This is a genomic window from Actinocorallia aurantiaca (assembly GCF_039533685.1).
GTDB classification, from domain to species: Bacteria; Actinomycetota; Actinomycetes; order Streptosporangiales; family Streptosporangiaceae; genus Actinocorallia; species Actinocorallia aurantiaca.
In genome coordinates, this window is record NZ_BAAATZ010000015.1 from 108,522 (window position 1) to 164,464 (window position 55,943).

The window sequence follows — 55,943 nt, forward strand, 5'->3', positions numbered from 1 at the left end:
CGCCGTTGCGCTCGCCGAGCTCACCGGTCTCCAGGTCCACGTGGTACTTGGGCACCAGGAACAGGGACAGGCCCTTGGTGCCGGGTCCGGCGCCCTCGGGGCGGGCCAGCACCAGGTGGTAGATGTTCTCGGACATGTCGTGCTCGGCCGAGGTGATGAAGCGCTTCACGCCCTCGATGTGCCAGGAGCCGTCGGGCTGCTGGATCGCCTTGGTGCGGCCGGCGCCGACGTCGGAGCCCGCGTCGGGCTCGGTCAGCACCATGGTGGCGCCCCACTGCCGGTCGACGGCGTACTGGGCGAACTTCTTCTGGTCCTCGGTGCCCTCGTTGAAGAGGATCTGGGCGAAGCCCGGGCCGGAGGAGAACATGTAGACGGCCGGGTTGGCGCCCAGTACCTGCTCGGCCACCGCCCACACCAGGGAGCGCGGAGCCTGGGAGCCGCCGAGCTCGGGACCGAGGTCCAGGCGGAACCACTCGGCGTCCATCCACGCCTTGAAGGACTTCTTGAACGACTCCGGCATCTTCACCTCGCCGGTGGCCGGGTCGAACTTCGGCGGGTTGCGGTCGGCGTCCTCGAAGGACTCCGCCACCGGGCCGGTGGTCAGCCGCGCGACCTCGTCGAGGATGCTCCGCACGGTGTCCTCGTCCATGTCCTCGTAAAGGCCCTTGCCGAGGATCTCCTGGCGGTTGAACACCTCGAAGAGGTTGAACTCGATGTCCCGAAGATTGGACTTGTAGTGCCCCATGGATGACACCCCGTCTTACTCGGCGGGTTGCCGCGCACCCCGCGTCTACCGGTTAGTAACTATCGATGATGCTACCCGCCGGTAACTGTGACAAGTCTCCAGGGTGCCCTACCAGACTGTGACTCACACCACATAGTTGGGGGAGATCATAACGGAACGTCCGTCTTCTCCCGCACGACTAAGAGAAGTATCGGCTGGTCACTCCAGACCCACCCGAGATCCATCCGGACACAAAAGAAAGACGAAAAAGTGGTCTTCAAGAAGCTTCTCAGCGCTTTCGGCGTCGGCGGCCCCTCGATCGAGACGATCCTGAGGGACTCCAACGTCCGCCCCGGTGGAATCATCGTCGGCGACATCCACTTGACCGGGGGCGACAGCGCCGCCGAGATCCTGGGGATCAACGTGGCCCTCGTGACCCGGGTCGAGGTGGAGAGCGGCGACAACGAGTACACCCAGAACGAGAAGTACGCCAAGGCCCACCTCTCCGGGGCCTTCCAGCTCCAGCCGGGCGTGCGCCACAGCTTCCCGTTCCAGCTCGAGGCGCCGTGGGAGACCCCGCTCACCCACATGTACGGCCAGCCGCTGCGCGGCACCACCGTCGGCGTCGCCACCGAGCTGGAGGTCGCCCGCGCCGTCGACGCCACCGACCTCGACCCCGTCGCGGTGCACCCCCTGCCCGCCCAGGAGCGCATCCTGGCCGCGTTCTCCAACCTCGGCTTCCACTTCCGCAACGCCGACTGCGAGAAGGGCCGCATCTACGGGGTCACCCAGCTCCTGCCCTTCTACCAGGAGATCGAGTTCCACCCGGGCGGCCGCTACGCCCAGTCCTTCAAGCAGCTGGAGGTGACCTTCGTCAGCAACCCCCAGACCACCGAGGTCATCCTCGAGCTGGACAAGCGGGCGGTGTTCGGGAACAGTCACGACACGTTCAGCCGCTTCACCGTGCCGAACGTCGGCTTCGAGAACACCAACTGGGAGCAGGAGATCGACGCCTTCCTCCAGCAGGCCGGCCGCAAGCGGGGTTTCTTCTAAGCCACACGCGACCTGGAACCGAGCCGCACGCGATCCGGAGCCCGAACTGAACAGCGCAGAGCAGCGGTTGTGGGACGCCTACGCCAGAGGCGCCCTGGTCGACCTGACCGATGAGCCCGACGACCTCGTGTCCGCCTCCGTGATCGCCCGGCTGCTGCTCGGCGGCAACGAGGTCGAGAAGGGGTTCGTCCCGGCGGTCCGGTTGCGGGGGGCGCGCATCGCCGGCCGCCTGGACGTCGCCGGAGGCGACGTCGAATGCGAGCTGCTGCTGGAGCGCTGCGCCTTGGAGGAGGCGCCGCGCTTCGGCAACGCCCGCACCCGGCAGCTGAGGTTCGCGGACTGCGTCATGCCGGGCTTCGACGGGGGCGGGCTGCGCGCGGACGGGTACGTCAGCCTCTCCGGCTCGGTGATCGACGGGCAGGTCAAGCTGGTGCGCGCCCAGCTGCTCGGCGGGTTCCGGATGAACGGCACGAAGATCACGGCGCAGGACGACAGGTACGCGTTCTTCGCCGGCGCGCTGCTCGTGGAGGCGGGCATGTTCGCCCGGCACGCCGAGATCACCGGCGGGATGCGCATGACCGGCTCCCGGCTGACCGGCGGGCTCTTCATGGAGGGCGCCCGGCTGGTCAACCCCGGGCGCATCGCGATGGACGGGCAGAACATCGCGGTGGCCGACGCGATGGAGTGCGGCCAGGGGTTCCACGCCGAGGGCACCGTCAAGCTCCGCGGGGCGCGGATCGACGGGACGCTCTCGTTCGACCGGGCGGGGTCGATGCGGGCGCCGGGCCGGGTGGCGCTGCAGCTCAGCCACGCCACGGTCAGCGAACTGATCCTCACCCCGTCCGAGCCGATCGAGGGCGTCGTCTCGATGTCCTACGCCAGGTTCGGGGTGATCCTCGACAACCCGGACTTCTGGCCGGAGCAGTTGCGGCTGACCGGGGCGACCTACGAGTCACTGCGCGGCGGCGGCGTCACCCGGCGCGCCGACTGGGTGAGCCGCGACCCCGAGGGGTTCCGGCCCCAGCCGTACGAGCAGCTGGCCGCCTGGTACCTCAAGGACGGCAACGAGCACCTGGCGCGGCGCACCCAGCTGCTGAAGATGCGCAGGCGCCGCCGCACCCTGCCCTGGCCGTCCCGGACGTGGGGCGCTCTGCTCGACTACACCGTGGGCTACGGGTACCGGCCCTGGCTGGCCTTCGCCTGGCTGGCCGCGATCGTCGTCCTGGGCACCGTCGTCTTCGGCGAGGTGCAGCCGCGGCCGCTCAAGGAGCCGGCGGAGCGGCCGGACTTCAACGCGCTGGCCTACGTGGTCGACCTGCTGATCCCGATCGGCGCGTTCGGGCAGCGGGAGGCCTGGGACGCGGTGGGCTGGACCCAGTGGCTGGCGTACGGAATCATCGCAAGCGGGTGGATTCTCGCCACCGCGCTGATCGCCGGGGTGGCACGCGTACTGCGGCCCAACTGAGCAGGATCCGACCGACAGGGGGCTTGAGAGGATGGGAACGTATCTGATCACCGGGGCCACCGGGGGCATCGGGCTGGCCACCGCCGAACTGCTGCGCGAACACGGGCACGACCTGGTCCTCTCGGGCCGGTCGCCCGAACGGCTGGCCGCCATCGCCTCCCGGTTCTCCGCGTCCCCCTACGGCCAGACCCAGGGCTGGACGCTGCCGCGGGCGGGCGGGGCGCCGGCGAACGAGCACGTCCGGACGGTCCCCCTGGACCTGTCCGAACCGCGCCGGATCGAGGCCGCGCTGGCCGTCGCCGATCTGCCCCCGGCACTGGACGGGATCATCCACAGCGCCGGAACGAGCGAACTGGGCCGGGTGGCCGAGCAGGAGGCCGAGGAGTGGATCGACCAGCTCATGGTCAACCTGGTGGCCGCCGCGGAGCTGACCAGGCTGCTGCTGCCGTCCCTGCGGGCGGGCTCGGGCCACGTGGTGTTCGTCAACTCCGGGTCGGGCCTGCGCGCCAACCCCGGCTGGGCCTCCTACGCGGCCAGCAAGCACGGGCTGAAGGCCCTCGCGGACGCGCTGCGGCAGGAGGAGCCGGGCATCCGGGTGACGAGCGTCTACCCGGGACGCACGGCCACCGAGATGCAGCGCAAGGTCCGCGCGCAGGAAGGCGAGCCGTACGACCCGTCCGACTACATCGCGCCTTCGACCGTCGCCAGGGCCATCTTCGGCGCGCTGGAGACTCCCGTCGACGCCGTCATCACGGACGTCTCCGTGCGTCCCCGGTCCTGATCACACCTGGTACGGCACCGGGGCGGTCGACGCGACCCTGCGGCGGCGCAGGGCGAAGGACGCCATCAGCCCTCCGATGAGCCCGAACAGGTGCCCCTGCCAGGAGATCATGGTGTTGGTCGGCAGCACGCCGTAAAGGATGCTCCCGTAGAAGATGAAGGCCGCCACCGCGATCAGGGTGTCGCCCAGGTGGCGTTCGAAGAATCCCCGGCCGAGGATGTAGCCGAAGTAGCCGAAGACCAGGAGGCTGGCGCCCAGCGTCTCGGAGTCGGGCGGCCCGGTCAGCCAGACGCCCAGGCCGCCGACCACGATGACGATCAGGTTCATCAGCACGAACTTGCCCGGGCCCCGGAACGCGGCGACGAAGCCCAGCACCGCGAAGGGCACCGTGTTCGCGACGAGGTGTTCGAAGCCGCCGTGCAGGAAGGGCGCGCTGAAGATCTGTGGGAGGTCGGGCAGGTAGAGGGCTCGGATGCCGAAGACGTCGAGCCAGCCGCCGAGGACGTAGTCGATGGCCTCCAGCAACCACATCAGCGCCAGCGTCCCGCCCACCAGGGCCGCGCCCGACAGGGCGCGGGTGGCCTGGACGGTCAGTTCTCCTGCGGCCCTGCGGCCGAACGCCCGACCTTGGTCGCTCATCGGGGAACCTGCCCTATCTGTCGTTTTTTAGATTAACGACCGATATACCCGATAAGTTCTTAGGTTATCTCCGAGCTCACCTACGGAGATAGCGCCTTTCCTCCGGAGTCGTGCCGCCCCAGATCCCGGCGGGCTCACCGGCGCGCAGCGCCCAGTCCAGGCAGGCGGAGGCCACGGGGCAGCGGTGGCAGATCCGCTTCGCCTCCTCCAGCATGACCTGAGAGGGGCCTGCGGGGGAAATGGGATAGAAGATCTCCGGGTCCGCTCCGCGGCACTCGGCCAGATCGGTCCAGTGCTCGTCCGTGTCCCTGCGTACTGCGAGTGGGTTCGCCACATCGCGATACATGGTGGCCTTCACCGCACGCCTCCTTGCGCGTCCTTGTTCACCACCCAATGTAGTACTACAACTCGTAGTACTACAAGTGGACGTTACAGCCGAGCCCGCGAACGGGACCCTTCGGACGCCAGATACCCTGCGGGCCATGACCAGCCGCAAGCAGCCCGTTTTCCGCGAGGCCACCCGCGCCGACCTCGAGAAGATCGTGCGGTTGCTCGCCGACGACGTGCTGGGCAGCACCCGTGAGGCCCCCGAGGTCAACGAGCACTACGAGAAGGCCTTCGCCGCCATCGAGGCCGACCCCAACAACCGGCTGATCGTCGCCGACTCCGACGGCGACGTCATCGGCACCCTCCAGCTCACCTACATCCCCGGGCTCACCTACATGGGCAGCTCCCGCGCCCAGATCGAGGGCGTCCGGGTCGCCGGCGACCTGCGGGGACGCGGCGTCGGCCACGCCATGCTGGCCTGGGCCATCGAGGAGGCCCGGGACATGGGCTGCCGGGTCGTGCAGCTCACCAGCGACCGACAGCGCCCCGAGGCCATCCGCTTCTACCAGAAGGTCGGCTTCCGCCCCTCGCACATGGGACTGCGCTACCACCTGCAGGACCTGGACTAACCCCGCCACTGTGCCCTATATCACCCTGTTCTAGTCTGCCGGAATGCTTGCATTCACAGTGGAGAAACTGGGTTCGCTGAGGCCGGTGGAGGTGCCCGCGCCGGAGCCGGGCCCGGGCCAGGTCCTGATCGAGGTGGCCGCGGCCGGAGCCAACTACGTGGACGGCCTTTTCCTCCACGGGCGCTACCAGATCAAGCCCCCGCTGCCCTTCGTGCCCGGCGGCGAGATCGCGGGCACGGTGAAGGCCCTCGGCCCCGGCGTGGAAGGCCCTGCGGTCGGCAGCCGCGTGGTCGCGCTGTGCGGCTTCGGAGGCTTCGCCGAGCAGGTCGCGGTGCCCGCCGCCGCGGCGGTGCCGATCCCCGACGTACTCGACTTCCCCCGCGCGGCGACCTTCACCCAGTCCTACTGCACCGGGCTGTACGCGCTGCGGAACAGAGCCGGGCTTCAGGAGGGGGAGACCGTCCTCGTGCTGGGCGCCGGCGGCGGCGTGGGGCTCGCGGCCGTGCAGATCGCCAAGGCCCTGGGCGCGAAGGTGCTGGCCGGAGCCTCCACCGCGGAGAAGCGCGACGCGGCCCTCGCCGCCGGGGCCGACGCCGTCGTGGACACCTCCTCCGAGGACGTGAAGACCGCGGCGCGGGCCTTCTCCGAAGGCGGGGTGGACGTCGTCTACGACCCCGTCGGAGGAAAGCTGGCGGACTCCGCCCTGCGCGCCCTGCGGGACTACGGCCGGTACGCGGTCATCGGCTTCACCGGAGGAATCCCCTCGGTGCCCCTCAACCAGGTGCTGCTGCGCAACCGTTCCATCGTCGGAGTGGACTGGGCGATCTGGTCCATGACCCGGCCGGAACAGCAGGCCGCCCTTCACCGGGAGGCGCTCGACCTGGTCGCCGACGGCAGGCTCACCCCCGCCGCCCCGGCCGTCCGACCGCTGACGGAGGCCGGGCAGGTCCTGGACGCGCTGCTGAACCGCCAGGTCACCGGCAAGGTCGCGCTGGTGCCCTAACCCGCCCGGTACTCGGCCCGCCATTCCACGCAGCCCGGTACGTATCGGGCCAGGATCTCGCGGGTGAACCACTCCAGGTCCCAGTCCTCGTCCAGGACCTCCCCCTTCCAGCGGTAGGCCAGGGCGAGGCCTCCACCGTCGAGGCGGAGTTCGACGACGTCGTAGTCGACGTCCTCGTAGGCGTGGAGGAGCTCCGACTCCTCCACGCTGAGCCCTCGGATCAGCAGACCGTCCGCGACGCCGTCGGCGGCGGCGACCAGGCCGGGGTAGACCCGCCCGTGCAGCGCCGCCACCCGCCAGCCCTCGGCCCGGGCTGGAGCCAGCTCCGGCACCCTGCCGAGCAGGGCGTCCAGCACCTCGGGGAAACGGAGCGTGCCATAGACGAACAGATCAGGCATGGCGCTTAAGGTACCGAGACGACGTCCACAGGAGGAACGGTGACGATTCGCGAGTTCAGGCCCGGTGACGAGGCCGCCGTCTACGACATCTGCCTGCGCACCGGCGCGTCCGGCGAGGACGCCACCCACCTGTACTCCGACCCGGAACTGCTCGGCCACGTCTTCGCCGGGCCGTACCTGAGGCTGTGCCCCGGATTCGCCTCGGTGGTCGAGGAGGACGGCGAAGTCCTCGGCTACATCCTCGGCGCCCCCGACACCCGCGGGTTCGAGGCGCGCTGCGAGGAGGAGTGGTGGCCTCCGCTGCGCGAGCGGTACCCCGACCCCGTATCCCCGAAGACGCCGGACGAGCAGAGGATGCACGCGATCCACCACTTCCACCCGGCTCCGGACTCCCTGGTCGAGGAGTACCCCTCCCACCTGCACATCGACCTGCTCCCCCGGACCCAGGGCAGGGGCTACGGGCGCAGGCTGATGGACCGGCTCAGGGACCAGCTCCGCCGGGCCGGCTCACCCGGCCTGCACCTGGGGGTCAGCCCCGCCAACCGCCGGGCCGTCGGCTTCTACGAGGCGCTGGGCCTCACCACGGTGAGCGAGGACGAGCACGTCATCTGGATGGGCGAAAGACTCGGCTGACGCGCGCCGAAAGATCCACATGAGCTGACGCCCGCCTACGGCGTGCCGCCCGTGGCTGAACGCATGCTGAACGATCCACAGGCTGTTCACAGAGGGTGATGACCAGTGCGACCCTCGGGGTATGGCGACTGTACTGATCGACATCGACGGGGTGCTGACCGTCTCGTGGAAGGCCCTGCCGGGGGCGGTGGAGGCCCTGAAGCGGCTCGGACGGGAGGGGCACCGGTTCCTCCTGCTGACCAACACGACCTCGCGGACCAGGGCTTCCATCACCGCGGCGCTGGTCTCGGCCGGGTTCCCGGTCACCGAGGAGGACGTCCTCACCGCGACGTCCGCCACCGCCGAACACCTGCGGCGGGAGCATCCGGACGCGCGGTGCTTCCTGCTGAGCGGCGGTGACGTCACCGAGGACCTGCCGGGCGTCCGGTTCGTGGACGACGACCCGGACATCGTGGTGATCGGCGGGGCGGGACCCGAGTTCGACTACCCGACCGTGAACCGCGTGTTCGGCTTCCTGCAGGGCGGGGCGAAGCTCGTCGCGATGGCCCGCAACCTCGCCTGGCGCACCGACGAGGGGCTCCAGCTGGACGCCGGGGCCTACCTGCTGGGGCTGGAGGCCGCCGCCGGGGTCCGCGCCGAGGTGGTGGGCAAGCCCTCGGCCTCGTTCTTCCGTTCGGCGCTGGCCTCGCTGGGCGCGGAGACCGGCTTCATGATCGGCGACGACCTGGAGGCGGACGTGCTCGCCGCCCAGCGGGCCGGGCTCACCGGGATCCAGGTGCGCACCGGCAAGTTCCGCCCCTCCGACCTGGACCGGGGCACGCCCGACCATCTGGTGGACTCCATAGTGGAGCTTCCGGACCTGCTCGCGTCCCTGGGGTGACGGGGGTCACAGCCTCCGCGAGAAATACCCCCTTGGGGTATATGGTTCGGAAGGAGGAGACCTGAGGAGAGAGCATGAACACCACGGTGAAGCTCGGCGCCTTCGCTCTGGGGATGGCCGCCGTGTTCGGTGCGTCACTCGGGGCGGGACGGGCCTTCGGACCCGATCCGGCCGAAAGACCCGACCAGCGCGTCCAGAGCAGCCCGGCCGCCCACGGCGACCACGGAGGCCACGAGGCCCCCGAGACGGCCGTCCCCCCGGAAGCCGGGCCCGCGAAGGTCGAGATCGACCGAGCCCAGGCCCCGGACGGGCGCTTCGCCTTCCTCATCACCGGCGAGGACGGGAAGCCCGTCACCGAATACGACGTTCAACATGACAAGAAGATGCATCTGATCGTCGTTCGCAAGGATCTCTCAGGGTTCCGCCACGTCCATCCGGAACTCCGCCAAGACGGCGCCTGGGAAGTCGACTCCCCCATGGAAGAGCCGGGCGACTACCGCGCGTTCGCCGATTTCAAGCCGACGAACGGCGACGCCCAGGTGCTGAAGCTCGACGTGAACGTGCCGGGAACCGCGACCGCGCGTCCCCTGCCCGCTCCGTCCGGCACCGCCGAGGTGGACGGCTACACCGTCACCCTCGACGGGACGGTCACCGCGGGAGGGACGAGCGAACTGACCATGGACATCAGCAAGGACGGCCGCCCCGTCACCGACCTCCAGCCCTACCTCGGGGCCTACGGGCACCTGGTGGCGCTGCGCAAGGACGACCTCGGCTACCTTCACGTCCATCCCGAGGGCGCCCCCGGGGACGGCGAGACCACCCCCGGACCGAAGATCACGTTCTTCGTCGAGGCCCCGTCCGGCGGAGACCACCGGCTCTACCTGGACTTCCAGCACGAGGGCCGGGTCCACACCGCGGAGTTCACCGTCCATGTCCACTGACTCTTTCTCCATACCGCCCGCCCGCGAGGAGGCTCGGATGAACCCCGTCCAGGACCGGATCGAACTGTCGATCGGCGGGATGACCTGCGCCTCCTGCGCGAACCGCGTCGAAAAGCGGCTCAACAAGCTCGAAGGCGTCACCGCGACCGTCAACTACGCCACCGAGAAGGCGAGCGTCGCCTACGGGCCCGACGTCACTCCGGAAGACCTGATCACCCAGGTGGAGAAGGCCGGTTACACCGCCGAACTCCCCGCCCCTCCCCGGGAGGAGCACGAGGAGGCCGTCCCCGAGGACGCCGCCCTCCGGACGCTGCGGCAGCGGCTCCTCATCAGCCTGGTCCTGACCGTCCCCGTGATCGCGATGGCGATGGTCCCGGCGCTGCAGTTCCGCAACTGGCAGTGGGCGTCGCTCGTCCTCGCCGCGCCCGTCGCGGTGTGGGGGGCGTGGCCTTTCCACCTAGCCGCCTGGAAGAACCTCCGGCTGGGCGCCGCGACGATGGACACCCTCGTCTCCCTCGGCACGGCCTCGGCGTTCCTGTGGTCCCTCTACGCCCTGTTCTTCGGGAGCGCCGGCGAACCCGGCATGAAGCACCCGTTCAGGCTCACCGTGGAGCGCATGGACGGCAGCGGCAACATCTACCTGGAGGTCGCCGCCGGAGTCACCGTCTTCCTGCTGGCCGGCCGGTACTTCGAGGCCCGCTCCAAGCGCCGCGCCGGCGCCGCGCTGCGCGCCCTGCTGGAGATGGGCGCCAAGGACGTGACGGTGCTGCGCGACGGCGTCCAGAGCACGATCCCGATCGACCGGCTGGCCGTCGGCGACCTGTTCGTCGTCCGGCCCGGCGAGAAGATCGCCACGGACGGCGTGGTCGTCGAGGGCGCGTCCGCCGTCGACACCAGCATGATCACCGGCGAGCCCGTCCCGGTGGAGGTCTCCGTCGACGACGCCGTCACCGGCGCCACCGTCAACGCGGGCGGCCGCCTGGTCGTCCGGGCCGTCCGCGTCGGCTCCGACACCCGCCTGGCCCAGATGGCGCGGCTGGTGGAGGAGGCGCAGAGCGGCAAGGCCCAGGCTCAGCGGCTGGCCGACCGGGTCTCCGGCGTCTTCGTGCCCGTGGTGATCACCCTGGCCGTCGCCACCCTCGGCTTCTGGCTCGGTTCCGGCGCCGAGGCCGCCGCGGCCTTCACCGCCGCCGTCGCGGTACTGATCATCGCCTGCCCCTGCGCCCTCGGCCTGGCCACCCCCACCGCCCTGCTGGTGGGCACCGGCCGCGGCGCCCAGCTGGGCATCCTCATCAAGGGCCCCGAGGTCCTGGAGTCCACCCGGAAGATCGACACCATCGTCCTGGACAAGACCGGCACCGTCACCCACGGCAGGATGAGCCTCGCCGAGGTCATCACCGCTCCCGGCGAGGACGAGGACGAGGTGCTGCGGCTGGCCGGCGCGCTGGAGGACGCGTCGGAACACCCGATCGCCAAGGCCGTCGCCAAGGCGGCCACCGAGCGCACCGGCCCCCTGCCGCCCGTGTCGGACTTCCAGAACGTGCCGGGCCTGGGCGTCCAAGGCATGGTGGACGACCACGCGGTGCTCGTCGGGCGCCCCCGCCTCCTCGCCGACTGGTCCCAGCCCCTGCCCGACTCCCTGGCCTCGGCCAAGGCCGCGGCCGAGGCCTCCGGCAAGACCGTCGTGGCGGTGAGCTGGGACGGGAAGGCCCGCGCCCTCCTCGTCGTCGCCGACACCATCAAGGAGACCAGCGCCGAGGCGATCGAGCAGTTCCGCGCGCTGGGCCTCACCCCCATCCTGCTGACCGGCGACAACGAGGCCGCCGCCCGCTCCGTCGCCGCGTCCGTCGGCATCACCGAGGTCCACGCCGAGGTCCTCCCCGAGGACAAGGCCTCCACGATCAAGCGCCTGCAGTCCGAGGGCCGCACCGTCGCCATGGTCGGCGACGGCGTCAACGACGCCGCCGCCCTGGCCCAGGCCGACCTGGGCCTCGCCATGGGGACCGGCACCGACGTCGCCATCGAGGCCGCCGACCTGACCCTGGTCCGCGGCGACCTCCGCGCGGCGGCCGACGCCATCCGCCTGGCACGGCGCACGCTGGGGACCATCAAGGGGAACCTGTTCTGGGCGTTCGCCTACAACGTGGCGGCCCTGCCACTGGCCGCGGCGGGCCTGCTCAACCCGATGCTGGCGGGTGCCGCGATGGCGTTCTCCAGCGTCTTCGTGGTGAGCAACAGCCTCCGGCTGCGCCGTTTCTCGCCTTCCTGACACGTCCTCCGAAACCCATCGGACCCGGCCGCGATAGAACCGTCCAGAACGGTCTATCGTGGCCGGTGATGCAACTGACCGGTTCCCGGCTGATCGTGCGTCCGGTCGCGCCGGACGACGAACGGGAGTTCCTCTCCGCCGCCCGCGCCAGCGAAGAGTTCCACCGCCCTTACGCGTTCCTCCCTCTCGACGAGAAGGAATTCGCCGACTACCTGCGCCGCTTCGACCAGGTCCAGGCCCACGGCTTCGTCCTCCGCCTGCTCGGAAGCGACGAACTCGTGGGCTACATCAACATCAGCCACATCATCCGCGGCTCCTACCAGCGGGGAACCCTCGGCTACGGCGTCTTCCTCCCGCACCACCGCCGGGGTTACATGACCGAGGGCCTGCGCCTGGTGATCCGCCACGCCTTCGAGACCCTGTCCCTCCACCGCCTGGAAGCGGAGATCCAGCCTGGGAACAAACCCTCGCTGAGGCTGGTGCGGCTTCTCGGTTTCGAGCGGGAGGGCCTCGCCCGCGGCCTCATCCGCATCGAGGGCGAGTGGCGCGACCATGAGCGCTGGGCTCTCGGACACGATGTTTAAGGATCTTGGAATCCCCACATATCTGGCATAGGGGGATAGCGCAGCGCTGCGCCTTTGACTCAATCCTGGGGGTCGATAGGCGTGAGCGTGGGCAGCGGACCCGGCGAGTGGCCGCAGAACCTCGACATCCGAGCGCTCCTGGAGACAGGCTGGCGCCCCACCCCTTTCCAGGAGTTCGTGGTCAAGATCCACAGTCGCTGCAACCTCGCCTGCGACTACTGCTACATGTACGAGATGGCGGACCAGAGCTGGCGCAGCCAACCTCTCCGCATGTCCAGATCCACCATCGACCAGGTGGCGCTGCGCATCGCCGAGCACGCCCGCACGAACCTGCTGCGAGAGGTCGAGATCGTCCTCCACGGCGGCGAACCCCTCCTGGTGGGCCACGACCACCTCAGGTACGCCCTGCGGACCTTTCGTGCGGCCCTGGTGCCGGACGTCAAGGTGAGCTTCGCCCTCCAGACGAACGGCGTGCTGCTCGACCCGGGCTTCCTCGAACTGTGCGCCGAATACGGCGTCTCCATCGGGGTCAGCGTCGACGGGGACGAGGAAGGCCACGACCTCCACCGCAAGCGCAAAGACGGACGGGGCAGCTACGAGTCGGTCATCAAGGGCGTGAAGCTCCTCACCTCCGAGCCCTACCGGCACCTCTTCGGCGGCTTCCTCACCACCATCGACCTGCGCAACGAGCCCACCCTCACCTACGAATCGCTGCTCTCCTTCACCCCGCCCCTCATGGACTTCCTCCTGCCGCACGGCAACTGGGAGACCCCGCCGCCGGGCCGCCCCGACGACGAGACGACCCCCTACGCGGACTGGCTCATCTCCATCTTCGACCGCTGGTACAAGGCCCCGGTGCAGGAGACCCGCATCCGGCTCTTCACCGAGATCATGCGGCTGCTCATCGGCCGCCAGTCCGGAAGCGAGTCGGTCGGCCTCTCGCCCGTGTCGATGGTCGTCGTGGAGACCAACGGGCAGATCGAGCAGGTGGACACCCTGAAATCGGCCTTCGAGGGCGCGACGGGCACCGCGCTGCACGTCTCACGCGACCCGTTCGACACCGCGCTCATGCTGCCGTCCATCGCCGCCCGGCAGATCGGGCTCCAGGCCCTGTCCGAGCCCTGCCTCGCCTGCCGGATGCGGCGGGTCTGCGGCGGGGGGCTCTACACCCACCGCTACCGGCCGGGCAGCGGCTTCCGCAACCGGTCCGTCTACTGCGCCGACCTGATGCGGTTGATCGCCCATATCCGCACGGCGGTCTCACTGGACGTGGCCGAGCGCCGGCGGCGTTCCGCCGACGCTCCCGGTCCGAGCTGAACCCCGGACGTCAGATGGGCGGCGGGTCGAAGTCCGCGTCCAGATGCCTTCCGGCCAGGAACACCGTGGCGTCCGGGTGCTCCAGGCCGAGGGTCCGGGCGTAGAGGTCCTTCGTCTCCTGGAAGAGCTTCTCCGCGTCCCCGTCCCGGCCGAAGGCTCTGAGATCGGCGGTGAGGTTGGCCGCGCAGGCCAGTACCAGGGGGTGCCGTTCACCGAGCACGTTCCGCAACCTGCCCAGGGTGTCCTCACCGAGTCGCACGGCCTCCTCGGCCTCCCCGAGCTCGGCCAGGTCGCTGGCGAGGTTGGACGCGACGGTCAACGTGTAGTGGTGGTCCCTGCCGAGCTTCTTCTCGAGACCCGCCAACGCCCCTTCGTTGAGCCTGCGCGCCTCCTCCGGCTGCCCCATGACCCGGCGCATGATCGCCAGGTTTCCCACGCAGCCGTAGTTGTACGGATGCGTCTCCCCGTAGGTTTTCGGATATCTGCGCACGGTGTCGGAGGCCAGCTCCAGTGCGAGTTCCGTCTCTCCCACCGTCCGCCGGATGTTGGCCAGGCACATCGCGGCCGCCAGGGTGTCGGGATGCTCGATGCCGAAGGAGCGCGAGAATTTCGAGTGCGCCAGGTCCGCCAGTTCATAGGCGCGTTCGAAGTCTCCGACCCTCCTCCACGCGATCGACAGGTCCTTGGCCGTCCGGAGCGTCCAGGAGTGGTCCGCGCCGAGGTTCTCCAAGGCGTACGCGTAGGCGTCCTCTCCGAGGTCGGTCGCCTCCGAATAGTCCCCGCACAGCCGCACCGCCCGGGCGAGCCCGTTCCAGGCGTTGACCGTGGTGTCCACCGCGTCGTGCACCAGCCCTTGGAAAGCCCGCATGTGCAGGTCCTTGGCGCCCTGGTAGTCGCTGCTCAGGCCGTAGTCCACCCCGAGGTTGTTGACCGCGCGCAGCGTGAAAGGGTCATCCGGCCCGAACGTGGACTCGGCCCGGCGCATGACCTCTTCACCTTTCCAGCGCGCCTCCTGGAAGTCTCCGACTCCGCGCAGGTCGGCCGGAATTCCGCGGAGGAAGCGCAGCGTGATCTCGTGACTGGCTCCGAAGGCCTCCTCCGCCTGCTGGAATTTCTCGGTGTTGTACTCCGCGACCTGCGCGTACTCGCCCAGCTCACGCCGGACATTGGCGTATTCGAGAGCCATTTTGAAGACGTCAGGGTGCAGTTCTCCGGACCGTTCAGCCCACTCATCCAGAAACCGCTGCGCGAAGATCCGCGCGTATCCGTAGTCACCGGAGGCGAAGAGGAACCGCACGACGCGCAACGCCATCTCACGCACCGTCGGCTGCTCGCATTCGGCGACCTTGGCGGGCTCCATGTGCCCCAGCAAGTGGCCGAACTTCTCCCACGTGGAAGTATCCGAAGGAAGTTCCGGAGCGTAACCGGCCAGCAGGATATGGACCTCATGCTGCAAGGCGGCATGCTGGTCGATGTCGCGCTCCTCACGCAGCAGCGCCTGAATCAGCCGGTGGATCTGGACGGTACGCGCGGGGGTGTCGATCTTCGCCAGCGCATACCGGCCCAATTCCCCGATCACTTTGCTCAGCATGATCGGATTGGCGAGCAGCTGCCGCAGTTCCGGGCTCAGCTGGGCCATGGCCTCCGGGCTCACCCGGGTGAAGGCGTCGCGGGGAATGGGCTCGGGGCCGAAGAAGGCGCAGCAGCGCAGCAGGGCGATCGCCTCGGGCAGCTTCTCGTTCAACCGTGCCACCGAGATCGCCCACGCCGCCGTCATCGAAAGCGGGTACTCGGTGGGTTTGCCGTGCGACAGCAGTTGCTGGGTCTCCGCCTCCAGCAGCCTCAGGTACTCCTCCACGCCCATGCCGGTCTCGGCCTGCAGCGCGCCGGCCTGCTCCAGCGCCAGCGGCAGGTCCCCCAGTTCGTGGGCGAGCCGCTCGGCCTCGCTCTCACTGATCGCCTTGGGCACCCGTCTGGTCAGGAACTCGACGCTCTCCCTGCGGTCGAAGACGTCGATGGGGAACGTGGCCACGACGCTCTCCCACCGGTGGTTCCGCGAAGTGATCAGGACGTGGCCGCTGCCCTGAGGAAGGAGGCGCGTGATGTCCTCCGGCTGGTCCGCGTTGTCGAAGATCAGCAGCCATCGATCGTAGGGGTCTCCCCTGCGCAGCGCGTCGAGTACCGCGCTCGCCGCCTCCTCCACTCCGCTCGTGCTCGCCGAGGGAACCCCGAGGTGCGGGGCGAGGCCGGCCAGCGAGGAGCGCACCAGCACCGGCTGGTCCGCCGGAATCCACCACACCAGGTCGTATTCGGAGCCATAGCGGTAGGCGTATTCGACCGCCATCTGGGTCTTGCCCACACCCCCGAAACCGTGGAGGGCGTGAGGAACGACCGCCGTGGGCCTTCCCGAAATCCCCTCATGCAGCGCGGCCAACAGGTCTTCACGTCCCGTGAAGTTCTTATTACGCGGAGGGATCTTGCCCCAGACCTCGGGGACCTTCTGCGGACCCTGTGTAGAGAGCGTGCCCTTCATACTCGCCTCCGAGGCATTGCGACCGGGCGATGAGAAGTTCACGCTACCTCTGTTCTCGCCTTTTCATCCAGTACGAGAACGGTGCAACGACATTCATCCATCACATCCGGTCACATGACACAGAACAAGGCCGAAACCGGACTGCAGAAGATTTTTCTCCGACAGACCATCTGGTTGCGGCGATCGTTTTCTGAGAGAATCAGGAACCCCCACCAGCATGCCTTGGAGGAGACATGAAACGCCAAGAGCCCTCTCAGGATGATTTCGTCATCGATGTCACCGGCCTCCAGCCCAGCGGAGACTCAGCTCTCGACCGGGCCATCCGCAGCCCCCTGGTCAGTATCCGCGGCTTCGACAACAAGTGCTGATCCCATTCGTCCCCGCAATCACACCCGATGACAAGAGCGCCACACGACACTGAGCATCACGACTCCGGGTGACAACCTCCAATCGTGTATTACGCTGCCAGGATCGGAACCTTTCCGGGTTCCTTGAGCCAACCGAAACCGAGTTCCACGGATGGCCACCGCGATATCGCGTCCAACCCTGGATGGCCCGAGTGTCGAATCCCCTTCATCCGTACCGCAGCGATCACGAGCCGACGCGGCCGGCAGCGGTTCGCCATACCAGGCGACGGGAGATCGAGCAGGTCGGCCGCCTCTGGACGAGGCACCGGCTGACCATCCTGAGCGGACATCCCGGCGTGGGAAAGAGCGCTCTACTCCACGCCGGAGTGGTCCCCTCTCTCGAAGAGGTCGGCGGCCTGCTGCTGCCGGTGGGTCGGGTGACCCATCACGTGGCCTTCCCGATGGCCGCGCTCCCCCCGCAGAACCGATTCGTCTTCCCCCTGCTCGCATCCTGGGCGCCCGGGGAGTCCCCGGCACAGCTCTCGGGGTCGTCGATCCAGCAGTTCTTGAAGCGGCGCCTGAGATACGACAGGTTCGGCGAGCCCTCCCGGACCCATCTCTGCGTAGACCCGGCAGAGGTGCTCTTCCAAGAGTTTCCGGAACGGGAGACACAGCGTCTGCGGTTTTTGGAGGACCTCTTCGAAACCCTGTGCGGGCAACCTCATCTGAGGCTGCTGCTGGTCCTTCGGACGGCCATGCTGGACGAAGCCCGAGCATTCGCGAGGAGGCTCGAGGCCGAGAAGGTCCCCACCGGGCTCTTTTCCCTGGGCCCCCTCCAGGCAGATCTTTTCGACCGGAGCGACTGGTGCGGCCCGCTGGCGGAAGAGCTCCAGACCGTCCGCACTCCAGATGGACGCAAGGCTCACGTCCCCGGTATCGATCCCGGACTGTTCTCCCTCCTCTGCGCCCGACTCGGTCCCGAGCTGTTCCAAGACCCGGCGGCCCTCGCCAGCAAGGTCGATCACGTACTCGGCGAGCATGTCGAGCAGACCCTCTCCGCCGTCGCCGTCGATCACCGGCTGCCTCTTCCCGACCTTGAGGCATGGTTCCGCAACGCCTTCATCGATCCCGGGCCCCGCACCCGGGAAAAGGCTTCGTTCTCTCCGGAGGTCCTACGCGCGCTCGAGGACAAATGGCTGATCAGAGCCCGGATCGGTCCCGAAGACATGGACTACGAACTGCGGCATCCGAGGCTTCGGGAAGCCGTCCGGTCGTCCTCGATCAGACAGGTCCCGATACGCAGACCCGATGCCGCCGAGCTGCTTCGCGAAGCGGCGGCGACCTTCTGGTCAGGAAACCTCCGGCTCTCCCGTGACCAGGCGAAAGGTGCTGCCCAAACCTGTGCGCCCCAGGATCTGGAGGTCACGGCGCAGATCGAATGCCTGCTGGGCGACCTCACCTACTCGGAGGGGATGTTCACGGAGGCCGCAGAACACTACAAGGCCGCCGCCCGCACATTCGAGGTGCTGCAGAACACGGATCTGGTGGGACACCTCCTGTCGGCCCTCGGACGGCTGTCGTTGAGAACCGATCCGGCGGCGGCACTTCCAGAGCTCCTCGCCGCGGCCACCCGTCTTCCGCACGATCTTCACGTGTTGACCGCTCTAGGGCAGGCCCTCTGGCAGGCCGGGCAGGCTCAGACGGCGCTGACCGTGTTGAACGAGGTGTTGAGCGAGGACGGGAACAATCTCGAAGCGCTGCGTGTCCGCGGTGAACTTCACGCAGACCTGGGGGAAGCCGAGTCCGCCCTCCAGGATCTCGACCGCATCGATCGCGGAGCCAGTTCGTCGGCTCTCTCCGCCTGGATCCTGGCCAATGCGATGCGGGCGCGGGGGAAACCCAGAACCGCGCCTTCACCGGAGTCCGAAGAATTGAACGAGGTGGTGGGGGCCGCCGACCGCGACAACGGCCCGGTATTGCTCAGAGTCGCGCGAGTCCGAGAGTTGTCCGGCGACCATCCGGACGCTGCGAAGCTCGCCGGTCGCGCTCTGCGAGCAAAGAACCCTCCCATTCCCCCACAACTTCTCCTTAAGGCCGAAAAGCTGAAAAACAGGACATCGACATAAACCCTCGGCAGACATAAGGGCGGTCGTCTGAAACAATCGTTACCCCGACTTGTAGATCATCAGCTAGAGTGTCGACCTAACAAGTGTCGCGCCGGCAAACCCCGACGAGTTTGACACAGGAGGCGGACCCCACACCATCCAGAGGCCCCTCGACTAAATGAGGACCGGATTTCGTCCCGACGAATTCCCGGTCTTTTACTTATGTCAACAGGGGGAGCTTTGCTGTTCGGAGCCACCAGGGGCATGGTGCATTGAGACTCCGTCCGGCAAAAGCACAGTGGGCCCGGGAGTTCGAGTGGCTGTGGATGGGGTCGGCCATCTCGCAGCTGGGCATCATCAGCGCCTCCACCGCGAGCCCCCTGCTCGCCCTCGCACTGGGCGGCTCGGCCGTCTTCGCCGGCTGGGTGGCCGCCGCGAGCACTCTGCCGGGCCTGCTGCTGAACCTTCCGGCCGGCCTGATCGCCGACCGCATCCGGGGCAAGAGACAGCTGATGATGGCGAGTCAGATCATCCGGCTCTGCAACGCGCTCGTCCTTCTGTTCTTTTTGTTCTGCGTCGACGACCCGCAGGTACTCCTCATCGTCGCGGCGGCGGTGGAAGGAGTCTGCGCCTCGTTTTACAACATCACCGAAATTACGGTCGTCCGGGAAATCGTTCCCCAGGAGCACCTTCCTTCAGCGATGGCAAAAAACGAGGCGAGGCATCACATAGCACTGGTCTTCGGCCGACCATTGGGTGGCTTTCTTTACGGCCTGAGCCATACCTTTCCCTACCTCTTTGACGCATTGACTTCATTCCTGGCCCTGGTGAGCATCAGCGCGGTACGCGACAGAAGAAAACCTGACCCTGCGAAGAGAAAGGGAAAACCGGATTCCAGAGTCAGGACAGAGAAGAAAAAACAGATCATCGGCCCCCCTCTCCCGACAGGATGGCAGCTACTCAGAGGGAATTTCTTCCTCCGCTATGTGATCACCGTCTGTGCGCTGGCCAATTTCTTCTTTCAAGTGATCATCCTGTTGCTGCTGGTCCAGGCCCAGGAGCAGGGCTACTCCAGCACCCACATCGGCTTTCTCCTGGCAGGCTCGGGAATCAGCGGCTTCGCCGGAGCTCTCGTCGCTCCCCGCATCATGCGCGGACGGTCTCCGAAACGGGCGACCTTCGTCTGCTTCTGGATCTGGGCCGGTCTGATCTGGTGCGTCTGGGCGGCCGACCGCGCCTGGATCGGGCTCGTCGCCTGGGGGCTGTGCAGTTTCCTGGGCGCGCACGTGAACATAGCGCTGGCCATGTATCAGGCGACCCGCGTGCCCAAGGACGTCCTGGGACGCGTGGTGAGCCTCACCAAGTTCCTCACCAGCGGAGCCGTCCCCTTGGGCGCCCTCTTCGCGGGTTACGCCATCGACCTCTCGGACGCCGACAAGACCGCGCTGCTCACCGCCCTGGCGATGAGCTTCGTGATGGGGCTGATGTCGAGGAGACTCATGACCGACAGGCCGAAATCCCCCATACTGCTCCAGGCTTCGAAACCACTGACCGAAATCGGTCAAATAGTCGCCCTGAACTCAGAACCGCCTGCCCGATCCAAAAAGTAGGGTCGGCTGCGAAAGCAAAGCGTTCGGCTGGCCCCGCCCATTCGAGAGTTCGGAGGCGCTGCCCGGTGCCATCGTGGCTCGACCACTCCGAAGCACATCGGCTGGTGCTGGCATTCCTGCAGATCGGTGCGATGCGCAAGCGGCGGACGCGGGACCTCTTTCTCGCAACGTTGAACCGTCAACTGGGTCATGTGCTGCCGGTCAGCAGACACGACGAAGACATGTTCGACATGTACGAAATCGTAGATGCTTGTCTGGCCTATCCAGGAGCGGTTCACGCGCTGCTCGCCATCGTCGAGAAGTTCCATGAGGGCAGCAGATCCGTGAAGGCGGTCCGGGAGCTGGTCGAGGAGTTGCTGCCCGAACCCCTTCTGGAACCCTCGGAAAGACGTGATCTCTACCAGCTCGCCCGGGTCCTGGAGAGCGGCGCGCTCGGCCCGGACGACCTCGCCATGCTCCCCCTCTTCTACCGGGAGGCCGTGGGCGAGTTCGGTCCCCCTCTCGACCGGGTCGTCCACAGCATCCGGGACGTTCTAGCGCATCTTGAGGAAGTGCCGGCCAGGGCCGACGACACCGTACCGCTGCTGTGGTTCACCGGACTCCTGGCGGGACGTGCCCAGCAGGACACGGCCGCTGCCCTTCATTCCTGGAACGAACGGCTCGCCCTCCGGCTCGGCATGGAAATCCCGCGCCTCTCGGCAGTGCCCTCGGGCAGAGCCGAGGAGGAATGCGCCTACCTCATCATCGAGTGTCGCCCGGACGGCGCCGACCCGAACGGCTACATCACCTCGGCTTGGCTGCAGTTCTCCTATGAACAGGGCATCTCCCTGTTGAGAGAGGACAGCCCGCGATACCTTCACGAACTTCCCGAGCTGTTGGAAAGCCTTCTCGTCCAGAATCCCCAGGTGGTGAATCGCCACGTTGACGAGTTGACCATCGAGTTCGTGTTGCCCCGTGACCTGCTCGGCCTCCCGTTCGACCAGTATCAGTACGCTCCCAGCAGATTTCCCCGGCGCCTGGGGCTGGATCATCCGGTGGTCGTGCGCAGCCTGGAACGGATGCGCGACCAGCAGCTACGACGTGCGTGCCAGCGGAAATGGAACTGGTTTCGGCAGAACTCGGAAGACGCCGTGGTCACCTGGGTGGTGCGGCCCGACCAGTACGGCCTCGAGCAGCTTTACGCGCTGCTCTCCGAACACTCCCAGACCTGTCTGGCGATGTCCCACCCTCCTCGCGAGGGCCCGGACCCCGTCGACGAGCTCCATGTGTGCCTACAGGCCGGAACGCCGATCGTCCTATGGTGCCGGGTGGAGACCGCCCCCGAAGACTTCGTTCCCGGCCTGCGGGAACTGCTGGCCACCGATCTGATGTCGCTTCCCCGCAAGATCCAGGATCTACGCCGGCACGCCGCCCAGCTCGCGGACGCGACGCATCTGGGCAACCATCTGACCCTTCTCTTCGAGGATGCCGATCGCCTACCCGAGCCGTACATACGGTTCAGGTCGCCGAACTGATCCTGGAGGCCGTCTTGACCACAGAAGATTCCCGGAACTGGCGCATCTACCGCGGGGACAGCAGACCCCACCGCGGGATCGGCGATCTGCCTCCTCCTCCGCCCTGGCGGCGTTTCGACTCCGTTGAAGGCCGCCGCCACGGCGACCTGGAAAGGGCGGTCTCCTACCAGACCGAGCAGGAGACGACCGACAAGGTCAACGCCGCGCTGCTCCTGAGGCGGCCTTTGCTGGTGACGGGAAAGGCCGGCACCGGAAAGTCGACACTCGCGTACAACATCGCTTACGAACTCGGCTTGGAGCCCGTGCTCATCTGGCCCGTCACCAGTAAGAGCAATCTACGCAACGGTCTCTACGACTACGACGCGATCGGACGTGTCCACGAAAGCGGCCTGCGGCAGAACATCTCTCTGGACATCGGACGGTACATCCGTCTGGGCCCGCTCGGCACCGCTCTGCTACCGGCCCCGCAGCCTCGTGTCCTGCTGATCGACGAACTGGACAAGAGCGACATCGATCTGCCGAACGACCTGCTCAACGTGTTCGAAGAAGGCTCTTATCTCATTCCCGAGCTGGAACGCCTGCCCGCCGAGCAGGAGGTCGTAGAGGTGATGACCGCGAACCGGGGGATCCGCGCGCCCATCAGCCGCGGCCGGGTCCAGTGCACCGCCTTCCCGATCGTCGTGATCACCAGTAACGGGGAGCGGGAGTTCCCCCCGGCGTTCCTCAGACGCTGCATCAGGCTCTCGATGGAGCCGCCGAGCGAGGACCAGCTGGTGAAGATCGTCAAAGCGCATCTGGGCGAGGACGCCCTCCGCCTCGGACGGCCGATCATCCAAAGGTTCATCGAACGGCGCAACAGCGGTGAGCTCGCCACCGACCAGCTGCTCAACGCCATCTACCTCGCGACCTCCGGAGGCCGGCCCGCCGACGAGGGTATGGACGAGCTGATCAACAGTATTCTGAGACCGCTCGACATCGCCGGGTCATGATCGACGAGTTGTTCAAGGCGCTCCGGGGACTGCGTTCCCCGCTCTCCGCGGAGGAGATACAGGACGCGCTCTGGCTCGTCCGGCTGATGAGCGAGCGTCCGGCCGAGGCGAGACCCCCGCAAGCGGTAGAGGAGACCTCTCCGGTGCCCCCTCTCCCGGCTCATGACGCCTCCTCTCCTCCCGGCCTGGAACAGGCTTCTCCCGTCGAACAGCGTGTTCGCACCACCCAGGAGACGGAAGCGGCCCTCTTCCTGACCGGGCGCAAGGACATCACCTCTCCGCGTGTGATCCGAGCCCCCGCTCCACCCGCGCTTCCCCGCTCTCTCCGGCTCTCCCGTGCGCTGCGTCCTCTGCGCGTCCATGTCGACTCGGCGACCGAGTTCCACCTCGACGAGGAGAAGACGGCCCGCCGGATCGCCGAGACCGGCATCTGGCAACCCTTGACGAACCCGTCGCCGGAACGCCTCTTCGACCTGGCGATCGTGGTCGACACCAGTGCGTCGATGCAGGTGTGGCGGCGTACCGTCGAAGAGTTCCAGGCGCTGCTGGAACAGCTCGGAGCTTTCCGTGACGTACGGGTCTGGCGGATGAACACCGACGGGCACCGTCCGCTGAGTCCCACTCCCGGCAGCGGTTCGGGCCGGAGCCCCGCCCAGCTCGTCGACCCGACCGGCCGCCGGATCGTCCTGGTGGTCAGCGACTGCATCGGCGGTGCCTGGCAGGACGGACGCGCCTCAGCGCTGCTCGAACGCTGGGGGCACAGCGGTCCGGTGGCGATCGTCCAACCGCTGCCGGAACGCCTGTGGTGGAGATGCTCGGCACCGGTGGAGCACGTCCGGTTCACCGCTTTCGCCTCAGGGGCGCCCAACACCCTGCTCAAGGTCGAGTTGCGGGAAGACGCCGGAGAGCCTCCCCCCGGGGTCGCGATCCCCGTTCTGGCGCTGGAGCCGCACTGGCTGGCGTCGTGGGCTTCGATGGTCGCGAACGGGGGACGGAATGTCTTCGGCGCGGCCGTCTTCACCCGGGATCTCCGTTCGGGCCTCCGGCCTACGGCCGAAACCGCCGATCTGACGGCGGAGGAGCGAGTGGCACGTTTCCGTGCGGCCGCGTCTCCCCAGGCCTACAAACTCGCCGGTTATCTGGCCGCCGCGCCGCTCAGCATTCCGGTCATCCGCCTCGTCCAACAGGCCATGCTGCCCTCGTCGACTCCTGCGGACCTCGCCGAGATCTATCTCGGCGAACTGTTGCGGAGCGTGTCGCAGACCTCTGATCCCCAGGCCCACGAACCCGCCTACGAATTCCATGAGGGGGTTCGGGAGATCCTGATGAGCGGGCTGCGCCGCAATGACGCGATACGTGTGCTGCGCAATGTCTGGAGTGTCATTCGGGATCGTTTCGGATCTCCACTCGACTTCCCCGCCCTCCTGGCCGAGATCGAAAGAGACGGTTCCGGAGTACCTCCAGATCAGGCGTTCGCCCAGGTCACAGCTCAGGTTCTGGAACGGCTGGGGGGACGTTACGCCACCATCGCCCGGCGTATCAACAACACGTTGAAGGAACAGCCCCACCATGCCGGGGCGGTTCCGAGCGGCGTCGATGGAAGGCTGGTCGGCCCTCTCCCGCCGAGGAACCCCTACTTCACCGGACGGGATGAACTCCTGGACTCTCTGCGCGGATCCCTGGACGGCAAGGTCACCGTGCTGCTCCCCCACCCGCTCCACGGGCTGGGCGGCGAAGGCAAATCCCAACTGGCCGTGGAATACGCCCATCGCTTCATGGACGACTACGACCTGATCTGGTGGATTCCCGCCGACCAGATGACCGTGGCCAGGTCCTCTCTGGTGAACCTGGCCCGGAGGCTGAAAACCCCGGAGAGTGAAAGCACCCGGGGCATCGTGGACAACCTGATGCACGCGCTCCGGACCGATCCCGCCCATCCCCGCTGGCTGCTCATCTTCGACAACGCCCGAAACCCTCAGGATCTTCTCCCCGCGCTCCCCGTGGACGGGATGGCCGCCGAGGGGGAGCCGCTGCGGGTCTCCCTCCCCTCGGTGAGCGTCCTGATCACTTCTCGGGACCGAAGCTGGGAAGACGTCGCCAGTGCCACGGTCAGCGTGGACGTGTTCGAACGTCCCGAGAGCATCCGCTACCTCCGCCGACGCGTACCACGCCTCTCGGACACCGAGGCCGACCAGCTCGCCGAGAGAGTCGGGGACCTTCCCCTCGCCGTCGAACAGGCCGCGGCCTGGCAGTCCACCCCTGGCCGTACCGTCGAGCAGTACATCGAACTGTTCGACCAGTTGTTGCTGGCCAGCCCTCTCGAACCTCTGCCCGAGAACTTTCCCGCGCACCTGGCCGCCAGTCTGAACCTGGGACTCGACCGGCTTCACGAGGAGAACCCCCAGGCCGGACTGCTCTTCGAATTCTGGGCTTTCTTCAGTCCCGAACCCGTGACCGTTGAGCTGCTGTCCTCGGGACGCACCGCCGACCTGCCCGACCCGTTGAACGAGCTGTTCTCCGACGAGGCCTCGCTTCGCGAAACCATGCGGCTGATCGACCGGTTCGAGTTGGCGCGGTTCGACCCGGAGGGGGACAGCCTTCAGGTCCACCGGCTGGTCCGGACCATGCTGAAAACCCGGATCCCCGCCGAAGAAAGACCTCGGGTCCGTGCTCAGGTCCATTCGATCCTGATCGCCGCCACTCCGGCCATTCCGGCTGACGACGAGACCACCTGGAGGCGGCGTTCCCTGGTCACACCGCATGTACTGGCGTCGGGCATCGTCAACGCGGCCACCGTCGAGGCCAGGAACGTCGCATTGGACCAAATCCAGTACCTCTATCTTTCTGGTGACTTCGTCGGTTCCAGGTTGATCGCTGATTTCGCCCTGACCCGCTGGCGAAACGAACACGGTCCCGACGACGTGCTGGCCCTCGACGCCGCCCGCATGCTCGCCAATGCGCTCCGCGCGCTGGGTGAGACCGGCGCGGCCGCGGCTCTGAGCAGAGACACCCTCGAACGCGCCGAACGGAAATACGAGGCCGGCAATCTCACCGTCCTGTTCACCGCGTTGGGATACGGGGCCGATCTGAAGTACCTGGGCCAGTTCGAGGAGGCCTACGATCTCGATCGGCTCACCTGGCTGCACATGACACGGCGTTTCGGCGATGACAGCGCGGAGAACACCCTGGTCGCCGCCGGCAATGTCTCCGTCGGCCTTCGGCTGCTCGGCAGATTCCACGAGGCTTACGAGATAGACAAGGACTCGTTGGAAGCCCTGCGAAGAAGACCCCATCTGAGATACCGCGACGTCTTCCGTGCCACTCACCACCTGGCGCGCGATCTCCATGGACTGGGGCGTTACGCCGAAGCCCTGAATCTGCAGAGGGAGAGTCTCGGCGACCTCGATCCCGTCCTAGGCCCGGACCATTCCCTGGTTCTCCAAGCCAAGATGAGCCATGCGGGGACGCTGCGGGAGTCAGGTCTCCACGAGGAGGCCGAGAGACTTTCCGTCGAGGTCCTTGAGTCCCATGTCCGCAGATTCGGTGACGAACATCCCAACACTCCGGCCGCCAAGGTCTGCCTCGCGATGGCGCTGACGCGGACCGGCCGACTACAGAAAGCGCAGGAACTCCAAGAGGAGACCTGGACCCAGTTGCGGCGCGTCCTGGGGGACCGTCATCCCTTCGTTCACTCCTGCGCGGCAGGGCTGGCGATCGTGCTGCGTTCTCTGGGTGACGTACAGACCGCTTTGGAGGTCGACGAGTGGGCACTGAACGGTCTGAGAACCAGTCCGGTGGGACCGGACCACTACTACTCGTTGTTCCTGGAAGCGGGTCTGAGTTCCGACCTCTATCTTCTGGGCAGGCTGGACGCAGCGCACCGGCATTCCTCACGCGCCCTGCAACGGGCGGAATCACGTCTGGGTGAGAACCATCCCGTCACCCTGTGCCTCCGGCACAATCATCTCCTCATCGGCACCGCGGCGGGAGCACCCGTCAACGCCGAAGAAAGACCTTCGGCGAGGCTGGCGGAGATCCTCGGCAAGGACCACCCTTCGGTCCTCATCGCACGAGACGGTGAGGTGCTGGACTGCGTCATCGAACCTCTGCCCCTGTGATCAGGAAAGCCGCGTCAGGTCCTCGTGGACCGCGGTCTCGACATGCCGGACGAGACGGTAGAGGTCGGCGCAGTAGACCGAGGGATTGAGGTAGCCGGTCTCCTCCCGGTAACGGTGGGCGTAAGCTCCACCGCCGCACAGATCCCTGACGGGGCAGGCGCGGCATTCCTCGCACAACGCGGCGCTTCCGATCTGCCGGGCCACCACCCCCGGATGAAGCAGGGCCATGTCGAAGGAGTGCTGGAAGACGCTCAGGCCGGTCTCGGGTGCGCCGTGGAACGAGGTCTTCAACGTGTCGACCTGCTGCAGGGTCCCGTCGGTCTCGACCACGACCATGACGACGGGCGAAAGCCCGATGTTCTCACTGGCGCTGTGCCCGCCCAGCACCATGTTCATGATCTCTTCGAAGAGCCTGACTCCCGTCTCCCACTTCTCCGCCCGGTACCAGCGCTCGAAGACGGCGGCCAGCCACCGGGCGTAGGGCGTCTCCTCGGGGGCGTGGCCGGGGGGCGGAGCCGTCCAGGTACCGTGCGGGAGCAGGAAGTCGATACGGGGAGGCTCCGTGTCCAGCAGCGCCTCGTAGGTCGCCACAGGATCGTTCGCCAGATCGATCGCGCACAGGATGCCCTGGTAGAGATGGCGATAACGATCGGCCAGCAGATCGAGGCCCCGCCGTACCGCGAAGTGGCTCCCCCTTCCGTCGGCGTAGCGCCGGTGCCGATCGTGCCCCGCCCGGTCCCCGTCGAGGCTGACCGCCACCCCGATCCGGTGGGTGTCCAGCAGGTCCAGCATCCGTTCGGTCAGCAGCACCCCGTTCGTCTGCACGGTGAAGTCCACCCGGCAGAAGTCGGGCACCGCCGACCTGATCTCGGTGACGGTGAAATCGATCGTCTTCGTCCCGGCCAGCAGCGGTTCTCCGCCGTGCAGCACCACTTCGATCTCGTCGAGTCCATGGCGTTCCACATGTTCGGCGATCCGGTACGCGACCCGGGAGAGAACGGTCTCCGAGATGACCGCCGGGCGGGAACGCCAGCTCTGGTCCTCGGACTCGTAGACATAGCAGTAATCGCAGGAGAGATTGCAGCGGCCGTGCAGTTTCAGGATGAACTCACGGAACGGCTCCGGACCCCAGCCTCCGCCGAGAAGAGCCGCTACGTCCAAGCCCCGGAGAGGCCACTCATGAGACTGAGTGGCGCTCAATACGACTCATCCTGTTGTCGAAGTAGGCGCGTGCCGGAAGATCTCCTTCGGCCCTCCTCCGCTGGATGCCCTTGCGCAGCGCGGGCCGGGCGAGCTCGGTCCTGAGCTCCCGCATCTCCGGCATCTTCACGCCACGCTGGTCCTGCACCGCACGCCCTCCCTCTTTCGAACAGCTCGGAAAAGGCTGATCATAGGCCACCTCAGGCCACAGGCGTCGTGGCTTCGCCCACCCACCTTTCCCCAATTTCCAGGCTGATCTGTGTCACGGGACTCTGCTGGGCGGATCGTGACGTTGCAAAGTCGTGTGAGAGGGGGTCACCGCTCAGGAGGGTGGGGTCTTGGAGGGGTCGGAGAGCGGCTGGAGGCCGTCCGGAACGTGCGTGCTGTTCGTTTGCGACGTGGTGTCCTACGGGGACGCGAAACGGACGGACATCGTGCAGGCGTACATCCGGGAAAACCTCTATGAGCTTCTGGAAGCCAGTTTCGAACACGCCCTAATTCCTTTTTCGGGGGTCTACAAAGAGGACCGGGGGGATGGCGTTCTCGTGGCGGCGCCCGCCGAGCACGATCCGGCGGCGCTCGTCACGGTGGCCGTGGAACGGCTCCGGGCGGATCTGGGGCGGTACAACTCGCTGTCGAGCGAGGCGGCGCGGATCGCATTGCGGGTGGCGGTGCACATCGGGATCGCCAAGGCCGACGCGCACGGGCTGATCGGAACCGAGGTCAACCATGTGTTCCGATTGCTGGAGGCGCCCTTGTTCAAGGCGATGGTGAAGGACGGAGGGGCCACGATCGGGTTGATCGTGTCGCAGCGTTTCCATGACGAGGTGGTGCTGCGGGACACGGGTCTGATCTCGGCTGAGGACTATCTGCGAGTACCGGTTTCGGTCAAGGAGACCGATTGTTCGGGTTGGGTGCGGATATTCGGCGGTGCGGCGCCCGCCGTGCTCCGGACGGCGGAACTCGAGCCCCGGCCGGAGACACGGCTGGCGCCCTCCGAGGCGGTGGCGCCCTCCGTGATCTCAGGGTTGGAGCCGGAACCGGAGTCCGCGTTCGACGAACCCGAGATCGGGTTGCCCGGGCTCTTCGAGTTGGTGGAATGCGCTCTGCGGATCCCCGGACTTCTCACCGAGCGCGGTCGGGACCAGGTGGTGGAGGTGCTGCCTTCGTCGATCGCGGTGGTGATCCCGAGGAGCCACGACGCACGGTCAGACGTGTACCAGATTCTTCGAACTTGCCTGGATTATCCGGAGGGCCTGCAGTACTTCGTGCAGGCCATCAAGGCGTTCTTCGGAGGGTCGATGGCGGTGGCACGACTGGAGCGGATGGTGGCACAAGTACTGGCCCGATTCTGAAATCTTCCGCAGGCCGTGCGGCGGGTTCGTGTATTCCCGGGAAAAAGCGCGTACTCATAGTTATCGTTTGATCTCAATGCGGAGTCGGATGGCTGCAGACTGCTGGTGAGGTGGGGAGGCCGGGATGGCCGGGGGCTCGGCGCCGCGACCGCGGCGGGGAAGTGAACGGGTGGGCGGGCATGAGTGCTCGATCATCGTCGGCGACCGGAGGTTCCGGCTGCTGAAGAAGCGGTTCCGGCGGCTCACCTCGGTCCTCGTCGTGGTGTTCCTCGGGTGGTATCTCGCCTACATCGGGCTGTCGGCGTTCGCGCGGGGGTTCATGGCGCGGCCGGTGATCGGGAACGTCAACGTGGCGCTGGTGCTGGGGATGCTGCAGTTCGTCTCGACGTTCCTGCTGGCCTGGTACTACTCGCGCTACGCGCGGCGGAGGCTCGACCCGCTGTCGGCGCAGATCCGGCAGGAGGTGGAGCGCCGGCGGGAGGCGTACGCGCGGATGATGGCCGAGAGGCAGCTGCTGGAGGGGTGGAACGCGGCCGACGAGACCGCGGGCGGGGGGCGCCGGTGATCTCCACCACGGGTGACGGGCGGGTGCTGACGCTCGCGCTGTTCGTCGTGTTCATCGCCATCACGCTGGGAGTCACGTTCTGGGCGCGCGCCAACACGCGCAGCGCCGACGACTTCTACGCCGGCGGGCGGGCGTTCTCCGGGGTGCAGAACGGGGTGGCGCTCGCCGGGGACTACATGTCGGCGGCGTCGTTCCTGGGCATCGCGGGGCTCATCGCGCTGTCGGGGTACGACGGTTTCCTGTACTCGATCGGCTTCCTGGTGGCGTGGCTGCTCAGCCTGCTGCTGGTCGAGATGATGCGCAACGCTGGACGTTTCACCATGGCGGACGTCCTGTCGTACCGGGCCAGGAGCCGGCCGAAGGTGCGGACGGCGGCGGCCGTCTCGACGGTCACCGTGTCGGTGTTCTACCTGCTGGCCCAGATGGTCGGGGCGGGCGCGCTGGTCTCGCTGCTGCTGGGCATCCACGCCGGGGACTCCTTCCTCGGGCTGTCCGCGGAGGCCGCCAAGACCCTCACCATCGTCGGCGTCGGCATCATGATGATCTTCTATGTGATGTTCGGCGGGATGAAGGCCACCACCTGGGTGCAGATCATCAAGGCGGTGCTGCTCATCGTCAGCACCGCCGTGCTGACCGTCCTGGTGCTCAGCCGGTTCGGCTTCAACCTCAGCACCATGCTGGGAGCGGCGGCCGACGCCAGCGGCTCGGCCGGGTTCCTGCAGCCGGGCGGGCGGTACGGGCAGGACGTGCGGGGCGACACCGTCCGGACCGTCCTGAACAAGCTCGACTTCATCAGCCTCGCGCTCGCGCTGGTGCTGGGCACGGCGGGCCTGCCGCACATCGTCGGGCGGTTCTTCACCGTCCCGGACGCCCGCGCCGCGCGCCGTTCGGTGAACTGGGCGATCGGCCTGGTCGGCGTGTTCTACCTGATGACGCTGGCGCTGGGGTTCGGGGCGGCGGCGCTGGTGGGGCAGCGGGCCATCTCCGAGCAGGACCCGGCGGGCAACACCGCGGCGCTGCAGCTCGCCCACGAGCTGGGCAGCCACCTCGGCGGGCGGCTCGGCGGCGACCTGCTGCTGGCCTTCATCGGCGCGGTCGCGTTCGCGACGATCCTCGCGGTGGTGTCCGGGCTGGTGCTGGCCTCCTCCACCTCGCTGGCGCACGACTACTTCGGCCACGTGCTCATGCTCGGCCGGCCCCGCGAGTCGCAGGAGGTCGCGGTCGCCCGGATCTCGGCGTTCCTCATCGGCTCGCTGGCGATCATGCTGGCGGTGGTGGCGCGGAACCTGAACGTCGCGTTCCTGGTGGCGCTGGCCTTCGCCATGGCCGCCTCGGCCAACCTCCCGGCGATCGTCCTCTCACTGTTCTGGAAGCGGTTCACCGCGACCGGGGCGCTCGCCGGCATCTACGGGGGGCTGGGCAGCAGCCTCGTCCTGGTGCTGCTGTCCCCCGTCGTCTCCGGGAAGGTCGACCCGGTCACCGGCCAGAACCTGTCACTGCTGCCGGAGGGCGTCGACTTCCAGCTGTTCCCGCTGGAGAACCCGGGGCTGGTGTCCATCCCGTTCGGGTTCCTGTGCGCGTTCGCGGGCAGCTGGCTGAGCAAGGAGAAGGCCGAACCGCAGGGCTACGACGAGCTGTCCGTGCGCTCCCTCACCGGACTGGGCTCCCACCGTCCGGCGTGACGCGCGAGACTCCCTCACACCGGGGTCTCAGCTGCCTTCCCACAACGCGCCCAGGCCGTCGAGGTCGAGCACGACGATCTTCCGGTAGTGGGTCCTGACCAGCCCCAGGGCGCGGAACTCGTGCAGGTGCCGTTCGGTCGTCGCCTCGCTCGCCCCGGCCAGGCTGCCGAGTTCGAACTGGCTCAGCGGCAGCGGGATCTCGACGCCCTCCTCCGCGGGCACGCCGTGGGTGACGGCGAGTTCGTGGAGGGTCTTGGCCAGCCGGGTCCGCGCGTCCCAGGCGCGGGCCTGGATCCGGCGCTCCATCGTGGCCCGCATCTTGCCCAGCACCCCATCGTAGAAACGTCTCGTGGCGCCGGGGAAACGGTCGTCGAACTCCCGGTACCGCCGCACGCTGATCCGGATCGCGATGACGGTGTCAACGGTGATCACGCTGGCCGTGCGCCTGCCTCCGTCGAGCACCGCGAACTCGCCGATCAGGTCGCCCCTGGCCCGGACGGCCATGATCGCGGGGATGCCCTCCGGGGTGGTCATCACCACCTTCACGTAGCCGTCCAGCAGGACGAAGAGCTCTCCGGCGGGTTCTCCCTGGCGCACCAGGTGGGAGTCGGGCGGGAACTCGATCTCGGTGCCGGACGACAGCAGCGCCTCGCGCTCCTCGGGCCGCAGCGCCGCCATCACGCTGGCCGGGGGCCATGGTCCGGTCCTGCCCACCATGAGTCCATGGTGGCACGAAGCGCCCCGTTCAAGGGCGGAAACCGGTGCCCCACCCGGTTTCCGCCCTCACCCCCATCGATCGGCCAGGAAGACCGGCCCCCGGCCGGTGATCCTTCTTCCTCCGCCACCCGCAAGCCTGGCGTATCCGGCCTTTCCGAATTCCCTCACAAGCGGGATTTGTCCCTGTCCCTCTCACGGACTACGGATGAAGAGCGCTCCTGCGACGGACGCCGTACCGAGACCGCGGAATCTACCTTCGACCACATCCCCGAACGATGAGGAGACGGTGTGATCGAGGTACGCGAACCGCACAAGCGTTACGGCGCCAGGAAGGCCGACGGGGTTCGGGGACCCGCAGGGCCGGATCAGCGGGCGTCGCCACAGGTGGTTCCGCAGAAGATGACGCAGACTTCGGATATGACCACACAGAACGCCGGAAACCTCGGAGCGCGGCCGTCATTCGGCCTCGCCGCCGTTCGTCTGGCGCACCGTGACGCCTGACCTTTCGGCGCTGCTGCGCGGGCTGCGTTCGGACCTCTCGCCGGGCGCGGGCACACCGCTGCTGCCGAGGCACGGAAGGGTCCGGACGGCTTGGCTGCCCCACATGCTCGTCGCGGTGCTCGCGGTGATGCTGGCCGGGGTCTCCTGGCACACGCTGATCGAGGACTTCGGTGTACCGAACCAGGTCGCGGCCGCGGTCGGCGTCATGCAGGCGTCGTCGCTGCTGTTCGCGCTCTACTGGCCGATGTCGGGCTGGTGGCTGTCCTTGGGGATGCTGGCCGTCGCGGCCATCGTCGCCGAACCCGTAGACGGATCCCTGTGGCCGGGGCCGAATCTGGCGACCCACTTGTGCGTGCTGGCCTTGGTCGCGCTCGCCGTACAGCCTCGCGTGCTGGCGGAGATGTGGGTGCTGACGCAGCTCTCCGGGCTGGTTCTGGCGCTCTTCCTGCCCGAACGCGACGTGCCGGCGGGCGTGGTCGCCATGGGGTTGTTCTCGGGGGCCGTACTGCTCACCGTCGGAGCGCTGCGGGCGCGCGCCGAAGCCCTTCGGCGCCTGGCCGCCGAGGTGCGTACGAGCGACGAGGAGCGGATCCGCAGAGCACGTCTGGAAGAGCGGGCACGGATCGCCCGCGAGTTGCACGATGTCGTCGCCCACCACATGTCCGTGATCGCCATCCAGGCGGAAGCCGCCCCTCATCGCGTCGACGAACCGCCTCCGGAGCTCGCACGCGCGTTCGGCACGATCCGGCAGAACGCGGTGGAGGCCATGACGGAACTGCACCGGATACTGAAAGTGCTGCGCGGAGACGAAGCGGGTGAAACGGATTCGCCTCAGCCCACTTTGGGACTCCTGGACGAACTGCTGTCCGGAGTGCGTGGAGCAGGACTTCAGGTGACGGTGAAGGTCGTCGGCCAACGTCGGTCACTGCCTTCAGGTGTCGAACTGTCGGCGTACCGGATCATCCAGGAGTCCCTCAGCAACGTCCTGCGGCACGCCCCCGACGCGCCTGCGGAAGTCGTCCTCGATTACAAGCGTGAGTGTTTCGACCTACGGGTGCGCAACGGCCCGTCTTCGGTTCCGCCTACGCCGGCGGAACGGCCGGGACACGGGCTGCTCGGCATGCGGGAGCGAGCGGGCATGCTGGGAGGAGAGTTCACCGCAGGCACCGAACCGGACGGCGGTTACGCCGTCCGCGTCTCCCTTCCCGCTCCGTCCGGAGGGCATCCGGCATGACGATCCGCGTGGTCCTCGCCGACGACCAGGCCATGGTCCGTGAAGGCTTCTCCGTTCTGCTGGGCTCCCAGCCGGACATCGAGGTCGCGGGCGAGGCCGTCGACGGCCGGGACGCGGTGGAGCAGGCCGAACGGCTGGCCCCCGACGTCCTCCTCATGGACATCCGCATGCCCGTCCTCGGCGGCCTGGAGGCGACCCGTCTCGTCTGCGCGCTCCCCTCGGCGCCGAAGGTGCTCATCCTCACGACCTTCGACCTGGACGAGTACGTCTACGAGGCCCTCCGCGCCGGGGCCAGCGGCTTCCTGCTGAAGACCGCCACCGGTCGGGCGCTGGCCGAGGCCGTCCGTGTGGTGGCGGCCGGAGACGCCCTGCTCTCCCCCGGCGTCACCCGGCGCCTCATCACCGAGTTCGCCAGGCTCGGGCCGGCCCGGCCCACCGACGTCCGCATCAAGGAGCTCACCGACCGGGAGACGGAGGTCCTGGTGCTGCTGTCCCGCGGCCTGTCGAACACGGAGCTCGCCGAACGCCTCGTCGTCTCGGAGCAGACGGTGAAGACCCACATCAGCCGCCTTCTGGCCAAGCTCGGCCTGCGCGACCGCACGCAGGCCGCCGTCTTCGCCTACGAGAGCGGACTCGTCCGGCCCGGCGTGGAGTGACGGGCCGGCGGGTGTTCCCGCACCCGGCCGATCAGCCGGTCCGCGACCGACAGGAAGGCGGCGAGGTCCTCCTCCGGCATGTCGGAGAACAGTCGCGAGGCGCTTTCGCGGTAGCCGTTCTGGACGCCGTCCATCGTCTCGTTGCCCTTGTCCGTCAGCGAGACGATGGTGGCGCGGCGGTCGGAGGGGTGGGGGTTGCGTACCGCGTGGCCGCAGGCTTCCAGCGCGTCGACCAGGCCGGTGATGTTGCGCGGCGTCACGCCCACGGCGTCGGACAGCTCCCGCTGCGTCATGGGCCCCTGGCGGTGCAGCGCCCACAGCACCGAAGCCCTCGCACGGGACAGGCCGCGCTGCGCCAGCCCCCGTTCCATGAACTCCGATGTCGCCGCCGACAGGGCGAACAGGTGGTCCAGCGCGTCCCGCTCATCGTGCAACTGCTTCACTATTTCGCACCCTCCATTATGGAGAATAACGTGTACGCGCGGGGGCGGCGGCTTCCCCGCTCAGGCGGGCACCGGAAATCCGGGCCGGATCACCGCGTGGATCCCCCCGACGAGGATCGCGCCGAGCACGTAGGGCAGCAGATCGGGCGCGTTGAAGGTGGTGCCGAACACCAGCCGGGACAGGAAGCTCCGCTCCGCCCACTCGGCGGGCCACGGCGTGAGCTGGAAGAACTCCACCGCCCAGCACAGTCCGGCGGTCGCCAGGACGAACGGGACCGGCCTCAGGCGCGGCAGCACCAGCAGGATCAGCAGGCCGACGAGACAGGCGTACAGCACGCCTCCGGCGTACTCTCCGGCCTTCCCGAAACCGACGAGAGTGATGCCCAGTCCCACCGCGAGGGTCGCCACGGCTCCCGCCACCACCACGAGCCGAAACCGCAGCATGTCCATGGCTTGATGAGACGGCCCCGCCTCTTCTCCGGTTCGCCCGGCTTCCGCCGACGCCGCTCCGGCGGAGCCCGTCCGGGTGAGGAAGAGGTCAGGCCTTGGCGGGCGGCTGGTCCGCCAGGGCGGCGGCCGGTCCCACGGGCGGGGCGAGACGGCCGCTGCGGCGGGCCCAGACCTCGAAGACGACGGTCGCGAAGGGCGGCACGGCGGCGGCCAGGGCGAACACCGTCGTCCAGAAGAAGGACCACTTCAGGCGCACGGCGGCGAGGATCGCCACCAGGCCGTAGAGCACGAAGACCCCGCCGTGCAGCGGACCGAAGATCTTGACGCCCAGCTCGGTGGTCTCCGGCACGTACTTGAAGTACATGCCGATCAGGAGACCCGCCCAGGTGAACGCCTCGACGGCGGCGATCACGGAGAAGGCGCGGGCGAGGCGGCGGTCCGACGCCATGGCCTTGTCACTCAACTTCGGGTCCTTTCACAGGGTGTGGTCGCCGAATCCGCAGGAGCGGCTCACGCGGCCGGGGGCCATCAGCGCGGCGAAGGTCATCGCAAGGATAAGGGCGGTCCCGCGGAGGCCCGATCCGGGTCCGTGATCGCCGAGAGCGTCATTTCTCTGCCGTCGGCAGAGGAACCTGGGCGGCGCCCGGACGGACGCCTAGCGTCGGATCCGAGGCCGGAGATCCCGCCTCACCGAGACCGGGGAGAGACCCATGCACCAAGCCGTCGACGGGCCCGTCCTCAGCGGAGGATCGCTCGATGACCAGTTGGCCTCGCAGCTGCTCCGGCAGCGCATCATCGTCCTGGGGACCGAGGTCGACGACCAGGTCGCCAACCGGATCTGCGCGCAGCTCCTGCTGCTGTCGGCGGAGGACCCGCGCAGCGACATCAGCCTCTACGTCAACTCGCCCGGAGGGTCCGTCAGCGCCGGGCTGGCCATCTACGACACGATGCGGCTCATCCCCAACGACGTGAGCACGCTGGTGCTGGGGCTGGCCGCGAGCATGGGCCAGTTCCTGCTGACGGCGGGGACGGCCGGCAAGCGGTTCAGCCTGCCGCACGCCCAGGTGCTCATGCACCAGGGGTCCGCCGGGTTCGGCGGCACCGCCGCCGACATCGAGATCTACGCCGGACAGCTCGAGCGCATCGGAAGGCTGATGACCCGGCTGACCGCCGAGCACACCGGGCAGCCCGAGGAGAGGGTCGAACGCGACAGCAGGCGGGACGCCTGGTTCGACGCCGAGGAGGCCCTGGAGTACGGGTTCATCGACCGCATCGTGGAGCGGGTGGACGACGTCCGGCCCTCGCTCGTCCGCCAGAAGGTGGGGCTTTGACATGAGCCAGTACCTGGTCCCCACGGTCGTGGAGAGGACGCCCGGAGGGGAGCGCGCCTTCGACATCTACTCCCGGCTCCTCTCGGAGCGGATCATCTTCATCGGCACCGAGATCGACGACGGCGTCGCCAACGTGGTGATGGCGCAGCTCCTCCACCTCGAATCGGCGAGCGGAGACGTCGACATCAACCTCTACATCAACTCGCCCGGCGGATCCTTCAGCGCCCTGACCGCGATCTACGACACCATGCACTTCGTCAAGCCCGACGTGACGACGACGTGCATGGGGCAGGCGTCGTCCGCCGCGGCCGTCCTGCTGGCCGCCGGGGCCCCCGGGAAGCGAGCGGTCCTGCGGCACGCGAAGGTGCTGCTGCACCAGCCGTCGAGCCAGGCGCGGGGCACGCTGCCCGACCTGGCGATCCAGGCGAAGGAGGTCGCCACGGTCCGGGCCGAGATGGAGGAGATCCTCAGCCGGCACACCGGTCACCCGGTGGCCAAGATCCGGGAGGACACGGACCGGAACCGGACGTTCAGCGCGAGCGAAGCCGTCGACTACGGGCTGGCCGACCAGATCATCACCACCCGCTGACCGCTCACGCGGCCAGGCAGAAGGTGTCGCCGGCCCTGCGGGCGGGCCGCGCGGCCCGGCGGCCGAGCGCGACGTCCAGCCTGAGGACCCGTTCACGGCGGGCGCGGTCGGCCGCCAGGTCGCGTCCCACCTCGGCCAGCACGTCCGAGAGCTCCAGGCGCAGGGCGTCGCAGACGGCCGCGAGCACCTCGGAGGAGGCCTCCTTGCGACCCCGCTCCACCTCCGACAGGTACGGCATGGAGATCTTCGCGGACCTCGCCACGTCCTCCAGGGTGCGCCCCTGCTCGCGGCGGTTCCGGCGCAGCACGTCGCCGAACATCGTCCTCAGCAGGGGCCGGGCGCGCGGCCCCGCCCCGTCCTCATCATCGAAGGCCGGACCAGGCATCCGTCTTCTCCTCCCCGCCGGCGAACGCTTCCCTCAGCTCTACCCCGGAGCTCCGCGGACGGGAAGGGGGTTTCGCCCCGGGCGTAGGGCCGTCGGCTTTTCCACAGATCACGGCCGGGGCCTCCGGGCGGATGCGGATTCGGGCACGATCGGTTCGTGGAAGCCGACGCCGTCGCCGTCCTTTTCCGGGGACGCCGTTCGTCGTCACTTCGCCAGAACCACACCGGTACCGCTGTTCGGGAGGATCCGTGAAGTACATGCTGTTGATCTGCGGGGACGAGTCCGCCGCGGAGCACGCCGAGGACGGGTGCGGCGGCTGGTCGGAGGAGATGCTGGAGCGGGGGGTCCTGCGGGGAGGCGGCGGGCTGCGGCCGCCGTCCGAGGCGACGTCCGTCCGGGTCCGCGACGACGAGGTGCTCCTCACCGACGGCCCGTTCGCCGAGGCCAAGGAGCAGATAGGGGGCTTTTGCATCATCGAGTGCGGCGATCTCGACGAAGCCGTCGAGATCGCCGCCGGGCACCCGGCCGCGGGCTACGGCACGATCGAGATCCGGCCGATCCGGCAGCCGTGACCGCCCCGCACGACGCCCGGACGGCGGTCACCGAGGCCTTCCGGGACGAGTGGAGCCAGATCGTCGCGACCCTCATCCGGGTGACCGGCGACTGGGACCTCGCCGAGGAGTGCGCCCAGGACGCCTTCGCTCTCGCCCTCCAGCGCTGGGAGTCCGACGGCGTGCCCGGACGGCCGGGCGCCTGGCTCACCACGGTCGCCCGCAACCGCGCCGTGGACCGTCTGCGCCGCGCCGCCGTCGGCGAGGCGAAACTCAGGGAGGCGGCCGCCATGGCCGTGGCGCCCGTGCCCGCGCACCCGCCCGACGGGACCGTCCCCGACGATGTGCTGCGCCTGATGTTCACCTGCTGCCATCCGGCCCTCGCGCCGGAGGCCCGGGTCGCCCTCACTCTGCGCGCCCTCGCGGGGCTGACCACCGCCGAGATCGCCCGCGCCTTCCTGGTCACCGAGCAGACCATGTCCAAACGCCTGACCAGGGCCAAGCAGAAGATCAAGCACGCGGTGATCCCCTTCCGGGTCCCGCCGCCCCACCTGCTTCCCGACCGGCTCACATCCGTCCTGAGCGTGCTCTACCTCCTGTTCAACGAGGGCTACTCGGCGACCTCGGGGGAGGATCTCGTCCGCCGGGACCTCGGCGCCGAGGCGATCCGCCTGGCCCGCGTCCTCACCCGCCTGATGCCCGACGAACCCGAGGCCGCGGGTCTTCTGGCCCTCATGCTGCTGCACGACGCCCGCACTCCCGCCCGCACCGCCCCGTCAGGCGACCTGATCCCCCTGGAGGAACAGGACCGCTCCCTCTGGGACCGCCCCCGCGTCGAGGAGGGCCTGGCCCTCCTCGACGCGGCGCTCGCCCGCCGCTCCCCCGGCCCCTACCAGGTCCAGGCCGCCATAGCCGCCTGCCACGCCACGGCCCTCGCCCCCGCCGACACCGACTGGCCGCAGATCGCCGCCCTCTACACCCGCCTCCACCGCCTCGTCCCCTCCCCCGTCGTCGCGCTCAACCGCGCCGTGGCCGTCGGCATGGCCGCCGGACCCGCCGCCGCCCTCCCCCTCCTCGACGCTCTCCGCTCCTCGGGCTCCCTCTCCGGCCACCACCTCCTCCCCGCCGCCCGGGCGGACTTCCTCCGCCGCCTGAACCGCCCCGCCGAAGCCGCCGCCGCCTACCGCGAGGCCCTGTCCCTGGCCCCCACTGCGGCCGAACGCCGCTACCTCACCCGCCGCCTCGCCTCCCTCCCCCCTACCGCCCGGCCTCGCCTCGCCGATCGTGAGGCTTGAGGGAAGGGGAATCTCTCTGGAACGGGTGTCCGTCGGCGGTCCGTCCGTTCGTCGGTGGGGTGACGGGTCCGGAGCCGGGTCGCCGGAGAGGCGGGTCGGCACGACTTCAAGCGAGGTCTGGCATGGGTGCGGGTTCGAGCGAGGCAGAGGTCAGGGAGCACATCGCGGCGGAGAGACGGGAGTTGGCGGAGCTTCTGGAGGGCCTGCCGGCCGAGGCGTGGGACGCGCCGAGTCTCTGTGCCGGATGGAGGGTGCGGGAGGTGGTCGCGCACATGACGATGCCGTTCCACTCCTCGACCTGGCGGTTCTTGAGGGAGATGGTCCGGGCGCGGGGCGACTTCAACCGGATGGCCGACCGGTGTGCCCGGCTGGACGCGGAGAAGTGGCCTGCGGAGGAGTTCGTCTCGATGCTGAGGAAGAACGCCCGCCATCCGTGGAAACCGCCAGGCGGGGGCTTCCAGGGCGCGCTGTCCCACGACGTGATCCACGGGCTGGACGTCACGCTGGCGCTCGGCGTCGACCGGCGGGTGCCCGAGGAGCGGCTGCGTCTCATACTGGAGGGCTCGGACTCCGCGCGGAGCCGCAGGTTCTTCGGCACCGACCTGGAGGGGGTCCGCCTCCAGGCCGACGACATGGAGTGGGCCTCGGGATCCGGGCGGCCCCTGATCGGGCACGCCCAGGACCTCCTTCTGGTGATCTGCGGCAGGAAGCTGCCGGAAGGGCGGCTGCGCGGCGAACCGGCCGCCCGCTTCACCTCGGTCTGAGCGCTTCCCGCCTCGAACCGCTCGGGGCGGGGACCGCGGGGCGGCCGGCGGGCCGCAGGTCGATGGTCACCGGATGGTCTCGTCTCCGTTGGGAACGGAACCGGTGCCGGAAAAGCTTGCCCCTGAGGTAGTTGATCCTTTTATGATCAACTTGGGGGTGGTGGGAACGTTCGCCGCTCCCGTTCGTGTTCGTGGCGCGCCATCACCTCTGGAGTCGCAGAATGTCCGCTGAGCAGACCTCCTCCACCTCCGAGGACTCGGGAGTGCTTCCCCTGTCCGGGCTCGAACTCCTGACGACCACGCGAGCCGTCCGCAAGCGGCTGGACCTCGCGCGACCCGTCTCCGACGACACGCTGCGCGAGTGCGTGCGGATCGCGCTGCAGGCACCCGCGCCCTCCAACAACATCGCGGTGCGCTTCGTCATCGTCACCGACCCCGAGGTGCGGCGGAGGCTCGGCGAGCTCTACCAGAAGGGCTACAGCGTCTACCGGCAGCTGGACGGCATCTACATCGGCAGCATCTCCAAGGAGGACGAGGCCGAACAGGAGCAGCAGCAGCGGACCACGGTCTCGGCGGACCACCTGGCCGAGATCATGCCGGAGGTCCCGGCCATCGTCGTCGGCTGCGTCACGGGCCGGAGCGAAGGCCTGGGCCCCTGGATCACCTCGTCGCTCCTCGGCGGCGCCATGCCCGCGGTCTGGTCCTTCATGCTCGCCGCGCGCCTGCACGGGCTGGGCACCTGCTGGACGTCCGTGCACCTCGAGCAGGAGAAGGCCGTCGCCGAACTCCTGGGCATCCCGTTCGAGGGCGTCACCCAGGTGATGCTGACCCCCGTCGCCCACTACACGGGCGAGACCTTCAAGCCCGCCGCCCGCCCCGACCCCGACGCCTTCATCCACTGGAACCGCTGGCAGGACTGACGGCGGCGCCGTCCGCGGCTCAGAGTCCCTTGGCGAGGACGACGACACCGGTGGTGGCGGCGATCCTGTCCTTGGAGATCTCCTGGTACTCGGGGGAGTACGCCCACTTCTCGAAGGCGTCCTTGTCCTCGAAGGACATGAGGACGACCTTGCCGTAGGGCCAGTCGCCCTCGATGACCTCGGGCCGCTCGTCCGCGGCGAGGAGCCGACCTTCGTACCTGATGAGGACGTCCAGGAAACGGGCGGCGTAGGAGTTGTAGCGCTCGCGGTCGTGGATGGAGATCTGGGCCATGGCGTAAACCGTCATGGCCGGATGCTACCGAATTCCATTCGGTCATTCGGCTGGATAGAGGCGCAGGACCTCGCCCTTGGCGTCGGCCAGCACATAGCCGCCTCCGTAGTCGTCGCTCAGGTACACGAGCATCGCCGGCTTGTCCTCCGCGAACGTCCAGGTGGGTTTCACCACGATGTAGCGGTTCTCCGGGTCGGGGACGTTGAGCTTGCGGTCGGCGGTGCGCAGGAGGTGGGGAACGGCATCCCAGGCGAAGATGCGCAGGCTCACGGCATCCTCCCCGCCGATACCGCTCCCCTGCCGCTCGACCTTGCCGTTCCGATAGAAGTACCTGTCCGCTCCCTTGCTCCGTCCCGGGACGGGCACCTCCGCGTAGGCGTACTCCTCGTAGACGGTGAAAGAGGTGAACCGGTCACTCCCCGACGCCTTCTCGAAAGCGCTGATGACCTTTCCGATCGCCGCCGGAGTCAGCAGGGACGCCGGTTCCGCGGGAGCGTCGTTCCCGGTGACCGTCACCGGGGTGGAGGGCTCGGGCGTCGGAGCGGTCAGGACCGCTCTGTCATCGTCGTCCGGGAAACCCGTGGACGAATCCATAAGCCGGTAGGAGAAGGCCCCCAGCGCGACGACTAGGGCCAAGGCTCCGGCCCCGGCGAGCAGCGCGAGGGGTTTGGCGTTCCGGCGCCGCGGCGGCGCGAAGACCGGCACCGTGGGCGGGATCGGCCCCGGCGGGAAGGCGGGCGCGGTTCCCCCGCCTCCCGGGGGAACCGGCAGGGGCGAGGGGTGCGTCGGCAGCCCCTCGGCCCTGGCCAGCATCTGGTCCAGCCGCGCCGCGTCGGGCCGCGCCGCCGGGTCCGGGACGAGCAGCGCGCCGACGGCCTCCGTCAGCGGTCCCGCCTGCCGGGGCGCCGGGATCCGTGCGGTCATGACGGCGGCCAGCGTCGCGGCCAGGGTGGTGCGGCGCACCGGGTTGTGGCCTTCTACCGCCACGTACAGCAGCATGCCGAGCGACCACAGGTCGGAGGCCGGGTCTCCTTCCGTGCCGTGCAGGCGTTCGGGGGCGATGTACTCGGGCGAGCCGACGAGCCCGCCCGTCGCCGTCACCCGTGACGCCTCCTCGAGCACCGCGATGCCGAAGTCGGTGAGGACGGGGCTGCCGTCGGTGCGCAGCAGCACGTTCGCCGGCTTGATGTCGCGGTGGCAGATGCCCGCCCGGTGCGCGGCCTGGAGCGCCGCGAGGATCCCGCGTCCCACCCGCGCCGCCTCGGAGGGCGTCAGCGTCCCCCGCGCGAGGCGGTCCTGGAGGGATTCGCCGCGGACGAGCTCCATGACGAGCCAGGGGTACGGCATGTCCGGCGAGTCGATGATGTGATGGATCGTCACTACATGGGGATGGTCGATCCGCGCCAGCGCCCGCGCCTCCCGCAGCACCCGCTCCCGGTACATCCCGGCGAGCGCCGCGTCGTCCGGCGGCGCCTCGCCTCCGCCCGGCCGCACCTCCTTGAGCGCGACCTCGCGCTGGAGTGCCAGGTCCAGCGCGCGCCAGACCGTTCCCATCCCGCCGCTGCCGAGCCGCCCCAGCAGCTCGAAACGACCGTCCACCACACTCCGCTCGGAAGTCACGCGGACAGCCTAGAACTCGTGCGTGTCATCTTTCAGTACGACTTCGACACCGCGAGATCACGTACACCGCCCGCCGGTCGCCCCAGCGGATTCCGAACCGGCACCCAAGCGGAATCATCACTCTCCGTAGAACGAGACCGAGGGCGGCACCACCCGACCCGCTGATCACACACACCCGGCGATTACATAGAGTGATACTCATGGAGGGTGTGGAAGAGGACCGGTTCCTCGAGGTCGCGACGCGGTTGTTCGCCGAGCTGGGGTTCGACGGGACCCCCATGCAGCTGATCGCGGACGCCGCCGGAGTCGACGTGGAGACGCTGGTCGAGCAGACCGGCGACAAGTCCCGGCTGTACCGGAAGGTGATGCTGCGGACGCACGCACTCGAGCGGGCGGCCCTGACCGAGGCGGCGGCCTCCTTCACCCCGACCCGGCAGGGGGTGATCGCCCTGGTCGACGCCTACCTCGACTTCCACGTCGCACATCCGCAGGTCCTGGCGTTGTGGATGCACCGCTGGATCGGCGACGCCGCCGACATTCCCGGCCCGGAGGGGCAGGTGCGCACGCTGTCGACCCTGATGGCCGCCACGGCGCAGGGCGTGGCGGCGCCCGGCGTCGACCCCGAATACCTGGTCTGGACGATCGTGTGGTGCGTGTTCGGGTACCTGTCCGGCGGGATCCAGCATCCAGGCCCTTCCAGCTACCACGCCCGCGGGGAGCCGCTCAGCCCGCAGGCGCTGGCCGGTTTCCGCGCCTACCTGCACGTCCTGATCACCCGCATGACGGTCACCTCCGGGGACGGGGAAGAGGCGTCCTGAGCGGCGTCACTCCGCGTCGCGGGCCACCTTCAGCGCCCAGAGGACCAGCGGGAGCTGCAGGGGCAGCCGAGCGTAGGCGACGGTGCGGGGCAGAGCGGGCCGGTTCCGCCAGTCGATCGCCATCTTGACGTTCGCCGGGAAGACCGCGGCGAACAGCCCGGCGGCGGCCAGGGCTCCCGCCTTCCTCGTCCGGGGCGCGGCTACGGCCGCGGCGACGGCCAGTTCGGCGACACCGCTGAGGTAGGTCCAGGTGCGGGGGCCTCCGGGGAGGTTCCGGGGGACGATCGTGTCGAAGGACCGGGGGGCCAGGAAGTGCAGGGTCCCCGCGCTCGCGAGCAGGGCCACCAGGTTGCGCGTTGCGGGAGTGGTCATGCGCCCCATTGTTCACTCGCCTTCCCCGCGCGGAAAGAGCCTTCGACACCTTTATGGCGTCACGTACTGAGCGCCCGGTATGTTACGCGGGGTGGCTGCCATCGCCACCGAGAGTCGGCGAAAGGGGACCGAGGACATGGCGGAGTCGACGGCGGCCGGTGAGCTCCGGGCCGAGGACGCGTTCGACGTGGCGGCCGTGCACCGCTGGCTGGACGCCCGGCTGCCGGGCCTGTCCGGGACGCCGGAAGTCCGGCAGTTCGGAGGCGGCGCGTCCAACCTGACGTTCCTGCTGTCCTATCCCGACCGGAATCTGGTGCTGCGCCGCCCGCCCCACGGCACCAAGGCGGCCTCCGCCCACGACATGGGCCGGGAGGTCGCCGTCCAGCGCGGGCTGGCGCCGTTCTGGCCGATGGTCCCCGAGGTGTACGGGTTCTGCGAGGACCCGTCGGTGATCGGCTCGGAGTTCTACGTCATGGAGCACCTGGAGGGCGTGATCCTCGGCCTGGAGCTCCCGGACGGCGTCGAACTCGGTCCGGCACGGGCCCGCATGCTGGGCGAGACGGTGATCGACACCCTGGCCGACCTGCACGGCGTCGACGTCGAGCGGGCCGGCCTGGCCGGTCTGGGCAAGGGGCCCGGCTACGTGCGCCGCCAGGTCGAAGGCTGGTCCCGGCGCTGGCGCGGAGCCCTGACGGACGACGCACCGGACGCCGGACCGCTGATGGCCTGGCTGGACGAGCGGCAGCCGGGCGACGTCGCCGCCCGGATGCTGCACGGCGACTGGAAGCTCGACAACCTCGTCCTGGACCTGGGCGGCCTGGACCCGGACGGCGGCGCACCGCGCGTCGTCGGCGTCCTCGACTGGGAGATGTCCACCGTCGGGGACCCCCTGATGGACCTGGGCTCCTCCATGGCCTACTGGGTCACCGCCGACGACGAGCCCTTCTTCGCGCTCACCCGCCGCCAGGCCTCCCACCTGCCCGGAATGCCCACCCGGGAGGAGATGGTCGCCCGCTACCTGGAGCGCACCGGCCTGCCCGTGGACGACTGGCGCTTCTACGAGGTCTTCGGCCTGTTCCGCCTCGCCGTGATCGCCCAGCAGATCTGGGCGCGCTACCGGTCCGGCCAGACCACCAACCCGGCCTTCAAGGACTTCGGCGGCGCCGTCGCCGTGCTCGTCGACCGCGCGGCCAAGCTGATCCCGTGACGGGCGCGAGCGGCACGCCGGCGCGGGGAGGGGGCCGCGAGCGCATCATCGCCGCGGCGACCGACCTCTTCGCCGGGCAGGGTTACGAGGCCACCACGACCCGGCAGATCGCCGAGGCCGCCCAGGTCACCAAGGGCGCCCTCTACCACTGGTTCGACTCCAAGCAGCACCTGCTGGTCTGCGTCTACCGGGACCTGCTGGCCGAGCAGACCGGCCGCCTCGCCGTGATCGCCTCCGCGGACGCCCCCGTCGAGCGGCGGCTGCACGACGCGGCGGCCGACCTCGTCGGGCACATCGCCGACCACTTCGAGCCCCTGACGGTCTGGGCCCGTTCGATGCACCTGCTGGACGGCGAGCACGCGTCGCACATCCGCGCGGACCGCCGCCGGTACCACGAGACGTTCCGCGGCCTGCTCGTCGAAGGGCAGGCCGCGGGGGTCGTGCGCACCGACGTGTCGGCCTCCGTCATGGCGCACGGGTTCCTCAGCACCGTCGGCAACATCCACACCTGGTTCCGCGAGGACGGCCCCCTCAGCCGGCACGAGGTCGGGACCCAGCTCGTCGCGCTCTTCCTCGACGGCCTGCGCCCCCGAGAGGAGCTCATCCCCGTTCGGCCAGCCGGGCCAGCCTCCTCAGCCCCACCCGCATGAACACCCGGAACCCCGGCGAGAGCACCCGCCACAGCGGTCCGAGGGGCGGCGGGTCCAGCCTCTCCCCCCACCGGACCGCGCACCCGCCCCCGGGCAGCGGGACGGTGGCGAACCAGCCCTCGCCCCGCACGAACCGCCCAGTGTGCGTCACGGCCACCCGACGTCCCGGCTCCCATTCGGTGATCTCCATGGTGTCGAGGAACCCCAGCCTCCCCACCCCCGTCCACCCTTCGACGGTCGCGCCGCGGCCCGTCCCGCCCGCCGCGCGGGTGAAGGGCATCCACTCCCGGTGCCTGGACCAGTCCGTGAGCACGTCGAAGACCCGTTCCGCCGAGGCCGTGCTCCGCACCTCGACCTGATCCACCGCGCTCTTCACCGTTCTCCACACCCCCGTGTCATGTGGACCCGACGCATTCGTCCACCCGCCTGTGGCGGATTCAGTAATGTGCCCACCATGGGAGTGGTCGGCACCTGGCGTGTGCCCGGATACGCCGAGGTACGGGAATTGGGCGACGGGCCGTGGGGGCGGTCTGTCCTGGTTCGTCACAGCAGTTCGGGCAGGCACTACGTCATCAGGTACCTGGGCGCGGCGGACGCCGAGGGGCGGCGCAGGTTCGAGGGCGAGTCGGCGCAGCTCCAGCAGGTCTTCAGCCCGTACGTGGCCCGCTGGTACGGGCACCTGGACGAGGGGGACACGGCCGCGGTCCTCCTGGAGGCCGTCGACGGGGTGTCGCTGAAGGACATCCTCACCTGGCACGGGAACCTCTCGCCCGAGGCCGCGCTGGTGGTGCTCAGGAGGTCGCTGCTGGGACTGCAGGAGGCGCACTCGCGGGGGGTCCTCCACCGCGACCACACGCCCTCGAACGTCGTGGTGCGCAGCAACGGGCTGGGCAAGCTCATCGGCTTCGGGGCGACCACGCTCGCGGCACGGGGGCGCTCCCGCGCGGGCGACTCCCCGTATGTGGCGCCCGAGCAGTGGGTGGACGAGCCCGCCGTGCCCGCCACCGACATCTACGCGGCCACCTGCGTGTTCTTCGAGAGCCTGACCGGCCGCCCGCCCTTCCCCGGGACGATGGAGGCCCACCTGTCGCTGCCCGTCCCGCTCGACCAGGCCCCGGAGGTCCTGCACGGGCTGCTCGCCTCGGGCCTGGCCAAGGCCCCTCAGAACCGCCCCGCCACGGCGGCCGAGTTCGCGGCCGAGGTGGAGAACACGGCCCTGGCCTTCTACGGGCCCGAGTGGGAGCACCACGGCCTGTCCGTGCTGGCGAGCCTGGCCAGGAGCCTGGGCACCCTGCTCCCGGCGCCCCCGCCTCCCCTGGCCCTCGACGCGCCGCCGGTGGGGTGACGGCCCGTCAGGCGGTGGGCTCGGGGGCTTCGGGGGTCTCGGCGGGGAGCTCGAAACGGGCCCTCCGGTCGGCCGGCACCAGCTCCAGGTATTCGGGGTGGTCCTGGATGTAGCGGCGCACGAACGGGCAGAAGGGCAGGACGGACAGCCCCTCGGAGCGGACGGCGTCCAGCGCTCCGCCCACCAGGACCGAGCCGAGCCCGCGGCCCCCGAACCGCGGGTCGATCTCGGTGTGCAGGAACGACAGTCCGGCATTGGTGGGCTTGTAGTCGATGAAACCCGCGAGCTCGTCCTCCAGGAAGAGCTCGAACCTGCGGGCCTCCCTGTCGTCGGCCACCCGGGTGTTCTGCTGCTCCATGCCTCGCTCCTTCACAGTTCTGCGGGCCGCTCAGGCGGCGACGGCGGCGTGCATCTCCCACACCAGGATCTCAGCGTCCTCGACGGCGGTGACCTTCTGCCCGCCCGTCGCGGTGAAGCGCACCGCGTCTCCGGTGTCCAGCGCTCCGGCGCCCTCCAACCGGACCTTCCCACGCGGCACGAACAGGTGCAGGTAGGGCGCTTCGGGCAGCTGCACGCTCTGCCCGGCCTGGAGGCGGGCCGCGTACAGCGCCGCGTAGCGGTTCTTGATGCGGATGGCGGCGGCGTCCCGGTGCTTTTCCATGCCGGACGCCACCGGCACGAGACCGCCCTTGAGGAGTTCGTCGCCGATCTCCAGCTGCTCGTAGCCGGGGGCGATGCCCGCCTCGTCGGGGACGACCCACATCTGGACGAAGTGCACCGGGTCCTCGTGGGAGTCACCGCCCTTCAACCGCCAGGCGTCGTTCTTCTCCGAGTGGAGGATGCCGGTGCCCGCGCTCATCCGCTGGGCCAGGCCCGGGTAGATCACACCGTTGTGCCCCTCGGAGTCCTGGTGGACCAGCGAGCCCTGGAGCACCCAGGTGACGATCTCCATGTCCCGGTGCGGGTGGGTGTCGAAGCCCGCGCCCGGCCGCACGACGTCGTCGTTGTTGACCAGCAGCACCCCGTGGTGGGTGTTGGCGGGGTCGTGGTGGCGGCCGAAGGAGAAGGAGTGCTTGGAGTCCAGCCAGGAGATCTTCGTGGGGAACCGCTCGTCGGCGCGGCGGATGTCGATCTGCGGGTTCGGGGTGGCGGTCATCGGAACCCCCTTCAGGAAGATGACGTGTCATGTACCTGTCCCAACCTATCCGGCCCTCCGGATATTCCACAAGATGACATGTCATCCAAAAGGCTACAGTGGGTCCATGAGCGAGACCCGGTGGCTGGACGACGACGAGCAGCGCGCCTGGAGGGCCTACGTGCGCATGCAGGGGCGGCTCGGCGCCGAGCTGAACCGGCGCCTCCAGGCCTCCTCCGGCCTGTCCCTCGCCGACTACGACGTCCTCGTCCACCTCACCGACGCCCCCGGCGGACGGCTCCGCCCGTACGAGCTGCAACGCGAACTCCACTGGGAGCAGAGCCGCCTCTCCCACCACCTCGGCCGTATGCAGAAACGCGGCCTCATCCGGCGCGAGGACTGCGACGAGGACAGGCGCGGCGCCTACGTCCTGCTCACCCCGGCCGGGCGCGAGGCGATCACCGAGGCCGCCCCCGACCACGTCGAGACCGTCCGCCGCCTCTTCATCGACGCCCTCGACCCCGAGCAGATCAGCGCCCTGGAGCGGCTCGCCGACCGGGTCCTCGACCGCCTCGAGGCCCCGGACGAATGAGGAATCGGACGGTGCGCGTCGGTGGGCGGCGTTACGGTGTGCCGCATGACGGGGCGGAAAACGAGAAAACGGGCGCTCTCTCCTGAGGAGGAGTTCCGGTGGGCGGCCGAGCCGGAGGCGGAGCAGCCGGAACCGTCGGAAGCGCCTGTCCTGGCACTGCTCGCGCTGACCGATGCGCTGCTCGCCTCCCACGCCGACGGAAGCGTGCTCGTCCATTCGATCGACGCTCTGGGAACCCCCTGGGAGCTCTGCCGGATCGATCCTCCGATGCACGCGATGGCCTTCTGCGACGGAGAGCTCGTGGGTGCGTCGGGGAACCGCCTGGTACGGGTGACACCGGGCGGGACGGTCTCGGAGCCGCTCGAACTGGACGCACCCGTGGGGGCGGTCGTCGCCCGTGCGGGAAGGGTCTACGCGGTGGCCGGCGGAACCGTGTACACGTTCGAGGACTGGAAGCCGGTGCACCGCACGCCCGTCCCGCTGTCGGACTGCCACGACCTCGACGTCGACCGGCGCGGAAAGCACGTGGTGGTGTGCGAACGCCCCGGCAAGGGCTACGTCGTGGAGCTCGGCACGGGCACCGTCGTCGGCCACTGCAATCTCGCCGAGGGCGCCCAGAAGACCGTCACGGAGACCTACGCCCGGTTCTCCCCCATCACCGACAACCTGTACCGGGCCTCGTCCCGGGCGCACAAGGTGGAGAAGCTCGCACGGCTGGGCAGATCCGGGCGCACTCTGGGCTGGCGGCACGATCTGGACCAGCCCAGCACGTGGTGCACGCCCCTGGCCTCCAGCCCCGACGGACGGTACGTGGCGTCCCGGCAGAGCGGCGTCGGCGTCCTGGTGTGGGATCTGCGGACCGAGCGGCAGGTGGTCTTCGCCGAGCTCGACGACTCCGCCCACCAGGAGAAGTTCACCAAGCGGATGCGCCGGGAGCCCGCCGACGTCCGGCCGCTCGGCGAGGGCTCGGTGAAGGTCACGCGGTGGAAGGCCCTTCCCGAGCGGGACGGCGAGGCCACCGCCGTCGCCGTCTCCCCCGGAGCCCGTTACGCCGCTACCGGCGGCAGGGACGGCACGGTGACCGTCATCGACGTCCGGACCAGGCGGATCGAACGCGGCGACGGCCTCGTCCGGCAGCCCGCGTGCCTGTCCGAGGTCGTGGAGATCGGCGACCCCACGGCCTGCTCGTTCACCGATGGTTCATGGGTCGGGATCTCCGCCGAAGGAGAGCTCCACGTCGTGGACCTCGCCACGGGACAGGCCTCGTCGCCCGGTTCGGTGGACGTGCGGGGCATGTCCCGCTCGAGGCTCCACCTCGAGGAGAACGAGATCGTGGTGACGGACGGGCGGGAGGCCCGGGCGTTCGACCGGCGCACCCTGGCCCCGGTGTGGCGGGCGGAGGATCCGCTGCCCGGCTGCGGTCCGCTGCACTACAGCGGCTCGGAACTGCTCGCGTTCGACGAACCCGGCGGGGAGATCCGGTTGATCCGCCGGTACCGGCCGCGGACCGGCGAGCGCCTCGACGGGCCGCCCGTCACGCGCGAACCCGGGTTCCTCGTCGTCGACGACCTCATGCTGAGCCGCGCCGGCCGGTTCGCCGCCCGCGCCCGCTTCGGGTACGGGAACACGTACTGGTACACGCTCTCCCCGGACGGCGAGCCGGGGCCTCTCCTGCCGGAGGACCTGCGCCCGCTGCCCGACGGGGAGCACGCGGTCGTGAGCGGCGTCCAGGGGTGGCAGGTGCTCTCCCTCTCCGACCCGCGGACGCCCCTGCACGTCGTGGACGACCTCGAGATCACCCTCGGCACGGCCCACGTGGACCTGGCGGCCAGGCTGGTCGCCGGGCAGGACCTCCACACCGGCCGCCTCTACGTGTGGACGGTGGACGGCGGCCCCGTCGCCTCCTTCGACGGGTTCGGCGAGGCGCGCGCGTCGGGGTTCGCCTTCACTGACGGAGGTCTGTGGCTGCTGTCGCGAGGGCAGGAGAGGCTCTACCGGCTCGCTCTGCCCTGAGGTCAGGCCTGCCGGGAGGCGAGCTCGATCACGGTGATGTCGGAGGGCGCGCCCACCCGGACCGGCGGCCCCCACGCGCCCGCGCCCCGGGTGACGTACAGCTGGGTGTCCTCATAACGTTCCAGCCCCGCGAGAGTGGGGTTGGCGAGACCCGCGATGAAGTTGAAGGGCCACAGCTGCCCGCCGTGCGTGTGCCCGGACAGCTGGAGGTCCACCCCGTGCCGGACGGCTTCGTGGACGGCGGCCGGCTGGTGGGCGAGCAGCACGGCGGCGCGCGTCCGGTCGCGGTCGCCGAGGGCCCGGGCGAAGTCGGGCCCGTCGTCGTAGCCCTCTCCCCGCAGGTCGTTGACTCCGGCGAGGTCGAAGCCCGGCAGCTCGACGCGGGTGTTGGCCAGCAGCTTCAGGCCGAGCTCCTGGACGTGCTCGGTCCACTGCTCCGCACCGGAGATGTACTCGTGGTTGCCCGTCACGAAATAGGCGCCGTGCCTGGCGCGCAACCCGGCCAGGGGCGCCACGGAGGTCTCCAGGTCCTCGACGTTCCCGTCCACGAGGTCCCCGACGACGGCGATGACGTCCGGCCGGGTCGCGTTGACCGTGTCGACGACGCGCTGCGCGAAGCCCCGGCCCAGGACCGGCCCGAGGTGCACGTCGCTGACCACCGCGATCCGGAGTCCGTGCGCGCTGCGCGGCAGCTTGGCCAGCGGCACCGTCACCCGCTTCACCTTCGGCCCACGGAGCGTCCCGTAAGCCCCGTATCCGACCGTCCCGAGCGCGACCGCCGCGGCCGTCCCCGCCACCACGCGGGAGACGAACAACCGCCGTGAGGGGTCTTCGGCCGCCTCCGGCTCCTCGACCGGCGGCTCGGGAGCGTGCCCTGCGGGCACCGTCACAGGCTCGGGCGCTTTGACCTGCTGCGGCGCGGTTTTCCCGGCCTTCCTCCGAAGCAACGGCCGGACGAGCTCGCCCACCGCCAACGCCAGCAGCAGGTACAGGAAGACGGCCAGCCACAGGTAGCCCGGCCAGGCGATGACCCGCACCAGTCCGAACGGCATCCCCGCGTTCTCGCCGACGAAGGTCGCGACCGTCAGCAGCGGTAGCGCCACCATCACGATCCGCCCCACCCGCCGCGCGACCGACCCGCGCACCGTGGTGTCCCTGACGACCCGCCGCCACACGTACCAGTGCAGGACCCCGAGCAGCGCCAGGACGGCTATCGCGACGAGAACGAAGACGACGACCAAGAGAGCACCGTTCCATGGATCCGGGGGTTTGCGAGGCAGGACGGAAGTCTTTCACGACCTGCCGAGACGGCTTCCGCACCGCGCCCCCAGCCCAACGCCCCTGCACGCCCCCGTGTTCCCGCCACCGGGCTCAGCCGCCTTCGGGAACCCTCCGGTACCGCAGCAGCACGACCTGGGAGTCCAGCGTCCGCGACTCGACGAGCTCCAGCCCGAACCGCCGCCCCGCCGGAGGGAGGACCGGCTTCCCGCCGCCCAGAACCACGGGGTGCACGACGACCTGGTACTCGTCCACCACGCCGCGCTCGGTGAGGTGCGCGGCCAGTTCGGAGCCGCCGAACAGCACCAGCGTCTCGCCCGCCTTCTTGAGCGCGGCCAGCTCCTCGGCGGCGTTCTTCCCGATCACCCTGGTGTTCCAGTCCGCCTTCTCCAGGGTGCGCGAGACCACCACCTTGGGGTTCTCCCGCCAGAGCGGCGCGTAGGCCAGGTCGTGCTCGTGCGTGGAGTGCTGTTCGGCGTTCGGCCAGAAGTTCGCCATCATCTCCCACACGACCCGCCCGTACAGGAACGTCTTGCCGTTCTTGCTCAGCTCCTGCGAGTGGGCCGACAGCTCCGGTCCCATCATCGGCCAGTCGAACTCCCCGTTCGGTCCTTCGATGAATCCGTCGAGCGACTGGTGCACGAAGTAGATGAGCTCACCCATGGTCTGGTCCTCCTACCGGTTCCCCGCGCCCTTCGGCGCGCTCTCACCCGTCGGTCGGAGCCGTCCCCGGCTTCTCTACACCCGTCGGCGAATCTCTTCGAGATTTTTCGGGATGCCGGAGGGCGGGGCCGGCGGCGTCCTCCGGACGATGTCGCCCGCCGCTCGCGAACCGCCCTCCGCAGAGTGGGATCCACCCCTGCGCGCTCCGGGATCGGGCCGGAGGGAAATCACATCCGCATCCTCGCCCACACGAATCCAGATCGTTTCCAAAGGGGGACATGAGCAAAATTCCACCGTTCGGCTTTTACCTCGGAGTACCCCGGGCGATGAAGGTTCCCAGCGCGGATGTCATTGGACGCGACCGGGATCCGGCTTCGAAAGCCGAGCGACCGCCTCGACTCTCCGCACGAGACCTCCGATGAAACCCCTGGCCAGAGACCACTCCAGGCGGAATCTCCAGATTGTCACCCGCCTGTCGACAGATCAAACCCCTCCACCCGTGTGCGGTCTTTCATAGCGATCAAAAAGTTTTGACAATCTTTACCCAGGGCAGAGTTCGCGACATGGTGAGCAGCCCGGAAAGACACGTAAGAGAAGCGTCTCAGAGCAAATCGATGGGATTGCTGGCACGGCTGGGATTGGCCGTGCGAGGCGTCCTTTACATGCTGATGGGCCTGCTGGCCCTGCAGATCGCGTTCGGCTCCGGCGGCAAGGAGGCGGACAGCTCGGGTGCCGTGCAGACCATCGCGGGCGAGCCGGGCGGGAAGTTCCTGCTGTGGCTGGTCGTCGCCGGTCTGGCGGGCCTGGCGCTGTGGCGGCTGGCCGAGGCCGCGTTCGGCCAGGCCGGTCCGGACGGCCACAAGCCGTCCAAGCGGCTCACCGCGCTGGGGCGCGGCATCTTCTACACCGCCCTGTTCGTCACGACCCTGCTCTTCACCCTCGGAGCCGGCGACCAGAAGTCCAGCGACTCCCAGTCCAAGGACCTGACCGGCCAGGCCATGCACGACATCCCCGGCGGCCGCTGGCTCGTCCTCCTCGTCGGGCTCGGCTTCATCGCCGCCTCCGTCTGGATGGGCTGGAAGGCCCTCGCCAACAAGGACTTCATGGAGAGGCTCAGCGTCTCCGGCCGGGCCCGCGAGCTCGTCGAGAAGCTCGGCATGTTCGGCTACGCCGCCCGCTCCACCGTGTACGCCGGCGTCGGCGTCTTCCTCGCCTACGCCGCCGTCACCTTCGACCCCGACAAGGCCAAGGGCATCGACGGCACCCTCCGCGAGCTCGCCGGCACCCCCGTCGGGCCCTGGCTCCTGGCCCTCGTCGCACTGGGCCTCGTCGTCTTCGGCGTCTACTCCTGCTGCGAGGCCCGCTGGCGTCGCGTCACCCCCGGCTGACCCCTCCCGACTCCCCGACCCGGCCCGTCCCCGTGACGGGCCGTCGGCGTGCCGGGCCGTCGGCGTGCCGCAGGCCGCTCGCCCTTCCTGTCACCGGACCTGCCCGCGGAGAAGGCGGAGCAGATCGCTAATGTCCCGGGAAGCCGAGCCGAGATGGCATGGGGCACAGGAGTGAGGAGCACCACGGTGACCACGCAGAACACGAATTCCAGACCCTCCGGCCCCGGCGGCGCCGAATGGCTCTTCGGCATCGGGATGACGTTCGGGCAGGACAGCCCGGCGCACGGGACGATGAGGTCGGGTCCGTGGATGACCGGCCCGGACGGAGCGCCGAACGCCGCGGCCCTGGGCGTCCTCATCGACGACACCCTGACCCTGGCCGCCGTCCTCCGCCGTCCGGCGTCGCACTGGCTGGTCACCACGGAGGTGTCGATCGACCACGTCGCGCCCCTCCCCCTCGACGGCCGGACGCTCACGAGCCGCGGCGAGATCGTGTCCGCGGACTCCGGCGGCGCGCTGGCGACGGGAACGATCCAGGACGAGTCAGGCCAGGCCCTGGCCCTGATGTCCCTGCGCAGCCGTTACGTGCCCGGCGTTCCCGAGCAGCGGCCGCCCGGCATGACCGACCCGGCCCTCGCGGACGGCCCGCCGGCCGAGGAGCCCGCGAAGCCCGAGTACCCCGAGCCCGAGCGGAAGTCCCTGCTCTCGATGCTGGACGCCTCCCTCGAACCCGAGGACGGGCAGGTGAAGCTGCGGATGCCCGGCGATCCCTTCCTGGGCAACCTGAGGGGCACCCTGCACGGCGGAATCGCCCTGTGCGCCTCCCAGCTCGCCGCCTCCTACTGGCTCCCCGCCGAAGAAGGCATGTCCATCGCCTCCACCCGCATCACCTACCTCCGCGGCCTGGAGCTGTCCGGCCCCGTCGAGTTCACCGCCCGCCCCGTCCACCACGGCCGCACCTTCCGCCTCATCGAGGTGACCTCCCGCACCGCGTCCGGCAAGCCCGCCACCATCGCCACCGTCAGCGGCTACGCCGGGAGCGCCCGAAAGAGCTGATCCGCCGCACCGCCCGC

At 69.1% G+C, this 55,943-nt stretch carries 56 protein-coding genes (1 of these 56 only partly in view); 37 read left to right on the top strand and 19 right to left on the bottom strand.

Annotated elements, in window-relative coordinates:
* Nucleotides 1–745: the start of an acyl-CoA dehydrogenase gene (locus tag ABD327_RS19865; RefSeq protein ID WP_344452014.1), read on the bottom strand. 1,088 nt of this gene lie to the left of the window's left edge; the window shows 745 of its 1,833 coding nt (coding positions 1–745); the start codon lies at nt 743–745; its stop codon lies off the left edge, out of view.
* A 249-nt stretch (nt 746–994) separates the two neighbouring features.
* Here ABD327_RS19865 and ABD327_RS19870 point away from each other — a divergent pair, with 249 nt between their 5' ends.
* The 3 genes from ABD327_RS19870 (at nt 995) to ABD327_RS19880 (ending at nt 4,023) form a co-directional block, all read left to right on the top strand.
* The gene (locus ABD327_RS19870; RefSeq protein ID WP_344452015.1) at nt 995–1,777 is read left to right on the top strand and encodes a sporulation protein; all 783 of its coding nucleotides are present in this window, start codon (nt 995–997) and stop codon (nt 1,775–1,777) included.
* A 67-nt stretch (nt 1,778–1,844) separates the two neighbouring features.
* Nucleotides 1,845–3,242 carry a hypothetical protein gene (locus ABD327_RS19875; RefSeq protein WP_344452016.1) on the top strand — a complete coding sequence of 466 codons (1,398 nt, stop codon included), beginning with the start codon at nt 1,845–1,847 and terminating at the stop codon, nt 3,240–3,242.
* Between the two features lie 31 nt (nt 3,243–3,273).
* Nucleotides 3,274–4,023, top strand: coding sequence for an SDR family oxidoreductase (locus ABD327_RS19880; protein ID WP_344452017.1), 750 nt, complete (start codon nt 3,274–3,276; stop codon nt 4,021–4,023).
* Here the strand turns inward: ABD327_RS19880 and ABD327_RS19885 are convergent, their stop codons facing one another.
* Entirely contained in the window at nt 4,024–4,662 is a 639-nt protein-coding gene (locus ABD327_RS19885) for a rhomboid family intramembrane serine protease (protein ID WP_344452019.1), read from the bottom strand.
* 76 nt (nt 4,663–4,738) lie between these two features.
* Complete coding sequence (locus ABD327_RS19890; RefSeq protein ID WP_344452020.1) at nt 4,739–4,996, bottom strand: WhiB family transcriptional regulator; 258 nt, start codon at nt 4,994–4,996, stop codon at nt 4,739–4,741.
* A gap of 148 nt (nt 4,997–5,144) precedes the next feature.
* Between ABD327_RS19890 and ABD327_RS19895 the strand changes: the two genes are divergently transcribed.
* Both ABD327_RS19895 and ABD327_RS19900 read left to right on the top strand, forming a co-directional pair.
* Nucleotides 5,145–5,618 (top strand): GNAT family N-acetyltransferase, encoded by a 474-nt coding sequence (locus tag ABD327_RS19895; protein ID WP_344452021.1) that lies wholly within the window; start codon nt 5,145–5,147, stop codon nt 5,616–5,618.
* A 43-nt stretch (nt 5,619–5,661) separates the two neighbouring features.
* Nucleotides 5,662–6,621, top strand: coding sequence for an NADPH:quinone oxidoreductase family protein (locus ABD327_RS19900; RefSeq protein WP_344452022.1), 960 nt, complete (start codon nt 5,662–5,664; stop codon nt 6,619–6,621).
* Here the strand turns inward: ABD327_RS19900 and ABD327_RS19905 are convergent.
* Nucleotides 6,618–7,019, bottom strand: coding sequence for a gamma-glutamylcyclotransferase family protein (locus tag ABD327_RS19905; RefSeq protein WP_344452023.1), 402 nt, complete (start codon nt 7,017–7,019; stop codon nt 6,618–6,620). The genes ABD327_RS19900 and ABD327_RS19905 overlap by 4 nt on opposite strands.
* A 39-nt stretch (nt 7,020–7,058) precedes the next feature.
* Here ABD327_RS19905 and ABD327_RS19910 point away from each other — a divergent pair, with 39 nt between their 5' ends.
* From ABD327_RS19910 to ABD327_RS19935, 6 genes are all read left to right on the top strand, one after another.
* The gene (locus ABD327_RS19910) at nt 7,059–7,652 is read left to right on the top strand and encodes a GNAT family N-acetyltransferase (RefSeq protein ID WP_344452024.1); all 594 of its coding nucleotides are present in this window, start codon (nt 7,059–7,061) and stop codon (nt 7,650–7,652) included.
* 121 nt (nt 7,653–7,773) lie between these two features.
* A complete protein-coding gene (locus ABD327_RS19915; protein WP_344452025.1) occupies nt 7,774–8,532 on the top strand; it encodes an HAD-IIA family hydrolase in 759 nt (252 codons plus the stop codon).
* Nucleotides 8,533–8,606: 74 nt separating this feature from the next.
* The gene (locus ABD327_RS19920; RefSeq protein ID WP_344452026.1) at nt 8,607–9,473 is read left to right on the top strand and encodes a hypothetical protein; all 867 of its coding nucleotides are present in this window, start codon (nt 8,607–8,609) and stop codon (nt 9,471–9,473) included.
* 37 nt (nt 9,474–9,510) lie between these two features.
* Nucleotides 9,511–11,742: a heavy metal translocating P-type ATPase gene (locus ABD327_RS19925; protein ID WP_344452027.1), complete on the top strand. Its 2,232-nt coding sequence runs from the start codon at nt 9,511–9,513 to the stop codon at nt 11,740–11,742.
* A 68-nt stretch (nt 11,743–11,810) separates the two neighbouring features.
* Nucleotides 11,811–12,326, top strand: a complete 516-nt coding sequence (locus tag ABD327_RS19930; RefSeq protein WP_344452028.1) for a GNAT family N-acetyltransferase — start codon at nt 11,811–11,813, stop codon at nt 12,324–12,326.
* A gap of 87 nt (nt 12,327–12,413) precedes the next feature.
* Nucleotides 12,414–13,643, top strand: a complete 1,230-nt coding sequence (locus ABD327_RS19935) for an FxsB family cyclophane-forming radical SAM/SPASM peptide maturase (RefSeq protein WP_344452029.1) — start codon at nt 12,414–12,416, stop codon at nt 13,641–13,643.
* Nucleotides 13,644–13,653: 10 nt separating this feature from the next.
* On the opposite strand, the gene fxsT (ABD327_RS19940) is transcribed toward ABD327_RS19935, so the two are convergent.
* Nucleotides 13,654–16,176 (bottom strand): FxSxx-COOH system tetratricopeptide repeat protein, encoded by a 2,523-nt coding sequence (gene fxsT / locus ABD327_RS19940; RefSeq protein ID WP_344452030.1) that lies wholly within the window; start codon nt 16,174–16,176, stop codon nt 13,654–13,656.
* A 233-nt stretch (nt 16,177–16,409) separates the two neighbouring features.
* Between fxsT (ABD327_RS19940) and ABD327_RS19945 the strand changes: the two genes are divergently transcribed.
* From ABD327_RS19945 to fxsT (ABD327_RS19970), 6 genes are all read left to right on the top strand, one after another.
* A complete protein-coding gene (locus tag ABD327_RS19945; RefSeq protein ID WP_344452031.1) occupies nt 16,410–16,544 on the top strand; it encodes a hypothetical protein in 135 nt (44 codons plus the stop codon).
* Between the two features lie 182 nt (nt 16,545–16,726).
* A complete protein-coding gene (locus ABD327_RS19950; RefSeq protein ID WP_344452032.1) occupies nt 16,727–18,649 on the top strand; it encodes a tetratricopeptide repeat protein in 1,923 nt (640 codons plus the stop codon).
* Nucleotides 18,650–18,900: 251 nt separating this feature from the next.
* Nucleotides 18,901–20,238, top strand: a complete 1,338-nt coding sequence (locus ABD327_RS19955; RefSeq protein WP_344452033.1) for an MFS transporter — start codon at nt 18,901–18,903, stop codon at nt 20,236–20,238.
* A gap of 65 nt (nt 20,239–20,303) precedes the next feature.
* Nucleotides 20,304–21,752 carry a VMAP-C domain-containing protein gene (locus tag ABD327_RS19960; protein WP_344452034.1) on the top strand — a complete coding sequence of 483 codons (1,449 nt, stop codon included), beginning with the start codon at nt 20,304–20,306 and terminating at the stop codon, nt 21,750–21,752.
* A gap of 14 nt (nt 21,753–21,766) precedes the next feature.
* Nucleotides 21,767–22,741, top strand: coding sequence for an AAA family ATPase (locus ABD327_RS19965; protein WP_344452035.1), 975 nt, complete (start codon nt 21,767–21,769; stop codon nt 22,739–22,741).
* Nucleotides 22,738–26,859: an FxSxx-COOH system tetratricopeptide repeat protein gene (gene fxsT / locus ABD327_RS19970; protein WP_344452036.1), complete on the top strand. Its 4,122-nt coding sequence runs from the start codon at nt 22,738–22,740 to the stop codon at nt 26,857–26,859. The genes ABD327_RS19965 and fxsT (ABD327_RS19970) overlap by 4 nt, the downstream gene beginning before the upstream one ends.
* On the opposite strand, the gene ABD327_RS19975 is transcribed toward fxsT (ABD327_RS19970), so the two are convergent.
* Nucleotides 26,860–28,020: an FxsB family cyclophane-forming radical SAM/SPASM peptide maturase gene (locus ABD327_RS19975; RefSeq protein WP_344452037.1), complete on the bottom strand. Its 1,161-nt coding sequence runs from the start codon at nt 28,018–28,020 to the stop codon at nt 26,860–26,862.
* 419 nt (nt 28,021–28,439) lie between these two features.
* Here ABD327_RS19975 and ABD327_RS19980 point away from each other — a divergent pair, with 419 nt between their 5' ends.
* The 3 genes from ABD327_RS19980 to ABD327_RS19990 all read left to right on the top strand — a co-directional run bounded on the left by ABD327_RS19980 (nt 28,440) and on the right by ABD327_RS19990 (nt 31,661).
* The gene (locus ABD327_RS19980; protein WP_344452038.1) at nt 28,440–29,414 is read left to right on the top strand and encodes an effector-associated domain 2-containing protein; all 975 of its coding nucleotides are present in this window, start codon (nt 28,440–28,442) and stop codon (nt 29,412–29,414) included.
* A gap of 169 nt (nt 29,415–29,583) precedes the next feature.
* The gene (locus tag ABD327_RS19985) at nt 29,584–29,979 is read left to right on the top strand and encodes a DUF485 domain-containing protein (RefSeq protein WP_344452039.1); all 396 of its coding nucleotides are present in this window, start codon (nt 29,584–29,586) and stop codon (nt 29,977–29,979) included.
* On the top strand, nt 29,976–31,661 hold the full coding sequence (locus tag ABD327_RS19990) for a solute symporter family protein (RefSeq protein ID WP_344452040.1): 1,686 nt from the start codon (nt 29,976–29,978) through the stop codon (nt 31,659–31,661). The genes ABD327_RS19985 and ABD327_RS19990 overlap by 4 nt, the downstream gene beginning before the upstream one ends.
* A 27-nt stretch (nt 31,662–31,688) precedes the next feature.
* On the opposite strand, the gene ABD327_RS19995 is transcribed toward ABD327_RS19990, so the two are convergent.
* Nucleotides 31,689–32,378 carry a Crp/Fnr family transcriptional regulator gene (locus ABD327_RS19995; RefSeq protein ID WP_344452041.1) on the bottom strand — a complete coding sequence of 230 codons (690 nt, stop codon included), beginning with the start codon at nt 32,376–32,378 and terminating at the stop codon, nt 31,689–31,691.
* Between the two features lie 288 nt (nt 32,379–32,666).
* On the opposite strand from ABD327_RS19995, the gene ABD327_RS20000 reads away from it, so the two are divergent.
* The 3 genes from ABD327_RS20000 to ABD327_RS20010 are packed head-to-tail and all read left to right on the top strand — an operon-like array spanning nt 32,667 to nt 34,769.
* On the top strand, nt 32,667–32,879 hold the full coding sequence (locus ABD327_RS20000) for a hypothetical protein (protein WP_344452042.1): 213 nt from the start codon (nt 32,667–32,669) through the stop codon (nt 32,877–32,879).
* Nucleotides 32,869–34,113 carry a sensor histidine kinase gene (locus ABD327_RS20005; protein ID WP_344452043.1) on the top strand — a complete coding sequence of 415 codons (1,245 nt, stop codon included), beginning with the start codon at nt 32,869–32,871 and terminating at the stop codon, nt 34,111–34,113. The genes ABD327_RS20000 and ABD327_RS20005 overlap by 11 nt, the downstream gene beginning before the upstream one ends.
* Complete coding sequence (locus ABD327_RS20010) at nt 34,110–34,769, top strand: response regulator (protein WP_344452044.1); 660 nt, start codon at nt 34,110–34,112, stop codon at nt 34,767–34,769. Before ABD327_RS20005 ends, ABD327_RS20010 begins: the two co-directional genes overlap by 4 nt.
* Here ABD327_RS20010 and ABD327_RS20015 read toward each other — a convergent pair.
* The 3 genes from ABD327_RS20015 to ABD327_RS20025 form a co-directional block, all read right to left on the bottom strand.
* Nucleotides 34,733–35,203, bottom strand: coding sequence for a MarR family winged helix-turn-helix transcriptional regulator (locus ABD327_RS20015; protein WP_344452045.1), 471 nt, complete (start codon nt 35,201–35,203; stop codon nt 34,733–34,735). The two genes, ABD327_RS20010 and ABD327_RS20015, sit on opposite strands and share 37 nt — an antisense overlap.
* Before the next feature lie 69 nt (nt 35,204–35,272).
* A complete protein-coding gene (locus tag ABD327_RS20020; protein ID WP_344452046.1) occupies nt 35,273–35,662 on the bottom strand; it encodes a DUF2809 domain-containing protein in 390 nt (129 codons plus the stop codon).
* 88 nt (nt 35,663–35,750) lie between these two features.
* Nucleotides 35,751–36,110: a DUF3817 domain-containing protein gene (locus ABD327_RS20025; RefSeq protein WP_344452122.1), complete on the bottom strand. Its 360-nt coding sequence runs from the start codon at nt 36,108–36,110 to the stop codon at nt 35,751–35,753.
* A 262-nt stretch (nt 36,111–36,372) separates the two neighbouring features.
* Here ABD327_RS20025 and ABD327_RS20030 point away from each other — a divergent pair, with 262 nt between their 5' ends.
* Entirely contained in the window at nt 36,373–36,993 is a 621-nt protein-coding gene (locus ABD327_RS20030) for a ClpP family protease (RefSeq protein ID WP_344452047.1), read from the top strand.
* A 1-nt stretch (nt 36,994) separates the two neighbouring features.
* Entirely contained in the window at nt 36,995–37,582 is a 588-nt protein-coding gene (locus ABD327_RS20035; protein ID WP_344452048.1) for a ClpP family protease, read from the top strand.
* Nucleotides 37,583–37,586: 4 nt separating this feature from the next.
* Here ABD327_RS20035 and ABD327_RS20040 read toward each other — a convergent pair whose 3' ends face one another.
* Nucleotides 37,587–37,967, bottom strand: coding sequence for a helix-turn-helix domain-containing protein (locus ABD327_RS20040; protein WP_344452049.1), 381 nt, complete (start codon nt 37,965–37,967; stop codon nt 37,587–37,589).
* Nucleotides 37,968–38,224: 257 nt separating this feature from the next.
* On the opposite strand from ABD327_RS20040, the gene ABD327_RS20045 reads away from it, so the two are divergent.
* The 4 genes from ABD327_RS20045 (at nt 38,225) to ABD327_RS20060 (ending at nt 41,497) form a co-directional block, all read left to right on the top strand.
* The gene (locus ABD327_RS20045) at nt 38,225–38,539 is read left to right on the top strand and encodes a YciI family protein (RefSeq protein ID WP_344452123.1); all 315 of its coding nucleotides are present in this window, start codon (nt 38,225–38,227) and stop codon (nt 38,537–38,539) included.
* Nucleotides 38,536–39,813, top strand: coding sequence for an RNA polymerase sigma factor (locus tag ABD327_RS20050; protein ID WP_344452050.1), 1,278 nt, complete (start codon nt 38,536–38,538; stop codon nt 39,811–39,813). Before ABD327_RS20045 ends, ABD327_RS20050 begins: the two co-directional genes overlap by 4 nt.
* A gap of 122 nt (nt 39,814–39,935) precedes the next feature.
* On the top strand, nt 39,936–40,577 hold the full coding sequence (locus ABD327_RS20055; RefSeq protein WP_344452051.1) for a maleylpyruvate isomerase family mycothiol-dependent enzyme: 642 nt from the start codon (nt 39,936–39,938) through the stop codon (nt 40,575–40,577).
* Nucleotides 40,578–40,798: 221 nt separating this feature from the next.
* Nucleotides 40,799–41,497, top strand: a complete 699-nt coding sequence (locus tag ABD327_RS20060; RefSeq protein WP_344452052.1) for a nitroreductase family protein — start codon at nt 40,799–40,801, stop codon at nt 41,495–41,497.
* 19 nt (nt 41,498–41,516) lie between these two features.
* Here the strand turns inward: ABD327_RS20060 and ABD327_RS20065 are convergent, their stop codons facing one another.
* Both ABD327_RS20065 and ABD327_RS20070 read right to left on the bottom strand, forming a co-directional pair.
* Nucleotides 41,517–41,804, bottom strand: a complete 288-nt coding sequence (locus ABD327_RS20065) for a DUF1330 domain-containing protein (protein WP_344452053.1) — start codon at nt 41,802–41,804, stop codon at nt 41,517–41,519.
* A 27-nt stretch (nt 41,805–41,831) separates the two neighbouring features.
* Nucleotides 41,832–43,409 carry a serine/threonine-protein kinase gene (locus ABD327_RS20070; protein WP_344452054.1) on the bottom strand — a complete coding sequence of 526 codons (1,578 nt, stop codon included), beginning with the start codon at nt 43,407–43,409 and terminating at the stop codon, nt 41,832–41,834.
* 200 nt (nt 43,410–43,609) lie between these two features.
* Between ABD327_RS20070 and ABD327_RS20075 the strand changes: the two genes are divergently transcribed.
* Nucleotides 43,610–44,227: a TetR/AcrR family transcriptional regulator gene (locus ABD327_RS20075; protein WP_344452055.1), complete on the top strand. Its 618-nt coding sequence runs from the start codon at nt 43,610–43,612 to the stop codon at nt 44,225–44,227.
* Nucleotides 44,228–44,233: 6 nt separating this feature from the next.
* Here ABD327_RS20075 and ABD327_RS20080 read toward each other — a convergent pair whose 3' ends face one another.
* Nucleotides 44,234–44,599 (bottom strand): DoxX family protein, encoded by a 366-nt coding sequence (locus tag ABD327_RS20080; protein WP_344452057.1) that lies wholly within the window; start codon nt 44,597–44,599, stop codon nt 44,234–44,236.
* Between the two features lie 136 nt (nt 44,600–44,735).
* Here ABD327_RS20080 and ABD327_RS20085 point away from each other — a divergent pair, with 136 nt between their 5' ends.
* Both ABD327_RS20085 and ABD327_RS20090 read left to right on the top strand, forming a co-directional pair.
* A complete protein-coding gene (locus tag ABD327_RS20085; protein WP_344452058.1) occupies nt 44,736–45,806 on the top strand; it encodes a phosphotransferase family protein in 1,071 nt (356 codons plus the stop codon).
* Nucleotides 45,803–46,456 (top strand): TetR/AcrR family transcriptional regulator, encoded by a 654-nt coding sequence (locus tag ABD327_RS20090; protein WP_344452059.1) that lies wholly within the window; start codon nt 45,803–45,805, stop codon nt 46,454–46,456. The genes ABD327_RS20085 and ABD327_RS20090 overlap by 4 nt, the downstream gene beginning before the upstream one ends.
* Here the strand turns inward: ABD327_RS20090 and ABD327_RS20095 are convergent.
* Nucleotides 46,407–46,832: an SRPBCC family protein gene (locus ABD327_RS20095; protein ID WP_344452060.1), complete on the bottom strand. Its 426-nt coding sequence runs from the start codon at nt 46,830–46,832 to the stop codon at nt 46,407–46,409. The genes ABD327_RS20090 and ABD327_RS20095 overlap by 50 nt on opposite strands.
* Before the next feature lie 78 nt (nt 46,833–46,910).
* On the opposite strand from ABD327_RS20095, the gene ABD327_RS20100 reads away from it, so the two are divergent.
* On the top strand, nt 46,911–47,801 hold the full coding sequence (locus ABD327_RS20100) for a serine/threonine-protein kinase (protein WP_344452061.1): 891 nt from the start codon (nt 46,911–46,913) through the stop codon (nt 47,799–47,801).
* A gap of 7 nt (nt 47,802–47,808) precedes the next feature.
* Here ABD327_RS20100 and ABD327_RS20105 read toward each other — a convergent pair whose 3' ends face one another.
* Together ABD327_RS20105 and ABD327_RS20110 are read right to left on the bottom strand one after the other, a co-directional pair.
* On the bottom strand, nt 47,809–48,159 hold the full coding sequence (locus tag ABD327_RS20105) for a GNAT family N-acetyltransferase (RefSeq protein WP_344452062.1): 351 nt from the start codon (nt 48,157–48,159) through the stop codon (nt 47,809–47,811).
* Nucleotides 48,160–48,189: 30 nt separating this feature from the next.
* Entirely contained in the window at nt 48,190–48,957 is a 768-nt protein-coding gene (locus ABD327_RS20110; protein ID WP_344452063.1) for a pirin family protein, read from the bottom strand.
* A 106-nt stretch (nt 48,958–49,063) separates the two neighbouring features.
* Here ABD327_RS20110 and ABD327_RS20115 point away from each other — a divergent pair, with 106 nt between their 5' ends.
* Together ABD327_RS20115 and ABD327_RS20120 are read left to right on the top strand one after the other, a co-directional pair.
* The gene (locus ABD327_RS20115) at nt 49,064–49,528 is read left to right on the top strand and encodes a MarR family winged helix-turn-helix transcriptional regulator (protein ID WP_344452064.1); all 465 of its coding nucleotides are present in this window, start codon (nt 49,064–49,066) and stop codon (nt 49,526–49,528) included.
* A gap of 45 nt (nt 49,529–49,573) precedes the next feature.
* Complete coding sequence (locus ABD327_RS20120; RefSeq protein WP_344452065.1) at nt 49,574–51,541, top strand: WD40 repeat domain-containing protein; 1,968 nt, start codon at nt 49,574–49,576, stop codon at nt 51,539–51,541.
* A 2-nt stretch (nt 51,542–51,543) separates the two neighbouring features.
* Here ABD327_RS20120 and ABD327_RS20125 read toward each other — a convergent pair whose 3' ends face one another.
* Nucleotides 51,544–52,782: a metallophosphoesterase gene (locus ABD327_RS20125; RefSeq protein WP_344452066.1), complete on the bottom strand. Its 1,239-nt coding sequence runs from the start codon at nt 52,780–52,782 to the stop codon at nt 51,544–51,546.
* Between the two features lie 130 nt (nt 52,783–52,912).
* Nucleotides 52,913–53,482 (bottom strand): dihydrofolate reductase family protein, encoded by a 570-nt coding sequence (locus ABD327_RS20130; protein ID WP_344452068.1) that lies wholly within the window; start codon nt 53,480–53,482, stop codon nt 52,913–52,915.
* Nucleotides 53,483–54,126: 644 nt separating this feature from the next.
* Between ABD327_RS20130 and ABD327_RS20135 the strand changes: the two genes are divergently transcribed.
* Nucleotides 54,127–54,870, top strand: coding sequence for a DUF1206 domain-containing protein (locus tag ABD327_RS20135; RefSeq protein ID WP_344452069.1), 744 nt, complete (start codon nt 54,127–54,129; stop codon nt 54,868–54,870).
* A 186-nt stretch (nt 54,871–55,056) separates the two neighbouring features.
* On the top strand, nt 55,057–55,926 hold the full coding sequence (locus ABD327_RS20140) for a PaaI family thioesterase (protein ID WP_344452070.1): 870 nt from the start codon (nt 55,057–55,059) through the stop codon (nt 55,924–55,926).
* Nucleotides 55,927–55,943 lie beyond the last annotated feature (17 nt).

Coding starts and splice junctions, on each gene's coding strand:
- ABD327_RS19950 (WP_344452032.1), top strand. CDS start 16,727: ATGGCCCGAGTGTCGAATCCCCTTCATCCGTACCGCAGCGATCACGAG.
- ABD327_RS20100 (WP_344452061.1), top strand. CDS start 46,911: ATGGGAGTGGTCGGCACCTGGCGTGTGCCCGGATACGCCGAGGTACGG.
- ABD327_RS20035 (WP_344452048.1), top strand. CDS start 36,995: ATGAGCCAGTACCTGGTCCCCACGGTCGTGGAGAGGACGCCCGGAGGG.
- ABD327_RS19905 (WP_344452023.1), bottom strand. CDS start 7,019: ATGCCTGATCTGTTCGTCTATGGCACGCTCCGTTTCCCCGAGGTGCTG.
- ABD327_RS20055 (WP_344452051.1), top strand. CDS start 39,936: ATGGGTGCGGGTTCGAGCGAGGCAGAGGTCAGGGAGCACATCGCGGCG.
- ABD327_RS20040 (WP_344452049.1), bottom strand. CDS start 37,967: ATGCCTGGTCCGGCCTTCGATGATGAGGACGGGGCGGGGCCGCGCGCC.
- ABD327_RS19880 (WP_344452017.1), top strand. CDS start 3,274: ATGGGAACGTATCTGATCACCGGGGCCACCGGGGGCATCGGGCTGGCC.
- ABD327_RS20075 (WP_344452055.1), top strand. CDS start 43,610: ATGGAGGGTGTGGAAGAGGACCGGTTCCTCGAGGTCGCGACGCGGTTG.
- fxsT (WP_344452036.1), top strand. CDS start 22,738: ATGATCGACGAGTTGTTCAAGGCGCTCCGGGGACTGCGTTCCCCGCTC.
- ABD327_RS19920 (WP_344452026.1), top strand. CDS start 8,607: ATGAACACCACGGTGAAGCTCGGCGCCTTCGCTCTGGGGATGGCCGCC.
- ABD327_RS19945 (WP_344452031.1), top strand. CDS start 16,410: ATGAAACGCCAAGAGCCCTCTCAGGATGATTTCGTCATCGATGTCACC.
- ABD327_RS19895 (WP_344452021.1), top strand. CDS start 5,145: ATGACCAGCCGCAAGCAGCCCGTTTTCCGCGAGGCCACCCGCGCCGAC.
- ABD327_RS20045 (WP_344452123.1), top strand. CDS start 38,225: ATGCTGTTGATCTGCGGGGACGAGTCCGCCGCGGAGCACGCCGAGGAC.
- ABD327_RS19925 (WP_344452027.1), top strand. CDS start 9,511: ATGAACCCCGTCCAGGACCGGATCGAACTGTCGATCGGCGGGATGACC.
- ABD327_RS20115 (WP_344452064.1), top strand. CDS start 49,064: ATGAGCGAGACCCGGTGGCTGGACGACGACGAGCAGCGCGCCTGGAGG.
- ABD327_RS20020 (WP_344452046.1), bottom strand. CDS start 35,662: ATGGACATGCTGCGGTTTCGGCTCGTGGTGGTGGCGGGAGCCGTGGCG.
- ABD327_RS20030 (WP_344452047.1), top strand. CDS start 36,373: ATGCACCAAGCCGTCGACGGGCCCGTCCTCAGCGGAGGATCGCTCGAT.
- ABD327_RS20120 (WP_344452065.1), top strand. CDS start 49,574: ATGACGGGGCGGAAAACGAGAAAACGGGCGCTCTCTCCTGAGGAGGAG.
- ABD327_RS20080 (WP_344452057.1), bottom strand. CDS start 44,599: ATGACCACTCCCGCAACGCGCAACCTGGTGGCCCTGCTCGCGAGCGCG.
- ABD327_RS20105 (WP_344452062.1), bottom strand. CDS start 48,159: ATGGAGCAGCAGAACACCCGGGTGGCCGACGACAGGGAGGCCCGCAGG.
- ABD327_RS19915 (WP_344452025.1), top strand. CDS start 7,774: ATGGCGACTGTACTGATCGACATCGACGGGGTGCTGACCGTCTCGTGG.
- ABD327_RS19900 (WP_344452022.1), top strand. CDS start 5,662: ATGCTTGCATTCACAGTGGAGAAACTGGGTTCGCTGAGGCCGGTGGAG.
- ABD327_RS20130 (WP_344452068.1), bottom strand. CDS start 53,482: ATGGGTGAGCTCATCTACTTCGTGCACCAGTCGCTCGACGGATTCATC.
- ABD327_RS20025 (WP_344452122.1), bottom strand. CDS start 36,110: ATGGCGTCGGACCGCCGCCTCGCCCGCGCCTTCTCCGTGATCGCCGCC.
- ABD327_RS20065 (WP_344452053.1), bottom strand. CDS start 41,804: ATGACGGTTTACGCCATGGCCCAGATCTCCATCCACGACCGCGAGCGC.
- ABD327_RS20060 (WP_344452052.1), top strand. CDS start 40,799: ATGTCCGCTGAGCAGACCTCCTCCACCTCCGAGGACTCGGGAGTGCTT.
- ABD327_RS20110 (WP_344452063.1), bottom strand. CDS start 48,957: ATGACCGCCACCCCGAACCCGCAGATCGACATCCGCCGCGCCGACGAG.
- ABD327_RS19995 (WP_344452041.1), bottom strand. CDS start 32,378: ATGGTGGGCAGGACCGGACCATGGCCCCCGGCCAGCGTGATGGCGGCG.
- ABD327_RS19885 (WP_344452019.1), bottom strand. CDS start 4,662: ATGAGCGACCAAGGTCGGGCGTTCGGCCGCAGGGCCGCAGGAGAACTG.
- ABD327_RS20085 (WP_344452058.1), top strand. CDS start 44,736: ATGGCGGAGTCGACGGCGGCCGGTGAGCTCCGGGCCGAGGACGCGTTC.
- ABD327_RS20010 (WP_344452044.1), top strand. CDS start 34,110: ATGACGATCCGCGTGGTCCTCGCCGACGACCAGGCCATGGTCCGTGAA.
- ABD327_RS19930 (WP_344452028.1), top strand. CDS start 11,811: ATGCAACTGACCGGTTCCCGGCTGATCGTGCGTCCGGTCGCGCCGGAC.
- fxsT (WP_344452030.1), bottom strand. CDS start 16,176: ATGAAGGGCACGCTCTCTACACAGGGTCCGCAGAAGGTCCCCGAGGTC.